The following is a 51,382-nucleotide window of genomic DNA, read 5'->3' on the forward strand; positions in this document are numbered from 1 at the left end:
GGTGCAAAGTATGGAAGCAATTCGAATTTTGAAAAGTTTTAATTATAAGCCTAAAAATACGATTCGTGTTGTCTTGTTTATGAATGAAGAAAACGGTACCAGAGGTGGAAAAAAATACGAAGAGGTTGCTAAACAGAATAAAGAAAACCACATTTTTGCATTAGAAAGTGATTCTGGCGGATTTACTCCTAGAGGATTTTCTATTGATGCAGATGATGCGAATTTGAAAAAAATTCAAGGCTACAAAGACTTTTTTGAACCGTATATGGTGCATAGTTTTACAATTGGCCACGGTGGTTCTGATATTGATCCTTTAACTTCTAAAACATTAGTAAAAGTAGGTCTTAAACCCGATTCACAACGTTATTTTGATTACCATCACGCAGCAAATGATAAATTTGATGCTATCAACAAAAGAGAATTAGAACTTGGTGCTGCCACTATGGCTTCGTTACTCTATTTAGTAGATCAAAACGGAATCGTGTTGCCAGCTTCTAACTAAGAGTTTAGAAATAATAGTCATAAGAAAGCCACTTTAAGAGTGGCTTTTTTTGCTATAAATTGGAGCTTAAAGTTTCATTATAATGAGATAATATAGAAAAGCAATCGGAATATTGGATAACAGAATTAAAATTTTTACCGCAATATCTTTGCGCTGCTGGCTTTTACGAACAAATAGATCTGTTAAATGAGACAGCATGATAAGATTAAGCAGAATGGCAGAAGCGATAAAAGGGGCAGCAATAATTAAAATGTCAGCGCTCTGCTTTGCTGTGATATAAAGTATAAATAGCAACGTACTAATAACAAAGCTTCCTATGGCTAATTCTGTAGATTGCTGTTCTTGAAAAGATGCTGAGGTATAAATTTTCATAAAATTTTAAATTTTAAAAGTAGTTTGGATGGACTCAATAGGAGTAAGGAGCATTTTAGAAAAATCCAGATAATAAAAAGGAAGTGCCTTTTGTCCTTTTTTATATTTTTTTAAAAAATACCCAATTTCAGTAGGATAAAATAACGTTCCCGAAAGAATAACCAAGAATAAATACAGGCTCTTTTTTCTATTTCCTAAAAGGTAATACTGCATGGCGATTTCGTCTTGAACCGAAATTCCAGTATTGGTTAGGACGTGAATAACATCATGATCTTCTAGTTTTTCCTGAATATCAAAATTATTTTGCATAAGAAAATCGCCAATTCCGCGACCTAAACTTCCCGTTGGAAAGTCTAATAATTCTTCTTTGGTAATATCCCAAGGCGCATTTCTTTTGATGTATTTTTGATATGGTTTTCTCGACCATTCATACATTTTTTCAATAAATAGATCTTTCATATAAATTTTTTAAAAGTACTTTGTTTTTCAAAGTATAATGAGAAATAAAAAAGCATTACTATGCTTCTTTATTCTGCTATTTGACTTTTCAGTGTTTCGTTTTTTTGTTTAGTAGTTGTCAATGATTGTTTCTAAGAGTTCCGACTCAAAAAGGTTAGAAGGTGCTACTACTTTTTCCTTGAGGGGAATATGATTTCCGTATCTTTGTTTCAAAATTTCCTGTACACGTTGATCATTTAAATTAAATTCTTTCAAAGCATGCAAAGGGCATAAAGTAATTCCAGCACCATTTTTGTATATTTTCCAAACCAATTCAGAGCAATAAATACGCTGATCTGTCCATTCAAAAAAGGCATCATATTCTTTTCCATCAAGCTGCTGACTGTAATTTTGCATTTTTTGTACGACAACAGGAGTTAAAAGCTGGTCAGCATTTTTTAATCTTTTTATAACATAGTTATTGTCTTTTCCATGCTGAATCCATTCGTTAAACGGAGTCAGTTTTACAGGCTGAACAGCTTCAAAAACAAACCATTTTCCGTCTATTGCGTAAATAATACCACAATGCGAAAATTTTGAATTAGTTGCAATTCGCACTGCTTCACATTGAGGAGATTGCGAGGTTTGAAAAATAATATCGCCATCTTTAAGTTTACTTTCTATGGTGTTTTCTGTCTTTGTTTTTAAAAACGGATTGTTAGGGAAGACAGACATTGCTACAAACAGTACAAGGCCAAAACTTAGCAGAAACGTAATTCCAAGAAACACATATTTTTGTTTTTTCATCTTTTTATTTTAAATGCTAAAAGTACATTATTACACTTTAGGAGGATTATCTTTTTTTTAATACTTTAACAATGATTAAAAGAACTTTGAATTACAAAGTAAATCATAAAAAAAATAGTTGCCAAATTAATTGACAACTATTTTTTAAAATATATTTTTAAGAAATTTTAGATTCTAAAAATTCCTCCAACAGCAATAATTCTCTGAAAGAAGAAAAATTCCTGCGAAGCAGTATCTTCATTCCTTTGCGTGGTTCTAATGTCCTGCATATTGATGTAGCCACCTTTTAACTCACCCTGAAGGTAGAAATGCTTAAAAAACGTAAAGTTGATACCCGCCTTTGCAGACATCCCATAACCTGATATATGAAAATCGTCATGGCGTTCTTTACCTAAAAGCATGGTATTGGTTTTTGGGTACAAAATTCCTCCCCCTAAACCTTCTGTTAAGTTAATCTGCACTTTATCTGTATTGGGCAAACCAAACCATTTCGAAATATCGTCATGTCTTGAAACCTCAGTATTAACATAGTTCAAACCATCTGTATGTTCGTACATTAAAAAAGCAGTATTAGTGTCAGGATTACCACCTTCAGCAGCAGCACCTTGAGACATATCTACAGGTGTGTTATTGTAAACTCCGTTGTGAATAGATCCTGCCTGATCAGCAGGTAAATCAATATACCCCGTAACATTGGCCGTTTGATTTTGAGTCATCACATATTTCATGTGATCCCAACCGATAGCAACACTATAATGATCGTTAATGAAATACCCCAATCTAAAATTAGTTTGAGGAATGGTCATGTTTGCCGGATTTATATAATCAAGATGATATCCTTTTGGCTTATCATGTGCTTTCATGTCTGCTACTGTAAAGTTATAATCTTTTCCTCTAAATGTTACATCAGATTTAGAGTAACTTTCTCTGTTACCTCCCCAGGAAACAAAGAATTTCCCTTTATTATGAGCTGTGTATTTTTGTACTGCGATTTCTTCCTGAGCAAATGTGTTTATTGAAAAACACAACATAAAAAAAAATATAATTTTTGCTTTCAATTGAAAATAATATTAAAAATTAAAATGTATTGATTGTTTTTCTAATCGCTACCAATTTGGTCATCAAACCTTCAAAATAGTCCAAATGAAGCATGTTAGCACCATCACTTTTTGCATTAGCAGGATCAAAATGGGTTTCTATAAAAATACCATCAACACCAACAGCAATTCCCGCTTTGGCAACAGTTTCAATCATGTCAGGTCTTCCGCCCGTAACACCCGCAGTTTGGTTAGGCTGTTGCAAAGAATGCGTTACATCCAAAACCGTCGTAGCATATTGCTGCATCGTCGGGATACCTCTGTAATCTACAATCATATCCTGATAACCAAACATAGTACCACGATCTGTAACCATCACATTTTCGTTGTGGCAGTCCAGTACTTTTTGTACCGCATGTTTCATGCTTTCCGGACTCATAAATTGCCCTTTTTTCAGGTTGACCACTTTTCCTGTGTTGGCAGCTGCCACAACAAGATCGGTTTGACGCACCAGAAAAGCAGGAATTTGCAAAACATCTACGTATTGTGCTGCCATATCCGCATCTTCATTGGTATGAATATCGGTCACGGTTGGAACGTGAAATGTTTCCGAAACTTTTCTTAAAATTTTCAACGCTTTTTCATCACCAATTCCGGAAAAACTATCAATTCTAGAACGATTGGCTTTTTTAAATGATCCCTTAAAGACATAAGGAATCTGAAGTTTGTCGGTAATACCAACTAATTTTTCGGCAATTCTCAGCGCCATTTCTTCACCTTCTATAGCGCAAGGACCCGCCAATAAAAAGAAATTACCGCTTTCAGTATGCTTAATTTGTGGAATATGTTGTATGTTCATAATATGTTTTTTTGACAGTGCAAAGGTAGTTATGATTTACTATTTACGGTTCTTGATTTAAGTTTTTTTTAAGAAGCTATTCCTGCTATTCGTTCCTATCTTTTTTTCCAAATCCTTTTTTTATTGGTCTTTGCAGGAGCTTCCGTTGGTCGCTCTGCCAAAACCAGAAAAAATAGGCTTTCTCAAAAAAGGATATTCACTGCTATCAGGGCTATTGCTATACGTTTTCAAGAAATTTCAGGAATGCCTTAATCGTAATCAATTTAAAAATTAGCGTAAATTAGTGCAGTTCGCAGCAAGAAGAATTCAACATTATTTGTCGATTGTAATGTTAAATTCGGTTTCCAGAATAGTCGGTAATTGATCCTTTTCAATAGATACAATTTCGCTTGTTCCATTAGTAACCGATTTGATTGCGTTTTTAAAAAGCATTTTTTTGCCCAACGGATTTTGCAAAACAACAATTAAGTTTTGTACAAAAAACGAGTCAGGATGCGAGTAATTATAATGATTGGCAGGTTTAAAGTCAATCCATTTTTGTGGCGTCAAATCAAAGGAATACAAATTAGACCATTCTTTTCCAATTAAAACACGGAGTAAAAAGTCACCCTCTTCGGTTGTAACCAAAGTAAAAGTATCAAAATCATGCTGAATCTCACGATCGGTTTGGCTGAGTTTCAAAGGTTCTCTGATACTGTTACCGCCAAAGCCCAAATCAATCAAATACGCTTCATTTTCGATCGTTGCAATGATCGCCAAATGTGTTTTAGGATTTTGCCCGGGATTCACCAGAGGGCGTGCTGCAACATAGTAATGCGGAACACCAATTTCCTGCAATGCGAGAGAAAACAAACCATTAATCTGATAGCAATATCCACCTCGATTTTTATGAACAATTTGGTCTACAATATCATCACCCGACAGCGAGATAATTTTTCCTGCCTGAACATCAATATTTTCAAAAGGAACACTAAATAGCTGACATTGCATGAGCTTTTTGATGCCTTCAAAATTTAATTCTATTGGTCCAAAAAACTTAATTCTGTCTAAATAATGCTGTAAATTAAAACTTAAAGCTTCAATTTTAGTATGATTTTTTGATTGTTGCATTCTTTCTAAAATTATATTTTTCGGTTATGTTTTAATCAGTTTGCTGGGTTTACAATCAAATGCGATACATTTATTGCTTCAATCTCAATCCCATCGGAACCATCAAAATACCTTTTTCGTAAACATTAAGATAAAGTGTTACCGGTTTTTTTTGTCCTTCCCATTTAAGTTCGTACACATTAAGAAATCCGGCACCCATGTCGCTTCTTTTGCTAGGGAAAGGACAGCAGGTTTCTAATCGTGTATAGGTGATTTTTTCTCCATTAGGGCCCGCCAAAGCATTCAGAAACCGATTTTCGTTAAGGGCTTCGTCTCTGGTATTTTGATAAAAAATATTAACGGGATAGTCAGGGTCATAACCATACTTTTTGTCTTTGCTAAACAAAGTAATGGCAAAAGTATTGTCTTTCTTCAAAATCAGATCGGGTGCGTTGTCATCTACATTTTTCAAAGTCGATCTCGTACTTACACAAGAAGCTGTTAAAATAAGTATGGCGATAAAAAAAGCTGTTTTTTTCATAGTTTGAGATATTGATACAAATGTAAAAAGTTTTTTGCCAAAGACTAAAGGATTAAAAAGTAAAAAAATCACTTCAATTTGCTTCATTCTTATTTTTCCTGTATTTTTTTGAATGTTGAATTCAAATTCAGAATACCCACTACAATCAGATATTGTGCCACAAGATAGGTAAGCATAATAAAAAAAGAACTTCTTTCAATTGGTGCATAAAATTTGTTAATAGCCAAAATACTATCCGACATTACAAACACAATAGCACCAACAAAAATAAATTGGTTTCCGGGCTTTTTCCAAACCAAAAATCCATTAAAAGCAAATAAAAGCATGACAGAAATTACGCTGGCATAGACGGTGACTGGAATTTTTAATGGTCCTAAATGGGGTATTAAAACAGCTAACATTCCAGCCAAATAGAGGATAATAAGCAGTATTCCAGCTCCAAAAGTAATTTTGTTCTTTGTTGCTCTAGTCTTGATTTGCTTGCTAAAAAGCAGACAATAAACCAAATGCGAAATTAAAAAAAAGACCAAACCTACTATAAAATAGATTTCGTCTTTATCAGCAAAAATCAAAACTATATCACCCATCCAGGAGAACAGCAATGCCGTCAAAAGAATTTTTTTGGATGGAAATTTTTCATTCAAATAAACACCAACTCCTAATAATGGAATCAAAAATGGTTTTAAAAACAAATCAAGACTTTCGTTTCCTGAGAGTAAAATAAAAAGGTAAAAAAGCCCAAAAAATATATAAATTTTTAGGAATAGTGTATTTTTCATAAAAATTTTTAAGAATGGATAAAAGATCTGGGCTCAGTTTTAAAATCTATCTGAACAAAATAAAGTGTCGCCAAAAAAGATACTATCAAATAAACCAATATGATATAAGTACTAAACGATAATACATGATTTAGCCCAAACCAATCGCCATAAAAAGATATAATTCCGATGGCAATCGCGAGACGAAAGCCTTCCCAGAAAATCGCATTTTTGTTTTTGTCCATCAATTCAGAGTAGCTGTAAATGGTAATCAGAATAAAAAATCCATAAATAAAAATATTAGGCAGACCAATTTTAGCTACATTATCAAACAGATAAGTAACAAACAAAAGAGTGATTAAAACTTGCGTAACCGACCAAAAAATTAGTTTTTGCGAATTTTGCGTGCCGTATTTTTCAAAATTAAATACATTTTCTATTTTCTTCACAGGATATTTTTCTTCAAAATTATCAGGTCTCCAGCCTGTTGGTTGGAACCAAATAGTCAATTTGTCTTTCCAGTTTTCGGCACGCCATGCATCTGCAATCAATAAACTCAAATGCTGAAAATTAATTCGTATCGGGTTCCAAGTATTAGCGGGTCTTGTAATGCCAAAAACAGGAGGTACATCGTCTAATTCAGCCTGAAAAGTGCCGAAAAGTTTGTCCCAAAAAATAAAAATTTGCGAATGATTTTTGTCTAAATATTCGGGATTAATAGCATGGTGTACACGATGATGCGACGGTGTTACCAAAATATTTTCGATAAAACCCATTTTTTTTATGTGTTTAGTGTGATACCAAAATTGCAGAAATAAATGCAATGGCAAAGTGATAGTAATTACCTTTGCCGGAACACCTAAAAGAGCAGCCGGAATCAATAAAAAAGTAAATAAATTAGCCAGACTGGCAATGGGTTGACGCAAAGCACAAGCTAAATTAAATTCTTCGCTACTGTGATGAATGGCATGTTTGTTCCAGAGAAAATTAATTTGGTGCGCCCAACGATGGCTCCAATAGCCATAAAAATCAATGACAAAAAAGGCGATGAAGTAGGAGAGTGCGTTGGCTTCTAAATGTTGAAAAGCTATTTTCGAAACCAGCCATTCATACGAAATAAACGTCAGGCTCAGCCCCAGAACATCCTTTACAGAGTTGGTCATCCCTGAGCTAACGCTGGATACACTGTCTATCAAAGGTACTGTATCTTCCTTTTTGTAAATGCCGTATATTTTTTCAATAATAATTAAAATTAAAAAAATAGGTGAGGCAATAATTAATATTTTTCCATACTCTTCCATAAAAAAACATTCTATTTTATTCAAATATAGAAAAAAATAGAATGTTTTTATAAATAATTCGCAATCTAAACAATCTCAGCGCTTAGTCCTGCTTCTAAAAGTTGTGTGCATTGTGGTTTTAATTTGTCCATCGGACCCGTTTTTACGGTACATTTTCCGTTATAATGCACGATCAGCGAGCATTGCTCTGCTTGTTCGGGAGTATGTTGGCATACGCGCATTAAAGTCTCAATTACGTGATCAAAAGTATTTACATCATCATTATAAACAATGATTTCGTTATTGAAACCAGTCGCTTCTTTTTCCCGAACTTTTTCTCTTACTTTTTCTTTAGTACTCATGTTTTTTAGGTTTTTGTACTGTTGGAATTATTTGAACTAATTTACGTATTTTAATGAAACCCAGTTGTTCCTTTGGTGCTTTTTAACATAAGTAAGCCCTTTTTCTGTGCAGGAAGCATCGATAAACGGAATGTCTTCTTCGTAAAAACCACTTAAAAGTAAAGTTCCTTTTGGGTTCAGGCAATCTACATAACTTTGCATATCGTTTAGCAAAATATTGCGGTTGATGTTGGCAATAATCAAATCGTATTTTTTACCTGATAATAAAGCTGCGTCTCCTTCGTAAACGGTAATATGTTTGCAGTTATTGCGTTCGGCATTTTCTATAGAATTGAGATAACACCAGTTGTCAATATCGATTGCATCTATTGGCTGAGCGCCTTTCATCTCGGCCAAAATGGCCAAAATGGCTGTTCCGCAACCCATGTCTAAGGTTTTCATGCCTTTTACATCTGTTTCCAGTAAATGCTGAATCATCATGTGAGTAGTCTCGTGATGTCCCGTTCCAAAACTCATTTTTGGTTCGATAACAATATCAAATTCGGCGTCTGTTTTAGGATGAAAAGGAGCGCGAACATGGCAGTTTCCATCTACATCTATAGGTTCAAAATTTTTCTCCCATTCTTCGTTCCAGTTAACCTGGTCAATTTCTTCAAAAGTATATTCAATCTTAAATTCTTCCGATTGTAAAATATAAATGTCGTCCAGAATATTTTCATCCCATAAATCTTTCTTCACAAAAGCCGAAATTCCGTTTTCTGTTTCGGTAAAACTCTCAAAGGCTTTTTCTCCCAATTCGGCTATTAAAATTTCAGACCCTAATTCTTTTGGCTCAATCGTAAAATGATACCCTAAATATATATTCGACATAAATAATTTTTTTGCAAAGGTAAGAATCGAAATCAGAAGTTGTTTAAAAATAGAACAGAACCTTGCTAGTTTTAAGGATAATTTAAAGTTTTTTCATAAAAAAAGCGACACCAAAGTATCGCTTTTTCAAAGTATAATAGAGAGAATCTATTCTTGATTTGTTTTCTTTCTCCACGTAAAAGAATTCAAAATGTGTCTTTTTGCAAATCTTCCCGGAGAGTCAGCATTGACCATTTTTACGTAAGTCGCTTTAGGAACACTGATGTATTCGTAAACACTTCCGTTAGAAAAATCGATAATCAAACGACCGTCAACAAATTTATAATCTGTAATTGAACAAGTCGAAATCGTTTCTGTATATTCAGGTAAATTAGCTTTAATTGTCTCAGGATTAATGCTTACCAAAAAGTGATAAGCCTCAATAATTGCTTTACTTTTTTCTTCTGCAGCTTTCAAACCAGCATCATCACCTTGAAATTTGTCAGGATGTGACTCTTTCATTGCATTGCGATAAATGGTTTTTAAATCTTTTAATTCGGCAGTTTTGTCTACGTTTAGTAACTTGCGGTATTCAACTATTTTTTTCATAAATAAGGTAACTACTTGTCTATTAGTTTGAAATTGATATTAAGGATTCAAAAAGACAAATTTTTTGCAAAGGTACACTTTTTTTTAACTTTTTACTTTTGATCGAAAAAATATTCCAAAAATTGGTAAAATGTATTTTCAAAAATGCTCTTTATGTATTCTGAAATTTTTTTAAGAGTGCTATTTTTTAAGGAGCTGTTTCCCGCTGTTCCTTCCAATCTTTTGTGCCGAACAACGGCACAAAAGGATTTTCCTTCCCATCGGGGCTAGGGATTCAAGGTGATAAGAGAATTTAGTTTCAGGTTGTAAAACTTGAAACCTGAAACTTCAAACAAATAAAACTTTTTAAAACTATTCCTGCTCAGGCTTAAGATTTGCTTTAGCAAAGTTCTTCGATTTTTTCGGGTATTTATCGTAGCTCATGTCGCTTGGATTTTCGATTATAGATTTTATTGTAATCAAATCACCTATGTTATGATTAGAATGCGCCATTTTATAATCTAAAAGATATTCACCACAAAAATAATTGTTGTTTTCATCTTTTTCCATGATGCCGGTATAAATTCCTTTTTGCAACATTTTTTCTTGTGAACTTTTAGTCATGATTCAGTATTTTAAAATTGATGCTGCAAAGTTAATCAATTTATCTTTGTTTTAGGGAGTTCCAGACAATCTGAGTATATTTGCACATGCAAAAAAACTTTAAACCACATCCTAATTCTTTCAAAAATACATTTTGTGTTTTTAAGGAAGTCTTGCCGGAAGCGATAGAAGGATTAAAAATTCAGTTTCAGAGCAAAGCCGGAAGTACCTATTATTACACCGAAGCCGGAATGTATCGTGTATCCAATCACTGGGGAAGACTAGCCAACAGCAAATGGAGATTGGTGGCCCTAGAACCTGAAACCGAATCAAAAACAAAAATAGGTTTTGCCGCTTGGAGCGAGTTTTATCCGGACAATGCCGACGAAAAGTTGTATTACATCCAGGCCGATTACAAAAAAAACACTGTCAATTATCAACATAAAAACAATCCTGAGTACGATAAAAAAGCAATTTTAAGGACAAGTTTTGAAACCACAAAACGAATCAAGCAAATCAGGAATTTACAACAACTGACTTCGTGGGCAAAACATTTTGATTACGAAGATATCGATGAATTGAGAGGAACAATCATCCATAAGTTAATTTACACCGAGAAAACATTAGACGAAATTAAAAGAGAAACACAATGGGACGCAACAACGAAAGAAATATAAAAAAGCACAACGACAAATTGCACAAAGCCCAGAATAAAGTAAAACAGGCTGAGATTGCGCGTAAAGAAAAGCTGAAAGAAATTATTAAGAAGTTTAACGAAGACAAAAAAGAAGAATAAAAAAGTTTCAAGTTTCAAGTTCCTTTGCTAGAACTTGAAACTAAAGAAAACCTGAAACTTTTTAAAAAAAATAACAAAAAAAGACATGAGTAAATTCGAAGATTTAAAAGTAAGCGTGCAAGAAATCATTGATCTAATTGCTGCAAAAAACAATAGAGAAGCAAACAATAAATTGCTTGAAGTAAGCGATACTTTGGATGATTTACTGGATCATGCGGAGGAAGATGATGATTTGAGAGAAATTAGTCGCTATCAAGTATTATTAAATCAGTTGCATGTAAAAATTAACGGTGAAGAACAGGTTGATGGAGAATAAAAAATGTTTTTGTGATACTGGTTTATTGTTTGAAAACTGCTGCGAATTGTATCTTCAAAAGAATCAAAAAGCACCGACAGCATTGACTTTGATGCGTTCGCGATATTCGGCTTATGCCACTCATAATGCCGATTATCTTTTAGCAACAACTTCTATTTCGGAGCGTAAATATTATTCGAAAACAGAAATCCTAAAATGGGCCACCGCTAATACATGGTAAAAATTAGAAATTCTCAATCATACAGAACATACTGTCGAATTTAAGGCTTATTTTCTGAATGAAAAACAGCTGCCTCAAACACATTACGAGTTCTCTACTTTTAAATTTGAAAATGGTGCTTGGTTTTACTTCGACGGAAAGTTTGAATAATTAGTAGTTTTAGGACTAATTTTGACCTGTTTTTGAATGTTTTTTTAACTAAAAATTAATAAACGTTTCTTTTAGCATAGTTTTAAAAAAGTGTAATTTTAGAAGTATGAAAAACGAATTTAAAAAAGGTTTTTATTTTAAAACATACGAAGCTCCTTTTCAATCTCCGTTTGAAAAGCTTTTTGGCATTTTCAAAGAGCTGATCACCCATACTTCGGGTGATTTTGATGAAGCAATAGACTGGCTTCGGGAGTTGGATAAAGAATATAAACTAACAGACGAAAATTACACCATCGATGATTTTATCGAAGATTTAAAAAAGAAAGGGTACATAAAAGACCAGGCCAAGGAAGATGGGACTTCTGGTTTTGGCATAACAGCTAAAACAGAACGCGCCATTCGCCAGCAAGCTTTAGACCAGATTTTTGGTAATTTAAAGCGTGCCGGAAGTGGTAATCACAAAACCAAACATGCTGGAAACGGTGATGAGCACACGGGTGAATTTCGAGAATTCAATTTTGGTGATGGTTTAGAAAGAATTTCACTCACAGAAAGTCTGCGAAATGCCCAAATCAATAATGGAGTAGAAAGTTTTATGCTCACAGAAAATGATTTGGTGGTCGAAGAAACACAATTTAAGGCGCAAATGAGTACTGTTTTGATGATCGACATCAGCCACAGTATGATTTTGTATGGCGAAGACCGAATCACGCCAGCCAAAAAAGTAGCGATGGCTTTGGCAGAATTGATTACCACACGTTACCCAAAAGACACCCTTGATATTTTGGTTTTTGGTAATGATGCCTGGACAATCCCAATTAAAGATTTGCCGTATTTACAAGTTGGGCCTTATCATACCAATACCGTTGCAGGCTTGCAATTGGCAATGGATATTTTGCGTAGAAAAAGAAATACCAACAAGCAAATTTTTATGATTACCGATGGAAAACCGAGTTGCGTGCGAGAACGTGATGGTTCTTATTATATGAACAGCAACGGCCTTGACGAATATATTGTAGATAAATGTTACACACAGGCGCAACAGGCCCGAAAATTACATATCCCGATTACGACTTTCATGATTGCCAATGATCCTTATTTGCAGCGTTTTGTCAATCATTTTACCGAAGCCAATCAGGGAAAAGCGTTTTACACCGGAATTAAAGGTTTGGGCGAAATGATTTTTGAAGATTATGAAACCAATAGGAAGAAAAGGGTGCGCTAATTGAAGGTTCAAAGGTGCATAGTAACAAAGGTTCAAAGATTTCAACTGTCACGTTGAGCGAAGTCGCAATGCTCATATAAAATATAAACAATAGATATTTCAATAAAAATGAAAATAGAAAATATTAACACATTAGGTCAGTTAAAAGCCGCAGGATATAAAAGTCAAAGTATTAAAGACGAATTGCGAAATAATCTTCGTGAAAAAATCAAGACTGGAAAACCTGTTTTTGAGGGCGTTCACGGTTTTGAAAACACTGTAATTCCAGAATTAGAGCGTGCCATTTTATCACGCCATAACATCAATTTATTAGGGCTTCGTGGTCAGGCCAAAACGAGATTGGCTCGAAAAATGATCGAATTGCTCGATGAGTACATTCCATTTGTGGCGGGCTCAGAAATCAACGATGATCCGTTAAACCCAATTTCGCGTTTTGCAAAAGATTTAATTGCTGAAAAAGGAGACGAAACACCAATTTCATGGTTACACAGAAGCGAACGTTTTTTTGAGAAATTAGCAACGCCGGATGTTACCGTAGCCGATTTGATCGGTGATGTCGATCCGATAAAAGCAGCCAATTTAAAATTATCGTACGCAGATGACCGCGTGATCCATTTCGGAATGATTCCGAGAGCCAATCGCTGTATTTTTGTAATCAATGAGTTGCCGGATTTACAGGCCAGAATTCAGGTAGCGCTTTTTAATATTTTGCAGGAAGGCGACATTCAGATTAGAGGATTTAAATTACGAATGCTATTGGATATGCAATTTGTTTTTACAGCCAATCCCGAAGATTACACGAATAGAGGCAGTATTGTAACACCTTTAAAAGATAGAATTGGTTCTCAAATTTTAACACATTATCCAGAAACTGTAGAAATCGCCAGAACTATTACCGAACAAGAAGCAAAGTTAGACGCAACACAAAGCGATATTGTGTATGTACCAAGTTTAGCCAGAGATATTCTAGAACAAATCAGTTTTGAGGCTCGTGACAGCGAATACATCGATAATAAAAGCGGTGTAAGTGCCAGAATGAGTATTACGGCTTTTGAAAACTTAATCAGTACTGCCGAGCGTCGTGCTTTAAAATTAGGAGCTGATAAAACAATTTTACGCTTGTCTGATTTTATCGGAATCATTCCAGCCATTACAGGAAAAGTAGAATTGGTTTATGAAGGAGAGCAGGAGGGAGCAGCTTCTGTGGCGCAACATTTAATTGGTTCTGCCATTCGAACATTATTTCCAACACTTTTGCCAAAAATAGAAAAACTCGAAAAACAAGGAGAAAAAACACCTTATTCTGATGTAATCGAATGGTTTTTTGCAGAAAGTGGTTTCGAACTTTTAGATGATTGTTCAGATGCTGATTATCAAAGCATTCTGAATGAAGTGTCACCTTTGGATGTTTTACTAAAAAAATATCAGCCACAATTAGATAAAAAAGATCACTATTTCTTTAAAGAATTTATTTTATGGGGATTGGTCGAATATAAAAAATTAAGCAAAGACCGTTTTGCAAAAGGTCATGAGTTTAAAGATATGTACGGAAGTTATATTAGTAAATTATAATTAAAATTCTCCTGCATGATACAAGCCTAATAGATTTAAATCTGTTAGGCTTTTTTTATTTAATCAAAAAGAGAACGGTTTCATTTTTAATTAGTCTACCTTGCTCTGTTGGCTGTATTTCCAGTCTTTCCCAAAAGAAAATGAAAGAGAGTTTTGAAGATTTGATTGCGAGTTATATCGAAAATAAAATAGGTATTTCGGAGCATTTTTTGAGTGAAGAATTGTTAAACAACCTAAAGCAAAACTTACTCAATTTAAACAAAAATAGTTTGCTGAAAGAAGCAGGAATAGGCAACTCTGAGAAATTTTCTTATAATGAAAAGGTGAGAAGTGACGCTATTTATTGGTTGGATAAAAAGCACAATAATATTTTTGAAAATGAATTTTTCGAGATAATTGATGCTTTTGTACTATATTTAAATGAAAGCTGTTATGCCGGAATTACAGGTTATGAGTTTCATTATTCCTTGTATCAGACAGGCGATTTTTATCTGAAACATTTAGATCAGTTTAAAAATAATTCCAGTCGAAAATATTCGATGATCAGTTATTTAAATAGTGATTGGCAAGAGGCAGATGGAGGTGAATTATTGATTTATCAAGAGCTTTGTAATCAGAAGATTGCGCCTACTCAGGGAAAAACAATTTTCTTTAAAAGTAACGAATTATTACATGAAGTTTTGGTAACTCAAAATACCCGAATGAGTATTACGGGTTGGTTGAAGAGCGATTAAATTTTTTTTTGAAAAGATTGAAACAGAGAAATGTTATTTTTGTAATTAAAATCAAATCGTATGTTATTTCTTGTTTTAAGCATTCTTTGTAGTGTAATTGTAGGCGTTATTTTTAAAATTAGCCGAAATTTTTCGGTCAATTCTATTCAAATAGTAGTCATCAATTATGTCACGGCATTGTTGCTTTGCTTTTTTACCTTTAGTCCTAATGTGCAGGAATTAACAGTCAATGCGCCTTGGAGTATTTATATTGGGGTCGGCATTTTATTGCCTGTAGTTTTTCTGTTTTTGATCGCCTCTATTGCATATATGGGAATCGTAAAAACTGATGCCGCTCAGCGATTATCACTCTTTATTCCGATACTTGCGGCGTGGTTTATTTTTAAAGAAGACTTTAATAGCTATAAAATTTTAGGGCTTTTAGTAGGTTTTACGGCTCTTTTATTCATTTTAAAAAAGCAATCTGCAAACGACAGTAATAAATGGATATACCCGGCTTTGGTACTATTGGGTTTTGGCGTTATTGATATTCTTTTTAAGCAAATTGCACTTTACACGACTTTGCCATATACGACTTCTTTATTTGTAGTTTTTAGTATCGCTCTAGTAGTTTCGCTCATTGTTGTCGTATATGACGTGATAGCAAAAAAGTCGAAAATAAATTTACAAAACATCCTTTTTGGAGCTTTGGTAGGGATTTTTAATTTTGGAAATATTTTATTTTACCTTAAAGCACACAAATCTTTCTCTGACAATCCCTCTACTGTTTTTGCGGGAATGAACATGGGTGTAATTATTTTAGGAAGTCTTGTTGGCCTGCTTTTTTTCAAAGAAAAAATATCTAAGATTAATTTTATCGGCCTTTTTTTAGCCTTAATTGCGATCGTTTTGATTGTTATTTCACAATTCAAATAATTTTCGAATATTGTAGAATATTTATTTTAAGCTTTAATTGGATATAGTGATTTGTTCAGTTTTTTAAATAGCAATTTAAACCCGTTCGTAATCACCTTTCCAGTTTACGATTGCTTTTTTGATATCATTTCCCGAAAGATGGTTTTGAAGCGCTAAATCGATAAGTGGTAAAAACTCATTGTCTGGTGCAAAACGAAAAGCAAACAATTGTTCGTCTGTAAATTGATATTCAATTTCTTCAAATCTTTTTCCGGATAGTGTAAAATAACGGTATCTGAGCTCTAATTTTACGATTCTGTCCTGTAAAATAAGCCCGTAATGCTGGCGCAACATAAAAGCAAGACAAAATAAAAACACAAAAACGACACTTATAAAAGTCCATATTAAATGATCTTCTGTTTTAAAAGCAAAATAAATGCTACTGACCAAAAAGCCAATCAAAACAGGATAATAGACAAAATGATGGGCTGTATAGAAACGAATATGGTTTTTTAGGTTTTGAGGTTTCATAAGTTGTTATTTTTGCTATGTCACGTAAATATACACTAATTCAGCTTTAATTTTTGAGTGTACCAATAATTTCCCACTCCTGTAATTTGTTTTGAAATGATTTACTGGCATTTGCAGGACTGGTAGAAGGCAAGGTAATAAGCTGATAGTTTTTCTTTAAAACGACATATTTTTTAAAAAATGTGGCTGCTTTTTGACCGTTAAAAACAATGGTTTCTATTGTATGATGATGATGTAAAAATAATTCAAAATCGTTTGCAATTTCATTTTTTATTGCGCTGTCCAAACTTCCAATCCGATCGCAAAATTGTAAAACGTCCCAAAGCGCAATTTTATTCTTTAGCAAAAGTGCTTTTCGGGTCGCATAATCATTCGAAAAATCTTCTTGCAGAATGGCAAACATAAATTTCCAGAAATTATTCTGATTATGACCGTAATACTGATTCATTTCTAATGATTTTGTACCGGGCATTGTTCCTAAAATCAAGACAGTAGCATCATCTGGAGCGATTGGAGGAAAAGAGAAACTTTTCATATTATATTCATTTTTATTGGATGATAGTTGGGTGTAAAATATTCATATATAGGTAATTATAAAACAATTTGTAAAAATTATATAACATATTCAATCCTTTGATATGCGAACTTTGAAATATAGATTTTTAAAGAATTTATTTACGCTTTAGATTGTTCTCATAAAACTATAAAAGTAAATCATAGAATCTTAAATACCTCGAAAAATGAAAATAGTTACCATACAATCGGAGAAAATTGACGATATTTTTGAAGAGCTTAAATTAAATTTTGGAGGAGAATTGCAAATTGATTTAGATGAGTATTGTTTACAAATTGATAATGATTTTGCAAAAGGATCAATTATTGGTGCATCCTTTAATGATACTATTACATATCTGCAATTTGACATGCTTTTCTATGATAAAATCACTGTAAATATTTTGAATAGAGATGCATCATCTGTTTATTTTGCATATTGTTCTAAAGGAAATTTGTTGCATAGTTTTGGGGTCTCTGGAACGGGAAGGAAATTAAAAAACTATCAAACGGCTATTATTTCATCAAAAAAGAATAAAAACAATGTTTTGTATTTTGATGAAAATCGATCAACAAAATTCAACCTAATCACTTTAGGGATTGATGTTTCTAAACAACATCAAAAGAGTTTCCTGCACCAAAAAATCAAAGAAACTTTTTTTGAGGATGCAAATGAAAAGGAATTCTTTTATTTAGGTTCTTATAATTTGCAGATCGCCGAAAAAATAGAACAATTAGAAGCTGTAAATCAAACCGGAGTAGTAGGAAATTTATTGAAAGAAGGTATTTTAAGAATCATCTTGGCAATGGAAATTCAACAGCATTCTGATGATTTGTATCATTTTTCAAAAGACACAAATTGCCTGACTTTAAAAGAGATGGAGGAAATAAAAGAGCTTTCTGATTTTATTAAATCATGTCCCGAAGAGGCTTTTACCATTAAAAATCTGAGTAAAAAATCAGGTTTGTCTCCTAATAAATTGCAGGAAGGTTTTAAACTGATTCACAATAGAACTGTAAATGATTATATCACGCACATGAGGGTTGTGAAGGCAGAAATTCTGATACGAACTTCAGATTTAAACATCTCAGAAATAGTCTATTGTATTGGTTTTACCAGCAGAAGTTACTTTTCTAAAATTTTCAAACAAAAATTCAATTGCAGTCCAAAAGATTATAAAAGTAGTACTAATCCATTGGCAATTACGGCTTAATATTTTGGCACAAAATAAAATTGCTTTCGCTGTAATTTTGTGCCAAAAATAATCTCTTTTGTGTTTAGTTATCTTCCAAATTTATAATATTCTAAATCCTGATGTTTTTCATTTTTGATAGAAGCAGCGATAGAATTCATTCCAAGAACGCTAAAAGTGATGCCATTTCCTCCAAATCCTAAAATATAATGCTCGTTTCGTTTTGGGTCAGGTTTTCCAAAATAGGGAAGACCGTCTTTGGTTTCGCCAAAAGTTCCCGCCCAGGAATAGTCGATTTTGAAATTAATTTCAGGGAACTTTAATTTAAATTGTTTCAAAAGATATTGCTCTTTTTGAGGTAATAATTTGTCACGTTTTACTGGATCTTTAAAATCTTCATCCCCGCCGCCCGCAATGATTCGGTTATCTGCCGTAGCCCGAAAATAGAGATAAGGATCTGCTGTATCCCAAAATATAGAATTCTTAAAAGCGTCTGGCAAATCAATAAGACTCTCCGAAGTTATCACGTAGGTACTTTTTAAATCAACTACTTTTTCTTTAAGGGTTTCAGTACTTTCATAGCCACTGCAATGTATAATATTATTTGCAGTTATATTTTTTTTGTCTTCAGTGGTGGCGATCAATTTTCCTTTATGATCTTCTATAGAAGAAATACGTGTTCGATCATAAATCTGCATGCCGTTTTGCTGACAGTAAACCAGTAAATCCTGTGCCAGTTTGTAAGGATCCATAACGGCCGCAGTTGATGATTCTATAGCAGCAAGAGCGTTTAAACCTAATTCTTTCAAATCGGCTTTTTCGAGCCATTTCACGACAAATCCGTTTTCTTTTCGTGCTTCAAATTCTGCTTTTAGAAAAGGAACATCTTTTTCTGAAGAACAAAAATAGATACTTTTTTTAAACTCAAAATGGCAATCACTTTTTATAGTATCGATTATTTCTCTTAAATCAAAAATAGCTTTTTTACCATTTTTATAACTATCGACTGCGCACTCTAATCCTCTGATCTTTATGAGCTCATGTAAGGCTACATCAATTTCATATTGAAGTAAAGCGGTACTTGCAGCCGTGCTTCCGTTGCAGATATCACGTTTGTCAACAAGTATTATTTTTTTGCCTTCATTAATAAGTTGATAGGCAATTAAAGCTCCAGTTATTCCTCCGCCAATAATTAAAATATCTGCTCTAGCGTCTGATTCTAATGACGGATAACTGTTTTCCAATGCGTTTTTTAGTGGCCAGAAAGTTTCGGTAGATCGTAAATTCATTTTCTTGTAATTTTATAGTGTTAACTATTTTGTATCCTGTGTTTTAGATAAGTATTGTTCATGTGTTTCTTCAATGAAGAGTAAGTCTTTATATTTTTCCTGTTTTTTTTGATAAAAAAGAGTTATTTATTTTAATAAAACTTTATAAACCAGTTGTTTGATTATTGTCAACTAAACCAGAATTATAAATATTGTCTAAAATTGCTATTCATTTTATTTTAATGGAAAAATCCCGAGTTTCCACTTAGGATTTTTCTGAATTAAGCATGTTTGATCATATAATGCCTCTTATTTATTATTATCAAGTATTTGGGGTTCGGAATAATTAGAAGCTTTCTACAACAATTACCGTTATAAAAATGCTCCAAAATTGATGATTTTGAAGTCGCTCGTGAAATAATTAGTTAGACTACTTCATAACCAATAGGATTATTTTTGGTTTTTTGTTTTCAATAAAATTTTAGGCGCCACTTACTTTTTCTCTTTTTATGACCTTGTTGTTTTTTTCATCATAAATAGCGTCATCAATTTTTTTACCTGTTTTGCTCAATACTTTGATTTTTGGGTTCTGATGTGTTCCAGTAATCACAATCGGAATTCCAATTATTCCGAAAGGAGGCAATCCTAGTCGCATTCGTAAATCCAACAAACCATCAAAACTGGTTGTTCCTTTGATAGTAGGTCTGAAAGTCGCAACTCTAAAAGTAAAGGGCTGAATATGAATCAGATTATTATCAATGGATGATTTTATTTCGATGCCTTTTAGATCAGGATTATCCAAGCCTTTTTGTCCCGTGGCTGTACTTATTTTGTCAAATAATTTGAGTCCTTTTATTTGCACATCTTCTAGGTTTATGACACCATCACCTTTTAGAGAGCCGTAAATTGGACTCATATTTCCGTTTAAATCGCCCTTTATTTTATAGTCTATCGTAATAATTCCTTTTGCTTTGTCGGCAACAGACACCATTTTTTTAAACATCGGAATCTCTTTATACGCCTTTTCTACACTAAAATCGTTGGCTCTAAAATACAAATCAAAGTTGGCCATCGTGGGAGATTCATCTTTATAAGTCGCATCAATTGCTACTGCACAATCAATGATGTTAAAAGTAGTATTCTGCATAAAAAACTGCCCTTTTGTGATACCTGTTTTTCCAGAAATACTTTTTAAAAGTAAGCCGTTATAAGCTACTTTCTCTACAACTGTGTTTAATGCTACATTTAAGTTTTTTGGAATAAGAACAACGCCGCTCATTTTAGGATTATCTTCTTTTGAATATTCAATCGCTAAATTTTGATCGTTATTTTCACCTTTTTTAAGAGCCATAAATTCATCCACATCAATCAGTTTTGATTTTACGTTAAAATTACCGCTCAGAGTACCTTTTGATTCCAAAAAGTAATTTATGGTATTGAGTAAATACCCATCTATATCAAAATCAGACTTGCCGTAGTAGGCGTAACATTTATCCCACCACATTTTTTCGTTCTGAAACCTAAAATTTCCTTGCTTGATATAAAATGATTTAGGAAAAAGTTCAGAAGTTGCTTTGATATTTTTGAGTTCAAGCGTTCCTCGGTTATCCAGTTGGTCATATTGCCCGTTGGTAGCATAACTCTGTTTTCCACGCAGCGAAAAATCGGCTTTGGCCCAACCCTTCACATCCATTCCTTTTTGAGCAAATACTTTGTATATTTTGCCTACATTGAGTTCTCCTTTTACTTTTGCATTATAAGTCAAATCACTAAAATCTGTAAGTGCTAATCTGGCATAAACTGGATTTCCCTCAAAAATAAAAGATGCAGGCGCAACGGCCAGAATCAAATCTTTGAAGGTGCCTTTTTTATTTAAAATATTTGCGACAAAAGTGATATTAGTAATAGGATTAGGGTACGAATCTGTTTTTAGCCATCCGTTTTGTAAACTAACGCCACCTTTTGTTTTTGGAAATAGTTTTTGTGAAGCACTAAAAAGGCCATTGGCTTCCAAATCGGTTTTAAGGATTCCTTTCAGCTCCATCGTGTTTAAACCTAAACTTTTATCAATGGTAGCAAGGTCCAGCATGCCTTTTATGCGTGCATTTACATTCATTTCTGAAAAACCTTTGCTCTGTAAAAAAGCCGAAAAATGATCTTTGTTTCCTACCTTAAAACGTAAGGTTCTAAGATTCACCATCAATTTTTCGAGATCAAGCGAAGGCATAATTGCGTTCAGATTCATCTCAAGATGTGTCAGCGGAACCACTGCATTTTTATAATTTATTGAACCATCTTTAATCTTCATATTAAAGGCGAGATCTGGTTTTTGCTTTTTAGAAACATTGTAATCGCCCTTAAAAGTAAAAAGCAAATCACTACGACCGGACATTTGGGTGTCTTCCAGCCAGCCCGAATATTCGGGAGGCAGTACCGAAAATAAATCTTTTAAAGTCGTATTATCTGATGCTGCTTTGATATTGATTTTATAACCTTCTTTTAAAATGGTAAATAAACCTGTGAAACGTAATGGCAATTTATTGATATGCAATTCATTTTTTCTAAGAATAAAAGAAAGGGCGTGGGTGTTAATTCTGGTAATAAGATCGGCATGTACTTCTTTTTTTCTAAGATATGCAGTTCGTCCGTAATAAAAATCTACAGTATCTATTTTTGCGGCCGTACTCAGGTCAAAAATATCTTCACTAAGATTTCCTCTTCCAACATAATTAAAGCCTTTTGCATCTACCAAAACCTTAGCTGAACGGTCGTTATATTTGATATGACAATCTTCAAAATCAATACGTTCTAATCGAATGGCTGTTCCTTCTTCTGTGGTATCTTTATTTTTTTTATCTTTTGGTGCCACGTAAATATTGTAGTTGGCTTCTCCTTTTTGGTTGACCATTATATTGATGTAGGCCTTTGAAACGTATAATTTATAGATTTTGACTTCATCATCAAAAAGCAATTTTTTTAAATTGATACCAAATGCAACTTGCTCTGCTTTTAATAAAGTATCGTTGCTAAAAGGAGCAGAACCTGTCATGGATAAATTATCCAGCGAAACTGTTAAAGACGGAAAATGTGTAAAAAAAGACAATCTCGATTTAGAGAAATCTAATTTTGTATCCAATCGCTCATTGGCAATTTTTTTTACTTCTGCGGCAATTGTTCCGGGAAAAAGCATCGGAATCAAAAATAGCAGGAGCAAAGTACTGGCCACAATAATTCCAGTAATTTTAAGTGTTTTCAGCGTTATATGTTGAAGAGAAGAACTCATGAAATGATGATTATTTTTTATTTTTATCAGCTTCTGCTTTCTTTGCGGCTTCTTCTTTCTCTTTTTCTGCTTTTTCTTTAGCCGCTTCTTCCTGTTCTTCTTTTTTATCTTTTACGGCTTCCTTTTTTTCTTCTGCTTTTTTCTGTTTTTTCTTGTAATAGCCTTTCAATAAAAAATTACTTTTTGCAGCTTCCATATTTTCGCTAAAACCTTTTGTTCCGGATTCCAGATTATTTAATGTTTTAGAAACGCTGTTGGCCATACCTTCGTCACGAACCAAACGTGCCAGAGCACCATTTCCGTTGTTCATGCTATGACTAAAAATCGCCAACTCTTCGGTGATGATACCTGCGTTATCAACACTCTTTTTGACGCTTTTCATAATGTCATTCATTTCTATTCCGTCAATAGAAGCTATTTTTTCGTTGTTTTTTATCATCACTTTCGATTTTACACCGGGAATGATCGTCAAAACTTTATCTCCCATCAGTCCATCAGAACCAATAGTAGCACGGGCATCAGTTTTTATAAATTTACGAACTTCGTCTTTTAGCACCATTCCTACCACTACAGAAGAATCATTTATTAACGTGATTTCTTCGATAGTTCCGACATTTATTCCAGAAAATCGAACATTATTGCCGATCTCTAATCCGCTCACCGTCTTAAAGTTAGATGTGATCCGAAAGGTCGAACCAAAGAGGTTTCGTTGTTTTCCAATAAAATAAATAGCTGTAATAAATAGCAGTAAACCTATTGTTACAAACATTCCTAATTTCCAAGTATATCCAGATTGCTTATCCATATTTTTTAATTTTTGTTATAATTTTATTCAAAAAAAGAACGTACCCATTCGTCTTCGCTTTTCTCTAGTTCTTCGTAGGTTCCTTCTGCGTGTATTACTCCTTCTTTCAACACCATAATCCGGTCGGCAGTTAGTTTTGCGCAAGCCATGTCGTGCGTAATAATGATCGAAGTGGTTTTGCGTTTGTGCTTGATATCCAGTATCAATTCGCTAATTTCCCGAGATGTTATGGTGTCCAGACCTGTTGTAGGCTCATCATACAAAATGATTTCGGGTTTTAAAATTAACGTGCGTGCCAAACCAATTCGTTTCTTCATCCCACCGGATAATTCAGAGGGCATTTTGTCTATCGCATCCCCAAGTCCTACACTTTCCAGAGCTTCCATCACCTGATTCTCTATTTCACTTTCGTGAAGGTCACGCTGGTGTTTTTTTAAGGTAAATGAAAGATTTTCGCGAACAGACATCGAATCGTAAAGTGCGCCACTTTGAAACAAAAATCCAATACGGACTCTGATTTCGTTTAGTTTTTCTTTGGATAAATGAAGTACATTTTCGTCAAAAACTTTTATTTCGCCATGATCGGGTTCAATCAAACCAACGATACATTTTATTGTAACGGATTTTCCAGATCCGGATCGTCCTAAAATGACCAAATCTTCTCCTTTATTTACCGTTAGATTTACACCTTTTAAAACTTCATTGTTAGCGCCAAATGTTTTGCGCAAATCCTTGATTTCTATCATAGGAGACGCCTTTTTGGCTTTTGTTTTTGGGGCTGTTATTTCGTGTTCTTGGGTCATATTACATAAATAAATCGGTTATCTGAACTGCTACCATATCAATAATAAAAATGCTCAGGGATGCTGTAACAACGGCAGAATTGGCGGCTTTACCAACACTTTCGGTTCCGTTGGCCGCATTAAAACCTTTATAGCATCCGATCATTCCGATAAAAAAGCCAAAGAAAAAAGTCTTGATCGTAGCCGGAATGACATCTAAAAATTGTAACGACTGAAAAATTTGTGCGAGAAAATGATAAAAAGTAACATCTCCATGAATGTTAATCCCAACATAACCACCCAAAATTCCAACAGCATCTGCAAAGAAAACTAAAAGTGGCACCATCAAAGTTGTCGCTAAAATGCGTGTTACCACCAGATAATTATAAGGATTGATGGCCGATACTTCCATAGCATCAATTTGTTCAGTAACTTTCATCGAACCTAATTCTGCACCAATTCCTGAGGATATTTTTCCTGCGCAAATAAGTGCGGTAATCACGGGCGCAATTTCTCGTATAAGTGATAAGGCGACCATTCCGGGCAACCATGATTCTGCACCAAATTTTACCAAAGTAGGACGGGATTGCAGCGTAAGTACCAGACCCATAATAAAACCTGTTATGGCAACCAACGGCAAAGATTTATATCCGATGACGTAACATTGCTTTACAAATTCTTTTGTTTCGTAAGGCGGTATAAAAACCTCCTTAAAAAACTTAGTAGCAAAAATGGTCACGCTACCAATATTATCGAATGTATTTTTTAAATTAAGAATCAAAGTAGATCGTTTTAATGGTTTGAAATAGAATAGTTTACCCTATAAATTATCTTTGTTTTATTGGAAAAGAAAATTACTTCCATTTTAAAGAAAATATCTTACACAACTTATTTGGAAGTTTATATAATTTTCATTGTATAGCAAAACACCTCATTCCGCATGTAACAGTGCTTAATGAGTGTTATGTTTTTTTTGGAAAAGTGTTAAAAATTACAAATCCCTTATTTAGAAGGGATTTGTAACTATTGAAAGGGAAGTATTTAAGAATTAATTGCGAGGTTTGTTTTAGTTTTTAAAGGAATTACTTTAACATCCGCAGCTTTTAAATTCTCCATTACCAGACGTGCTGTTAAATAACATACAGTCGATTCTGCACCTTGATTGAGATTGATGTTTTCTTTCTCAAGACCGTCATATCCACCGCCGGTAACAGGATGGTACATAATTTGGTTCAGATGATTTTTGCCTAAAAACCAGTTAAAAGCGATTTTCATCTGTTGTTTATGTTCTGTGTTCTTAAAAGCTGTATAAAACGAGTTTAAAGTCTGAATGGTATACGAGACATCGATCGGTTGTTCGCCATATTCGTGGGGCTCGCTGTCTTTATGATACCAGCCGTTGTTCGAAATTACTTTGAAACCCTTTTCCGTATACATTTTTGAGGATAAAAATTCAAGCGATTCCAGCGCCACTTTTTTATAAATGGGTTTGTTGGTCACTAAATAGGCATATAACATCGATTCTGGTAAGATTCCGTTGCCGTAAGTTAGATAATTTTCAAACCATTTCCAGTCTTTTGTAGCGTGTATCTCGTAATTGGATAACAATTTAGCGTTAAGCTTATTGATAATCGCCGCTACATACAAATTCGGATTTGTGTTGTGATACAAATACAATCCTTTTGTAGCAAAACCAATTGAACGCGGAGACTGAATATTTTCAGCCCATTTTAAAGAATTCAACAAACATTTTGACGCTTTATTGACCAATGCATCTGGCAAAACAGAGGTTAGAGACACTACTTTTCCCAACGCCCAAATGGCTCTCGCATTAGAATCTTCAAGATTTACTTCTGCATTTTGTTCTACATGTTCACGATTATTTTCATCCACATAATTGATAAAATCTCCTTTTGGTTTCTGACAGCGTTCGATAAAATCGATGTATATAAGGATATATGGCAAGTCTGATTTGTCTGCTGTGAGTTTGTAATGAAGGCAAAAAGCAACCAGCGCTCTTGCGTTGTCATCGAGTGTGTAACCTGTTGAAAGATCAGGAATAGAAATTTTGCTAAACTGAATGATACCCAGATCTGTAGTCATTTTTTTGACATGATCCAGCTGAATTGAAGGATAGTTATATTTAATTTCTGATGGGTTTTCAATCAATTCTTTATACGTATTGATATGTGCAATAGCGGTATTTTCCCATGAAGAAGTACAGGTTTTTCTAAACGAATTAAGTCCCATTTCGATGCGCAGGTTTTCATCAGACAATAATTTGATGGTTGCATCTGCAAATTGATCTTCCTGTCCAATATCAACCAAAATTCCTGAATCGGATGTTAAAACTTCCAAGGTATGCGGTATTTTTGAAGCCACAATAGGGCAGGCACAACTCATGGCGTATGAAAATGTACCGCTCACCGCCTGATTTGGGTCTTTGGAAGTAAATAAATAGATATCAGTCGCTTTTAAGTAATCCAGCAGTTCGTCTGTATGCAAATAGCGGTTGATAAAACGAACATTATTTTCGAGTTGCAAGTCTTTTACGATTCCTTCCAATTTAGTGCGATACGAATCGACACCATCGATAATGAGATTGGGATGCGTTTTGCCCATAATCAAATAAAGCACATTGGGCGTGTTCTTGATAATTTTAGGCAAGGCTCTCAAACCCGTTTCGATGTTTTTTCCTTCTCCCAAAAGTCCAAAAGTCGCCAAAACGGTTCTGTCCTGTATGTCAAATTTTGCTTTGGCATTTTGTGGCGTTTCATAATTTACAATATGGGTTCCGTGTGGTACATACGTGATACAATCGGCGCTGATCTTATAATCGTTCATCAAAATGTCTTTGGACTGATTGGTCATTACAAAAACAGAATTGCTGTACGAAAGCAACAATTTTACAAACGTTTTCAATTCGTTATTTGGATTAGGAATAACGCTGTGAAACGTAAAAGTCACGGGTTTTTTTAATTCATTCAAAAACAATAATAAAAAGTCGCCGTAATTACCGCTAAACAAGCCAAACTCATGCTGAATATGCACCAGCTTAACTGCTTTGTCCTGATTGATTTCTTTGGCAACACGGGTGTAGCTTTCTTTAATTCGTGTATTCAAAACATACGCCTGATCGCTCTGCGCATTGGGTTTGTCTACCAATTCGCAAATTTCACACGCTATAGATTTACCAAAAACATCGGTTATGCCTTTGATCGTGTCCTGAGTATACGTAGCGATGCCGCATTGTGTGGGAGGAAATGTAGAAAGAAAAACTATTTTTGATTTATTTGGCAATTTCTTCATGTGGATTGTTTTTTAGTTCGATTAATAATGCGTTGAGGTTTACAGAAGCTACCGAAATTTTGTCATCGGCTGCACCGTAATAAATGTAAAGTTGATCATCAAAAATGGATGTTCCTGTCGGGAAAACAACATAGTTTACATAACCGTGTCTCTCAGAATATTCAGACGGACTTATGAGGGGTTTTGCCAGTCTTGCAATTACTTTTAAGGGGTTATGAAGGTCTAATAACACAGCACAGGCATGATAAACCAAGCCTTTTTCTCTTCTCTCGGCAGCATGATAAATAAGTAACCAGCCGTCTGGAGTCTCGATAGGTGGCGCACCAGGCCCAATATGGCTTGTCTCGTGCTCGTATTTGGGTTCCATAACAATATATTCGGGCAAATTACTCATGTAATCTTTCCAGAAATTCTCTGTTAAATCAGTGATTTTTTCGAAAGTAAATAATTGTATGGAAGGAAATAATCGGTGTAAAGCGACAAATTTTCCATTGATTTTTTTTGGAAACAAGACTACATTCTTATCCCAGATAAACAAATTGTCTTTGATGGTCTCTGTCAACGGATAATTCCTCTCCATATTAAAAGCAAATATTTTGGCAACACTTGGGTTTTGCAAATGCTTTCTAATAAGGTTGGTAAATTCATTCATGATGAATTTGGGTGTTATGATCCCTCTTTTTCTAAAAGTTTTTAAATCTTTAGAAGTTGCCAGTGCCCCCGAAGCATTAATACCATCATACGCAACATAGGTCAGATAATAAGTATCATCGATTTTGGTAATTCGAGGATCTTCGACACCATGAATTTCATAAATAAATTCGGGAGAAAATACAGGTGCTGAGTTTCGTTCGATTACAGTCAACGGACCTTGCAGCTGACAGTAACCAATAGTAGAAAAATTACCTTTTTTTGCCGCTCGGTAAAACAGGTGCACTATGTTTCCCTCTTGATAAATTCCTGGATTCAACACTCCTAATTCTTCATAAGTTCTTTCGGTTTTTTCTAAAATGACGCCATGTTTTAGTACTGATTCCATATCGTTTTTTTATTTTTAATTAAAATTAGAACAAGCACTAGCCCATGTTTGATGCAATCGGCTAAAAAATTAACTCTAAAGCATTTAGGTGGGAATCTTGTAAGTCAAAACACAAAATTGTAAGAACTTTTTAACGCGCTGTAAAAAAATAGCAGATTATCGTTTTGAGTAGTCAGATTTGAAGAAATGATTCTTTTTTTAACTAAAAAAGGTGTAGGATATTTTTTTGAGCTAAAAAAATAGTGGATTGAGTTAACACAGTTCGATTTAATAATTGAATTTTGATAAACAAAACAGACCTAATCAAGTCATATTACTAATCTAAAACTAATTATTATGTTACGTTGGACAGTCATTTTTATAGTTCTTGCTATTATTGCCGGAATTTTTGGTTTTGGCGGTATTGCCGCTGGAGCTGCAAGTATTGCAAAAGTTTTATTCTTTATATTCCTGGTATTATTTGTGATTTCGCTCATTAGCGGGAGAACAAAAGTGTAGGAATAAAGTAATAATCGTGTCTAGTCCTGAAACAGAGATACAGGATTAATAAAAATATAATCTTAGACAGTAGTAAACATTAGTTTACTACTGTTTTTTGTTTGTAGGTTCTCATTTTAAGTAAAATAATCTTGCATTTGTATCAAATTCAGAAATACAAATATCCAGATTGTACTATTTTTCCACAACAATGTGTTGATCTGGTTCTAATTAAATTGATTTTATTCCATTTAAAGATATGCATCATAAAAAAAACAACCCTAAGGTTGTTTAGTTTTTAATTGCGATAATATATAAATAATTGTTTTTTGCTATTATTTGATGAAATAATTAACTATCAACATCTTATAAATTACCGAAAAATAGATTAACTAGTTCATTATTAGTAAAACGAATTAATCTTTCTGAGCACTAATAGCTAAACTGTAAATGACTAAGCCAAATCCAATTTTATTAATGGCATCTGCAATGTTGTATACTACATCAATATTACCGGTAGGAATAAATCCATTATACCATCCATTTGTACCCATCATGTATCCTAAAGGATAAATTGCCCATCCGACAAGAACAAACCAGCATAAAATTTTGTGGGCTTTATATATTTCCCCACCAGCAGCAGTTGCTAATTTTGATGCTTGTCCTAACCAAATTTCATAAACAATAGCAAAATAAGCAACACCAGAGATGAATCCCCAAAGAGCAGCACTATCTTTAAATATAACTTCTCCAAAGTAGCCTGTAATTAACATGACTAGAGAATAAATAATCATTTTCCATAACAATGATTTTTTGGCACCAGCTACTTTAAGTATCAGGTAAAATTCTAAACACATTAGCGGTACGGTTAAAACCCAATCAACATAGCGGAAAAATGTAGGTGATTCACCAAATGAAGTCCAATAATCTCTCATGTAGAAGTAATGCACTGCTGCAATAAAAGTAATTAAACCCGAAACCAGTACCGAAGTACGCCATTTTTTATCAAATTGACTTAGTGATAAAAAGAAGAATGCTGATGCGGCCATCATAGCCATGCAACCAACAAAAAAAGTAAAACCTACATAATCGGTAGGAGATAATTTTGAAATAGAACCTGCAATAAACATAAAATTTCTCATAAATTTAAAATTAATGGTTAAAAGTTAAAGGTTATTTGTTTAAGTAAATATACAAATAATTAAACAAAATAAAAAATGTTTTGTTTGATTATTTTTACGTAACTTTAAACAAAACTAAAATGAATTATGTTAAAATATACGCATTTTGCAATTGTAGCAAGTTTTTTTTGTTTATGGCTAGATTCTTTTTTCGCAGAAAAAGCGCAAATAATTATTGCTTTTTCACTCATTTTTACTTTAGGTATTCTACATGGAGCTAATGATTTAATTTTAATTAAGAGAACAAACGATTCCAAAAGCAATATTTCTTTCCAAAAAAATCTTCTCTATTATATTTTTGTAGTATTATTGGGTTTGCTGTTTTTTGTCATACTCCCGACAATAGCCTTACTTCTCTTTATTCTAGTTAGTGCTTTTCATTTTGGTGATCAGCAAGGGTTGTATTTAGATTTTGGAGTATCAAAATATATCCTGATTATTTATCCTTTTATCTATGGTATCTTTATATTATTTTTATTATTTTTCTTTCATTCTAATGAAGTAGAAAATATTGTAAAAGATATTATACGTCTTAAAGTTTCATCGCTGTATATCAAAGAAATTCTCCTAATTAGTGGTTTTATTTTGATGAGTTTAAGTGCTTATTTTTATTGGAGAATTACAACTATTCGTAGAAAATTAGAAAGTGAATTGTTTTTTCTTATAGTCTTTGCCATTCTTTTTAAGACGTCTAGCTTAATCTGGGGTTTCGCTATTTACTTTGTTATTTGGCATAGTATTCCTTCCATTTTAGATCAAATAAAATTTATTTACGGTGCTATTACATTTAAAAATTTTAAGACCTATTGTAAGAAGGGTTTTTTGTATTGGCTGGCCTCAATTTTAGGAATCGGGCTCCTCTATTTTCTTTTTAGGGATAAGGAAATATTTAATGCTTTATTTTTTTCTTTTTTAGCATCAATTACTTTTCCACACGTGTTCGTTATTCTAAAAATGATGCAAAAAAACGAGAGTATCCAAAAATCGGTCTAAGAGTGATCAAAAATTTTTTCTAATTCAAAAAAATAACGTTTATTTTACCCGAGTGCCCTAGCCCTGATGGGAGGGAAAATCCTTTTGTGGCGTTGTTCGGCACAAAAGATTTGGAAGGACAGCAGGAAATAGCTCCTAAAAAAAGCGCTGTAAAACCGAGGTCTTACAGCGCTTTGGCAATAAATAGTAATCAAATGGGTATTATCTCCAGCCGCCACCCAGAGCGCGATAAAGCTCTATGTTGGCAGCCAATTGTTCTCTTTTTATATTGGCCAGTTCCAGTTCGCTTTGCAGTAAATTGGTTTGGGCAACCAAAACTTCTAAGTAGTCTGCCATTCCGTTTTTAAACAAGAGATTGGCATTTTTGATGGCTTGCTGCAAAGTTGTTACACGCTCTTTTAAGAAAGATTCCTGCTTCTCTAATTTTTCAACTTTAACCAACGCATCCGAAACTTCGCTGACTGCTACTAAAACAGCTTGTCTGAAAGTAAAAACAGCTTTTTCTCTTTCGGCTTTGGCGATGTTGTATTCGGTTCTTATTTTTTTACTGTTTAATAAAGGTTGGGTTAAACCTCCTGCAACCGTACCAAATAAGGAAGCCGGAATGTTGAACCAAGTGCTGGTTTCGAACGAATTGACGCCACCTTGCGCTGTAATTTTTAGTGTTGGATATAAGTTGGCTTTGGTAATGCCTACTCTCGAATTGGCTACTTTTAGACCCAATTCAGCACTTTTTACATCGGGCCTTCTGCTCACTAAAGAAGAGGGAATTCCGATTGCAGCATTGTTTTTTACTTCGATCACACTCAAACGAGTGGTTCTTTCTTTTGAATTTGGAAAAGAACCCGTAAGTACGCTCAATGCATTTTCCTGAATTGCAATGTTTTGTTCTAATAACGGTATCAATTGTGCGGAACTCAGTTTTTGTGCTTGCGATTGCTGAATCGCTAATGAAGTAACCTGTCCGGCATCGTATTTTAGTTGTATGATAGTGGTGGTGCTATCATTTAACTGCACATTTTTCTTAGCAATATCCAGTTGTGCATCGAGCATCAAGAGATTATAATATCCTTTTGAAACGTTGGCCACAATATTGGTCTGCAATGCTTTTTTAACTTCTTCGGATTGTAAATAGGTAGCAAAAGCACCTTGTTTCTGACTGCGGATTTTACCCCAAATATCGGCTTCCCAAGATAGTGAAGCGCCAGCCGAGTAATCGTCAATATGTTTTTGACCCAGCGCCTGATTTAGATTCAGTCCTGTAAAACTATTGTCAGACGGATTGCTGGTAGTGGCATTTACAAACAAATTGACTTCAGGAACATTGTTCCATTTCGACTGTGTAAATCGGTATTGTGCAATTTCGATGTTTTTTGTGGCAATTTGCAAATCATTGTTTCGTGCTACAGCGCTGTCAATCAGTTGGATGATGTCTTTCTCTGTAAAGAAATTTTTCCACTCCAAATCCGCGATACTTGTGGTATCACTTGAAGTTGATGCATTCCTGAAGTTTTCAGGAAATGCATCTTTTGGTGTTTCGATATCCTTAGAAACTTTACAGGATATGAAGGTGATCATCAAAATGAGGACCATCACAATTTTGGTTATGTACTTTTTCATTTTTATATTTTATTTTTCTGAACAAATATCTTTTCGGGTTTCAAGATCTCTTGAAACTTTGTAGGATATGTAAGCGATGCCAATTATGATGGTCATCAAAATGGTCGTTATATAATTTTCCATGTTTATTTTTCTTCGTTATGAATTACGGCTACTGGTTTTCCAGAAAGCTTTTCTTGTAAATGTTGGAATACGATAAATAAAACTGGGATGATCAACAGTCCCAGAATTACCCCCGAAATCATTCCGCCAGCCGCCCCAATACTAATCGAATGATTACCTTGGGCTGATGGTCCTTTGGCACTCATCATCGGAATCAATCCTACAATAAAAGCCAATGATGTCATGATAATTGGTCGTAAACGCAGTTTTGCAGCCTCGATAGAAGCGCGTACCAATGCCTGTCCTGATTTTCTTCGCTGTGACGCAAATTCGACAATCAAAATAGCGTTTTTGGCTAATAATCCAATCAGCATCACCAGTGCTACTTGTACGTAAATATTGTTTTCAATTCCTGTTAAACCAATGGCTACAAATACACCAAAGATTCCCGCAGGTATTGATAATATTACGGCTAATGGCAAAATATAACTTTCGTATTGTGCAGCCAATAAGAAGTAAATGAATATCAGACACAATAAGAAAATGGTTGTAGATTGACCTCCAGAAGCAATCTCTTCCCGTGTTTGTCCTGAAAACTCATAACTGTAACCCGCAGGCAATTGTTGTGCAGCGACTTCTTCAATCGCTTTGATGGCATCTCCTGAACTAAAACCTGGTTTCGGAATTGCATTTATCGAAATTGAGTTGAAAAGGTTGTATCTCGAAGCCGTTTCAGATCCATAAATACGTGTGAGTTTAACCAATGTATTTATGGGTACCATTTCTCCTGTTTTGTTTTTGACAAAAACACGGTCGATAGAAGATGGATCAGCTCTGTCGGCAATATCTGCTTGAACAATTACTCTGTAATATTTCCCAAATCGATTAAAATCGGAAGCCTGAGCACTACCAAAATAGGTTTGCATCGTCTGTAGAATATCTTTGACATTTACACCCAATTGATTGGCTTTTTCATCATTAATATCCAGTTGCAATTGCGGGTAATCTGCTTTAAAAGAAGTAAAAGCAACCGCAATTTCTGGGCGTTTCATCAATTCTCCGATGAAGTTCTGAGAAATCCCGCTAAACTTGTCCAATTTGCCGCCTGTTTTGTCCTGCAACACCATGTCTAAAGCTTCTACGTTACTAAAACCGGGAACAGTAGGGAAACTAAATACGAAGAAACTTCCGCCCGAAATGGCGCCTAATTTTCCTCGAACCTGATTCATTATTTCTTCAATATTTTTTACTTCTCCACGGTCTTCATTCGGTTTAAGCAAAACAAAAACGACTGCCGATGAAGGGCTGGTTGAGTTTGTCAGCAAATTAAAACCTGAAATTGCTGTTACAAATCGGGAAGCATCCAAACCTCTTAAAGTATTTTCTGCCTCGGTCATCACTTTTTGAGTTCCATCCAATGAAGTCCCTGATGGCGTATTTACTGCTATTGCAATAAATCCTTGATCTTCTGTTGGGATAAATCCTGCTGGAGTTGTTTTTACCATTACAATAGTAGCTACTGTAATTAAGGCTAATCCGCCTAAGCTATTCCATTTTCTACGGATTAAAAATTGCAAACCACCCACATAACGCTTGGTTAAAGACTCGAAACTATTGTTGAATCCGTCAAAGAATTTTTCTTTAAATCCTCTTTTTACATACGGTTTATTTTCATCCAAAGAATGATTGTCTTTTAAGAATAAAGCGGCTAGGGCAGGACTTAAAGTCAAAGCATTAACGGCAGAAATCACAATTGCAATTGCCATTGTAAAAGCAAATTGACGGTAGAAAACGCCTGTAGAACCTTCCATAAAACCAACAGGTAGGAATACAGCGGCCATCACCAGCGTAATCGAAATAATGGCTCCTGTAATTTCGTGCATCGCCTCGTGTGTAGCTACTTTTGGTGACAGGTGTTTGTGTTCCATTTTGGCATGTACGGCTTCTACTACAACTATCGCATCATCGACGACAATACCAATGGCTAAAATTAAAGCGAACAATGTCAGTAGGTTAATCGAGAACCCAAATAACTGCATGAAGAAAAAAGTTCCTAAAATAGCAACTGGAACCGCAATGGCCGGAATCAAGGTCGATCTAAAATCCTGCAAGAATATAAACACCACGATAAATACCAGTATGAAGGCTTCTATCAAAGTATGCTCTACCTGCTCTATAGATTGGTCTAAAGATACTTTTGTGCTGTAAAAAATATTGTGCTTGATGCCAGCGGGAAAACTTTTGGCTTGTTTTTCCATCAGTTTATTGATCGCCACCTGAATATCATTCGAATTAGAACCCGCCAACTGAATGATCCCGATTACAACACCTTTTTTACCATTTAATCGGGTTAAACTGTTGTACGAATAAGCTCCGAGTTCTATTCTGGCAACATCTTTTAAGCGAAGTACCGAGCCGTCCGGATTAGATCGGATGGCAATATTTTCGTATTCTTCAGGTTTGGTTAATTTACCTTTGTATTTGATTACATATTCAAAAACTTCCTTGCTTCTTTCTCCAAATTTACCCGGAGCAGCCTCCAAACTTTTGTCTTGAATGGCAGCCATCACTTCGTTTGGCGTCACCTGATAAGTTGACATTTGTGTTGGATTGAGCCAAACACGCATCGAATAATCTTTTACACCACCAAAAATACTGGCCGATCCCACACCGGGAATACGTTTGATTTCCGGAATGATATTGATCTGGGCATAATTGGCCACAAAAGTCTGATCGTATTTTGCTTCATCATCGGTATACATCCCAATAGCCATGATAAAGCTATTTTGTTGTTTTGCCGTAATAACACCTTGTTGTACCACTTCTGCAGGCAACTGACTTGTTGCTTGTGCTACTCTGTTTTGTACATTTACCGCAGCTTGGTCGGCATCGGTTCCTAATTTGAAGAAGACGGTAATGGCCAAACTACCATCGTTACTAGCCGTAGAGCTCATGTAGGTCATGTTTTCGACACCGTTTATAGATTCTTCAAGAGAAGGAGCAACCGAACGTAAAACCGTTTCGGCATTGGCTCCCGGATAAACCGCCGTTACCAATACAGAAGGTGGCGCAATATCTGGAAACTGTTGTAAGGGCAATTTGGTGAGTCCTAGGATACCTAAAATCACCAATAAAATGGAGATAACGGTAGCCAGTACGGGTCTTTGTATAAATATTTTGAACATTTTTGTAAAAATTATTTTTTGTTAATTATTTGGGCAACTTTTGCAGTTGATTTTTCAGGTTGAATTTCCTGCCCTTCCTGAAGTTTGTCTATACCGCTCAATACAATTTGATCACCTGCTTTTACACCATCTTTGATGAGGTAGTTGTTTCCGCTTTTTCCACTTATTGTGATAGGCGTTTTGGTAACCTTATTTTCTTTATTTACAGTAAAAACAAATATTTTATCTTGCATTTCGATGGTAGCCGATTGCGGCACCAGAATAGCATCATCATGCTGAATACCTAAACGGATTCTTCCTGTATTTCCAGAACGTAGTAATCCTTTTGCATTCGGAAAAGTAGCTCTCAAAGTAATTGCACCAGTTGTTTTATCAAATTGACCATCAACCATATCAATTTTCCCTGTTTGTGCGTAGGCATTATTATCTGCCAAGATTAAGGATACTGGAGGTAATTTTTTAATTTTTTCGCCAATCGTATTTCCTGCATATTGTTCTTTAAATTTGATAAAGTCAGTTTCGCCCAATGAGAAGTAAACAAACACTTCGTGCACGTCTGAAAGGTTGGTCAAAGGTTGTGGATCTGTTGCAGCAACTAGACTTCCTTGTTTTTTTGGTAATCTTCCGATATAACCGCTCACCGGAGCCGTAACATTGGTATATCCTAAATTGATTTTTGCTGAACCAACCATCGCTTTGGCTTGCTCGATGTTGGCAGCCGCAATTTTTTGCGAAGCTTTTGCGGTTTTCAATTGATAGTCTGAAACAACTTTGTTCTGAACCAAAGGTGTCAGTTTATCTACTTCTAATTGTGCGTTGATATATGACGCTTCGGCAGCATGAAGACTGGCCAATGCATTATTCAATTGCTCACGATAAGGACGTTCGTTTATTTTGAATAACGTTTGACCTTTTGCTACATAAGCACCTTCGTCAACATATACTCTTTCGAGGTTTCCGCTTACTTGCGGACGAATTTCGACATCTACAGCTCCTTGTATCGCAGCCGGATATTCTGCATCTGTGTTAGCGTTTGAACTGGTGATCGCTAAAACAGGAAGAATAGGGGCAGCTGATGCTGGTGCTTGCGCCTTATCCGCACAACTACTTAATACGAGCGCAAGGATAAAACTGGTTATAATTACATTTTTCATTTTTCTATTGGTTTTAATTTGTTGGACATTCTCGCTATTTAAAATTCTATTCATCGGACTTTTTCTATTTGTATTTATGAGTATTAAATTTTCTAACGTCGTTAAGTATATTGGCGCAAATAATCATAATACAACGCCTTTCCGATTCTATCTCATAATCGGTATTAAATTATTTATCACTGTTAAGTATAATAGCAAAACAAACTTGTTATTTACTCTATTAAATCATTTATCACTGTTAAGTAAAATTGAAATTTTTTTTATTGTATTGATTTGATGATACCACCAATGGCATCCTTCAATATTTGATTGTTAATCGTTTCCATTATATCACTTTGATTGATAATGTTTATCGCAATCAAACCATGAATAACAGAAAAGAAAGTAAAGTACTTTTGTTTGATGACTTCTTGCGTTGGGTTGCTGTTTTTCATTATTTCGGCAATCACCGAAGTAAATAATTCATAAGGCTTTTTAGCAGCATCACACTGTTGCGAACAACAATTCATTTGTACACCAAACATTACCTGATACATTTCGGTATCTGTAAAAGCAAAATCCCAGTAGGCCATCCACATCGCTTCCAATTGTTTTTCTGGATTATCAAATTTGGCTTTGGCATTCTCCAGCTCTTTAGACAATTTTACAAACCCTTTACCTGTTAATTCCTGAAGAATAGCTTCTTTGTTAGAAAAATATTCATAGATAATAGGAGCAGTATACTCAATTTTATCGGCAATCTTTCGCATACTCAGACCTTGCCAACCGTCTTCTTTTACGATAGCATAAGCAGCTTCAAGAATATTAGTTCTTGTCTCTTCTTTTTGTCTTAATATACGATCTTTACTTGCCATTTTTTTGAGTATTAAATTGTTTAACACCGTTAGGCAAATGTACAGATGTTTTTCTTATTATAATATAAATTAGTTATAATTTTTTCTTATCATGCAATAGAGCAACTATAAAACCTTCAAAAGTCTTTATTGACAAGGCTTTGTTGAATAATAGATTTCTTTAGAAGCAGACGATTTTCGTATTTTAAGACGATCTGTCCCGCTGTACGTTGTATCTTTTATGGCTCCTATAGTTGTCGTGACTGCCATAAAAGGATGCCACTTCCATCGGGGCTAAGTGAGAAATTTAATTTTTATAAGACGTTTTTAGTAGAATCTGTTAAAAACCTTTCTGTTCTGAAGGCTTTTTAGTTAACTAAAACTTTGAGCATTAAAAAAACTTCCGTTTACTTTGAAAACAACATAGCAAATCTCTAATTCCCGTAAAATTGATTTTGAATATAAAAGATTTTATACTTAAAAGTGAATAAAGCACATTAAAAACTACTCAAAAAAAAGAGGACTATAAATCCTCTTAAATTTTTTTTTCAAAATTTTTCGTAAATCCGATAGTTGCATATTTTCAGTGTTTCTGTTCAACATTAGTTGCATTTTTTGGGCGTCGCATCCAACGAAAACTTTAGCTGTTTTGAGTAGCTTTTATTTCCAGATATATTTTTTCAGAAAAAGGGGTACTTACATTTATTTCTTTTCCGTAATTAATGATCGCACCAGCGAAAAGTTCCAGTTCATTATTTTCTTTTCCTGAATTTACATCAAGTTGTAAAGAAGTCGGTGTTTTCGGAGGAAACGTTGATGCTTTTTCAAATGTTTTTTGAATAATATCATCGTGCAGACGAATACCTTTTTTATCAGCAATTGATTTTATTTCAATCATAATTTTCGTTGCTTCCTCTTTTTGCGATTCAATAGTACAAACGTCACCAATAGATGAATTATGTTTAGCCGTTACTAAACCAAAACTTGCAATAAAAATAAATTTAGTCCAAATATCAACTTGAGAATTCTCTTTAAAGTCAAAATTTATGTTACTTATCTCTAGCAAATTTAGAATCCAATCAATATTTTCAGAAGTATGTTCCGGATCTTTACCAAAAATTAATTGTCCTGCTTTCCCTTTATGTTCAACGATCCCTTTTTCTTTTATATGAGAAGCAACATAGACACAAGAAGGTAAAATAATAGTGTTAGGTATTATTTTTCGAATTCGATCATAAATATCAGCTCCGTTCATCATTGGTAGTAAAACTGTATTTTTTGTAATTACTTTGGATAGTTGGATGCAAATATTCTCTAAATCATATTCTTTAACGCAGATAAAGACCAAATCTGGATTTTTAATTTCCGAAATATTTTGATAAATAGCATCAGGATTTGTGATGCTATTTTTGTGTTCAGAAGAGAGCAATGTAAGACCTCTTTCTTTTACTATTTCAAATGTTTTAACTCTAGCAATAAATGAAATTTCATTTTGTTTATTTGTTTCGTTACTCTGTGATATCTTAAACCCAAAATAACCACCAACGCCTCCAAGACCTATAATAACAATGTGTTTTTTTTGCATTTTTTATTTTTTCACAAATATTAAAACTCTTGACTATATAAGCACTTGATAAATGACAAGAAATTATATTTTGCTAATTTCTTTTCTAATTCTACTTAACGAACTGTCGGTAATACCTAGATAGGAAGCTATAATTTTTAGTGGTACGTTTTGAAAAATATGAGGTTGCTGTTTTAAAAGGTTTATATATCTTGTTTCTGCTTTTTTACTTGCCATTTCGATTACTCTATCATTTAGTTTAGAATAATTTATAACAAATAAAAGTCTACTGAACTCCCTGAATTCAGGAATACTATGAAAATTTTTCTGGACGTTTTCTAAGTTTGTTTGCCAAAATGAGCATTCAGTTATCGTTTGATAGGTTTCTTTTGTAGGTTGTTTTTTGAAAAAAGATAAAAAGTCATTTACAAAGCAAGGAGCGTAATAAATATTGGTTGTAATTTCTTCATTATCTTCATTAAGAATATAGGAACGCATATATCCTTTCTCTAAAAAATATGTTTTTGTACTAATAGTATCTTTATCTAGTAATATTGTATTCTTATCTAGTGTAAAATCGCAAAATGTTTCCGTAATTTTTTCAACAATTTCTTTTTGTATAGGAAATAAAGAATGAAAAAAGTTATTGAGCTTTGATTTGTCCATCAGTTTTTTTCGGTTGCCCACAACGTTTGGCCGCTTGGAGGTAGTTTATATTAATTAAATTCTTTTATTTTCTTTCTGAACTTTAAAAATTCTTTTGTTCTAAGGAATAGATCCATTATTGTCAAGATCAATACCCAACGGGTTCATTTATGTATATAGTTGATCATAAGTGATCAAACTTCACAAAGGAAAAGACATTCAAAAAAAAGTATCTTACATCGCTAAAAATAATATAATTGCTTATACTTATCTCTGTTATAGTGATTGTAATGATAAACTATGTGCTATCAATTTATTTTTAAATTATTTTTGAGATAGCGTTTCTAATAACTTTTCTAAGTTATCAATACTCATTTTAAATCCTTCTGTAAAGCCCATTTCAATCATTTTTTCCAAACGTTCGAGAGATTCATTTACAATGGTGATTTTTACTTTTGTTATTCCGTTTTGTTCGCTAAAATTATAATCCCATTCAGAACCAGGTAATTGGCGGTTTTCATTTTCGTCTGAAAAAGTATTGTACATTTTAAAATTGGTTTTTGGCGAGATAGAAGTAAATTCCTGAACCGACCACCGTTCTTGTCCTTCCGGGCTCACCATGGCATAAAATCTTCTTCCGCCAACTTCAAAATTCATGTGTTTTGTTCTGGCAGACCATGGTTTTGGTGCAACCCATTGGTCCAAAAGTTCTGCTTTGGTAAAAGCATCCCAAACTAGCGGCAATTCTGCAGCAAATTCTCGTGTTATCAATACCGTTTTAGATGGTTTGTCTAAGGTAAAATCGAATAGCAAATCGTTTTTCATTTTTTCTGGTTTTTCATAGTTAATAATACGTCATCAAGCTGGTTAAAAGCAGTTTCCCAGATTTCTCTAAAGGGGTTCAGCCATTGATCAATTTCTTTCATTTTATTAATTTGAAGCGAATAATAAATTTCTCTTCCTTGTTGTTCTTGTTTTATAATTTCGCATTCTGTGAGTATGCGAAGATGTTTCGAAATCGACTGTCGGGTTGTATTAAAGTTCTCTGCAATGGCATTTGGTGTCATTGACTGCAGGGCAATTAGGGTAATAATCGACCGCCTTGTAGGGTCGGCAATGGCTTGAAAAATGTCTCGTCTCATATGTTTCTAGGATCAAAATCTACCATCCATTGAACGCCAAATTTATCAGCAAACATACCAAAGTAATTTCCAGACGGACCGTAATTTATTGGCATTTCAATTGTACCGCCATTAGAAAGTCCTACAAATAATTTAACAGCTTCTTCCTGGCTTTCTACGCTAATAGAAACCGTATATCTGTTATCGGTTTCCATTACTTGTCCCATACTTGTCAGTGTATCACTTGCCATTAACGCATTACCATTATTAATAGGCAGGGCAATGTGCATGATTCTCTCGGCATCATTTTCCGAAATTGGATACTCATCGCTTGCTATGTCTTTGTAATGGGAAATCTTTGAAAACTCACCACCAAAAACCGATTTATAAAATGTAAATGCTGCTTCGGCATTTCCATTAAAGTGGATGTAAGGATTAATACGTGCCATAAATTCTATTTTAAATTAGTATTTGCGAAACCATTTGGTTGCAAATATATACGCAACTATTCGGTTTCGCAAATTTTTCAACTATTATTTTTAGAAAATAGTAAAAAATATTTTAGTAAATATATTGATAAGCAGTGTTTTAATGTTGGTATTTGTGTTTTGTACTGACTTTGTAATTGTTTTATAATTGAATTTAGTAAGCATTAAAATTAATTATTCTTAGCCCTATTTAAGAAAAAGTGAGGAAACTTTTATAGTGTTTATAATTTACAAGTACATTTTATAAGAAACGCACAGTCAGGGGAGACTACGAGTAGGAGGGTAGAATGCTAGTTAAAAATGATCAAATTATCTTTGCATACAGCCGAATGCTACTTTACAGTGGTCAAATCTAACTTTCATACGGTCGAATGCTAATTTACAATGATCAAATCGTCCTTGCATACAGTCGAATTCTACTTTACAGTGGTCAAATTATACTTGCATACGGTCGAATTCTACTTTACAGTGGTCAAATCATACTTTCACACGGTCGAATGCTACTTTACAGTGGTCAAATCATACTTGCATACGGTAGAATTCTACTTTACAATGGTCAAATCATACTTGCATACGGTCGAATGCTACTTTACGATGGTCAAATCCTCCTTGCATACGGTAGAATTCTACTTTACAGTGGTCAAATCATACTTGCATACGGTCGAATTCTACTTTACACTGGTCAAATCATACTTGCATAGGGTCAAATCAAGTTTTCAGTCGCTTCAATCAAGTTTTCAGTCGGTCGAATCAGGTTTTCAGTCGGTTGAATCAAGTTTTCAGTCGGTCGAATCGAGTTTTCAGTCGGTCGAATCAAGTTTTCAGTCGGTTGAATCGAGTTTTCAGTCGGTCGAATCAGGTTTTCAGTCGGTCGAATCAAGTTTTCAGTCGGTTGAATCAGGTTTTCAGTCGGTAGAATTCTACTTTACAGTGGTCAAATCGTTCTTGCATACGGTCGAATTCTACTTGACGGCGGTCAAATCGTTCTTGCATACGGTCGAATTCTACTTTACAGTGGTCAAATCAAGTTTTCAGTCGGTAGAATTCTACTTGATGGAGGATAATAAATTTTCTAATTAGAACACAATTGCTTAAATAAATGCAGAGTAGCTGTTATAATCAGGCTTTATTAAGTTGATTAATAAAATCTTCTTTTACAATTTTTATTTCAATATAATTTACGTTGCAGAATTGAATTCCTCGATCATAGTTTCTCAGTTCATCAAAAATCATTTCAACTTCTCGGAGTTTCCAAATCAAAAATATTTTTTCATTGCTTTTGTAGCAATAAGCTTCAAAATTATCTGTAAATGTTGATCCTAAGATTAAATAATTTCTTCCAAAATATTTTAGAAAATTGAATAATTCTATTGGATCTTTGTCTTCAATATTCGATGTAATAATTTTGGCATTTAATATTTCATCCAGTAATGACAATAAATAACCGTTCAAATAAATTAAGTCTTCTTTTGTGCCAAAAAATTTATTTTGCAACCATAATTTACCATAACCCATTTCTGGGTTCGAATTCAATTTTTCAAATTCAATGGCGAAATTTTCTTTATTTCCGATTATCATTTTGCATAATATTGATGGCTTGTGTATAAATTTCCACTGCCAAATTGTGGTTTGATACTAAATTAAGCTCATTCTTCGGATTTACAAAAAAATCCAAATACAAAACAAACTTTTTACTTAGCTTATTGTTCCAATCGTTTGTAATGGCTCTGTTGGCTACAGTAATTATTCAATTTTTATTTTTTCAATTGTGTCCATTTCTCTCTTATTGTCTTTATAATCAATAATTACATGTTTGTATTCAATTGAATCATTAACAATTTTCAAACTTGTACCCTTAGCGTTTATATCTCCAACATCAAGTTTGATATCTCCGCAATACTTTTCAAATACAAATAGCTTACTCTCGGCTATTTCATACGAGCAACACGAACCTAAAAAACCTTTAAATTTTGAATAAACTTTTAAGTTGTCTTTTTCATATTTAATTTCTTTTGGATAAACAGGAAATAGTATTATCGAAGACAAAATAGCTAAAAATATTCCTCCAAAAAGCCAAAACATAATTATAATTAAACCCGATAATAAATAATAGAAAAAATAAATGGAAATCTTCCTAAATGGCTTTCTATATTTGAAAAATAATGCAAAACCAGAAAAATAGATTAAAATTTTCAATATGAATATTACATTACTATTCAAACTAAAACCAATAATTAACTGAATTGTAAAATTCAAAAGAATGAATCCTAAAACGTAGAAATGTATTTTGTAAATTTTCTCAAATATATTTGTCATTTTTATTCCTTTTTTTCTCTTACAGTAGCAGTATTACCTCTAAATTTCTTTTACTACATAGGGTTTGATACTATATTAAGTCCTATTTTTCGGATTTGCAAAAACTTTCAAATACAAAAAACAAGCTTTCTATTTAGCTTATTGCCCAAATCCGTTTTAATAGCTGTTAGTGGCACTATTTTTCATTACTAATTCTACTTTTCTATTGATTCTGGTTCGGTCATTTCAGGGGTCATTTTTAAAGGATAATTTTTGTGTGATTCAGAGAAGGGTACATCCTCTTGCATTTCTTCCAAAGTCTCCTTTCTACCTTCCTCACATTGGTATTTCATGATCTCTTTCAAAACTCTATTTCTTATCCTTTTTTGTTCATCATTTCCCAGAAGTGGGTCTAATCCTGTTAAGGTTTGATCAGCAATTTTTTCATTATAAACCACCCTAATGAAATACCAATCGCACCCTATTATTTCTTCTGGTCCATCTTTAAAATAAAGTATGTAATCAGGTTTAATAAAATGATTTTTTACATCTTTTAATTTAGAAAGTAATTTTGGATCTTTTATACTATCAATCGAATATTCTTGACAAATTTTCTTCCAAGCCAAACTATCTAAACAGGTTGGACTCATACGACCAATCTCCGAAGTTTCTGAATTAGCAAATTGACAACTATTAAGAACTAACATTGTAAATATTATTGCGACTGGCGTGATTTTAAATATCTTTTTATTCATAAAAATCAATTTGAAATTTATAAAGTTAGTTTTCTGTCTTTAGTTGATGTTGTCAATAATGCCTGTTTTGCGATGTTTTTTATTTATCAATTGTTTCTATTATCCAATTAAGGCAAACTTCGGAATTCATAATCGACCAAGAATGTGGATTTTTCGTTCCGTCTAATCGAACTCCTTTTCCTTGACTAACAATTACTTTTGCATTTTCATTACCCATTATTTTTAATTGGTTTATCATTGAGATTATGTCAATTCCATTCCAGTCGTTTAAATCACGATGTCTTTGATTAATTAACCAATCTGTGTCCAAATCTGTAAACATTAAAAGTGGTATTTTTTTTAAATACTTTGCATTTCCGCCATCTTTTGCTCCATAAGAATAAATAGAATTCTCTACATACTTTTCAGGAAATTTTTCTGGTGATCCTCCATAAATACTGTCGCAATTATTCTTCATCCATTTTGCTTCATCTACTGCAGGCTTATAAATATTTCTTTCGATTTCTCTTTCGCAATATTTATAAAATCTTGCTTGGTCTAAAGGTGCGTCTAATGCAAAAACACCTTTTGGAATTAAAAAAAACTTTTCAGGATTTTTAGTTGCTTTTTCAGCGTATGTTAAAGAAATCATTGCACCATTTGAAAGTCCACCGATTATAAATTTATCTTTTGAAACTTTATGCTTTATTACAATTTCACTGAAAATTTTATCTAGTAATTTGAATTCTGCTTCTCGATTATTCGTTCCCCAATTTATTGATGGTACAATTACCATAATACCCTTTTTAACTGCTATTTTTTGAAGAGTTATTTGTTTTAATGTATTTTCAACAAGTTCTCCACCAGAAGGAATAATTACTAAAACTCCTTTAATACTATTTTTCGGAAGATATTTATAATAAAATAGTTCTGTAGAATTTTCATCATTTACGTACAATTCGGAAACATCAGTTCTTGAAATAGATATTTTCTCAAAATCTTGTGCTTTACAAGATAAAAAAATTAAAATAAAGGTAAAAATTATTATATTTTTCATTTTTCGGTTTTTTTGGTCAAAATATCGTACAACGTCCCTCGGTGCCAGCTCCGCAAAGTCTCCTGACTTTGTGCTCCTTAAATGCTCTTCAAAGCTGTAAATCTAATAAAAGTCTCCCGACTTTTTCCTCCGTAATTATCTTTCAAATTTAGCACCTTTGTTATCATGATTACTTATAAATCGAAATGTTTTTTATTTATTGAAAAGAAAAACTTCAAAATAACAGCTTTGCTACTTTGTAGTTTTTTATAATTTTTAAAACCTATATAATTTTAAAAATATTCACGGAAAAAGTCTGGAGACTTTTATCATGTTTATGATCTTTCAAGGACTTTTTAAGAAACGCAAAGTCAGATACATTTGTACAGCTTTTCATGAGAACACTTCTAGAGCAGGGAATTTAGGAAAAAGAAACGAATAATTTACCGAAAATCTAGCCATGAAGTTTTAGCATTTGTTACCGGCTGGCTTTTATTTCTTCAATTACCAATTTCTCAATTGAATATATTCTGTCTTTAGAATAATAATCATAAGCCGGATGATTTTTCATGTTTTCAATTTGCGCCTTTATTTTTTGTAGTAAAATTTTCTCTTTTGGTTCTCCTTTAAATATAAATTCAAAATCATCAAGTAGATCAAAAGCTATATTGGTTTCAATTGTAGCGAATATATTGGCAAACAAATGACTTCTTTGTGACAAATTTATTTCAATACTTTTTTCATAATACCAACTTTCGTCGTCACATAAAGCTTGGGCTAATATTTCTATTTCGTCTGATTTCCAATTTTCTATTTCGTTTTTTAATGCACTCCAAGAATTATCTGTAAATTCTAAAAGCATTGTAAGAATTTCTAGATTTCCATGTCCAGATGACCAAAAGTCAGAATCGTAATTCTTATACTTTTTTATGTAATTATAAATTTCAGATTTTCTGGTAAACATTCTCTTTATTTTCGGTTTCTCTAAGTTTGCCTGTAACGTTCCCGCGTTACCAGCAGTTTGGACTAAATTAAGCCTTGTATTCGGATTTGCCAAATCTTTAAAATACAAAACCAATTTCAAATTAAGCCTAATACCCAAATTGCTTGTAGTGTGTTTTATGCCTCGTTATTTTTATTTATTCCGAATTTTCTCTCTAAATATAATTCTTTTTCATACTATATTTGTTTATATGAAATTTACAGAACCGATTATTGATAAATTCAGAGTACTTATTGTGGTTACGAATCCTGAAGATATTTTACAAGAGCAATTTGATTTTATTTATAATTACGCTTCAATAAATTGTATGAGTATTGAGCACATTATTATGAATTGTTTGACAGATTTATCTGAAAAATTCAATACATGTATAACAACATACAATTTCATTTATTTTATTGGGCATGGAGACGATAAAGGAACGGTTATAGGTAATGATACTAATTACTATTTATGGTCAGATATAGTTGATATATTAAATAATACATCTTGTTTAGACAGACAATCTTTATTATTCCTGCACAGTTGTTATAGTTATAATGCATCTGAATATATTTTAAACATCTGTAAAAAAGTAAAGTATATTATATGTTTTAAAGAGCCTTCGCACAATGTCCAAGGTTATACGTCATTTTTTATGTTTGTTTATTATATTGTTTATAAAGGTAAAACATTTAAGCAAGCAGTTAAGATAATAAATAAAACAGCCTATGAAGACTTACATTTTTTAGGAAAATAAGGAATTGTAATTTCTTTATTTTAATGCCTAAATAATGCGCTCGGGCGGGCAATCGAAGCGTATTATAATAGCAATTAAAAAAATTGCGTAAAGTCAAAGACATTTGCGCAGCTTTTCAATAGAACACTTCGCAGAGCGGGAGTAGTGACTTTTATTTAAAAATTTAGCCATATTCTGATTTCATTAACCACAATATGTATCAGTATTGGAATAAATAATATGACACCCAAAACAAATGACCAATATCTAAAATTTTCATCGAAGAAAAAAAAGCTTATAAAAGTCAAAATAGAAATTACAATCAATTGTGTAATAACACTGTTTTTATAAATTTTTTTATAGATGATTGTACTTAAAATGTCTCCTAAAAATAACATGATTACAGATGCATTTATCAACAAGAAAAGTACTCTAAGCATATTTTCAAATCCGCTATCATACCAGTAAAGAGCAATTAAAAAAAATGTCAATCCACCATAAATGAGACTGGTACGTTGTGTAAAAATGTTTTTTAATACCTTTTTAAGGTATTCAGAATAGCTTTCTTCCGGAATGATTTTCTTGGGTTTTTTCATATTATTCTTTGGCAAATACAGCTGGCTCTTTCATCGCACCGCTCCGCAAAGTTAGAGACATTTGCGCTGCTTTTCATGAGAACACTTCGTAGAGCCAGATTCGTTGTTTTTTATCTTCTATCAAGTATACTTCAACCACCAATTTTTATGAGACGCTTTGTATTGCCCAAACCAGATGCAGGGTTTGTAAAGAGCGGCTACAACAGCTATCCAAATTACATAAATTGTCCAAAGTTGTAGTCCACTTTCGATGCCTTTTGGTCTGCCAAAAGTACCTGTTGCAAATTCTAATTGAGAGAAATGAAAACCTTGTATAAATAGAACAATAATTGTAATTATATGAATCAAATAAAAATGAACTACGAAAAAAAACAAGGGCACTTTCCCATAAACTATAGCAATTTTTTTAATATGCTCACTACAATTTTCAGCATATGCAAGTAGCAAAAACATTATGCCTAATGTAACTAAACAAAATACAAGTGATGGTGGATATTTAGTAACATTTAGAAACGACAAAATAGTAAATATTTTACTTTTTTGAGACGTCCATTGCAGCGAGTCGCCATAGATATTTAAAAAACGAATCGCTATAAATAATACCAATGCTATTAATCCAATGTTTATGAACATTTTCTTTCTTTTACCTTCTTCCATCAGGAAATATTGTCCTGTTGCAAAGCCAACTAACATAATACCCAACCATGGAATCGGGGGATAGCCCATCACAAATACTTTTCCTGCAAAAAGCGGAATTGCAGTTGGGCTAAAAAAGGGCATTAAAATAAATTTAAAAATTGAGGTTTCGGCAAACGGAATAAGCGGTGCAAGGTTATGGCAAAATAGTATTAGTAACCCAATAAAGCCTAATTGCTTAGGGGGTAATTTTAATAATAAACTCAAAATAATAAATCCAAAACCTGTACTGGCTATTACTTGAAATAATATAGTATGAAAACCAACATCAAAAAATATAGCAAAATTGACAAGAGTAAATTCAAGTAGTAGTAACGATAAACCTCTTTTTAGTAAATGGCTCTTCGTTACTGAAATGTTGTTTTTGCTTTTTAATGAAATGTAAGCCGATGTTCCTGCCAAAAAAACAAAGATGGGTGCACATAAATGAGTTATCCACCTTGTAAAGAACAATATGGGTGTGGTGGTTTCTAAATTGGTTGGGCTTTGCGTTATTGAACTGAGATGCATTAAATCTCTTACGTGGTCTAATGCCATTATTATCATTACCAAGCCTCGTATTATATCTATGGATTGAATTCTTTTCATTCACTATCTTAGTTTAGTTTTGAAACTTTTATGGCCATATTTATCATTTTAAATACTGGTTATGATGTCGTACAATGAATGCTAACGTTTTGGTAATAAGGCGGTTTTAGGACTAAATTAAGCCTTATTTTCGGATTTGCCAAATCATCCCAAATACAAGACCATTTTTAAATTAAGCCAAATGCCCAAATCTCTTGTAGCAAGTGTTAGCGATAGTTACTTTTTATTAAATTCAAAAATTTTATTTCCAACTTCTATAAATGTTGGTATTCCAGCATTTAATAATGACATAGAAAGGTCAAAAGGTTCTTTAGAGTTTATTGGTTGGAAAGCAACAAAAACTTCTGTTCCTTCGTAAAAAGTCATAACCAATCCAATTAACCCGAATTGATCAGGTTCAAAAAACTGATATTTGAAGACAGTTGGATTTTTACCTTTTAACTCTTTTGCAATTTCATTTATAATAAACTTTTCTTTGACCATTTCAGTCATCGTTTGTGTGTTATTATCATCGTAATTTATAAAACCCAATAACATTTTTACTACTCCTTCAAATCGTTCTCCAAATTCATGAAAATAAACTCCATAAGAAATGTGTTCAAAACAATTTAGTAATCTGTTATAATTTGGATTTCCATAGAGAACAGGATACTTTTTGCCATTTTTAGACTTTAAGGTTTGATGTTTATAATTTTTTATGATTTCTTTGTTTAAAAAATCTTTGCTTTTTCTTCTAATAGCTCTATCAACTTTTGTTTGGGTTTGTAAATAGCCAACAAGATTATTACCAACAATTCCTGCAATTGAAACCATTAAAAATTCGTCATCATGTGATTTATTTGAGTTATGTTCATCACAAGAAGGTACGGTTATTAAATCTTTCCTAAAATTTAATCCAAGTACATCTTTTGCTTCAGGAAATAAGCAAATTGGAGGAACATGTTCCCTAGTAGTTGCAATGTTTCCACATTTATAGCAAAATTTGTTTTCCATAAGTAAAATTCTCCGGTTTAGTGAGTAATTATCGCTAACGTCAGTCTGTGAAAAAACTTCCGTTTGATTATAAACAAATATAGCAAAAACCTATTGTTAAAACAGGATTTTTCGTATTTTTAAGAATGCAACATATCACATGAATTTCCCGTCATCAGATGCGTATTTCTAGTCTTAAAGACGCTATAGCTACAGACAATCAAGTACGTTTTATAGATACATTTGTGAGCTTAGTAAACCTTACCAAACTTGGTTTTCCCACTCCGCAAAGTCGCAGACATTTGCCAGCTTTTCAAGAGAATACTTCGTAGAGCAGAGGAAAATAGTAGCCAAATAGCAATTTGCTTATTGTAACGGGTACGAAGTCGGGAGACTTCGCACAGCCAACTCGATATTTAAGAAGAACACTTTGTAGAGCGAGTTTGCCAAATCTTCCAAATACAAAATCATTTTTCCATTAAGCCCAATGCCCAAATCCGTTGTAGCGTGTGTTGAACTAAACCTTCGGTAGCACATTAGTTGATTTTGTACCTTACGAATATAATTAAATTCTGTAAGTTATGACTACAAAAAAAAGAATGTTGAAGAATTAAGAGAAAACAAAAT

General features: G+C 33.4%; 53 protein-coding genes and 1 pseudogene (1 of these 54 running past the window's edge). 14 read left to right on the forward strand and 40 right to left on the reverse strand.

Annotated elements, in window-relative coordinates; all coding sequences use genetic code 11:
- Positions 1-502, forward strand: partial view of a M20/M25/M40 family metallo-hydrolase gene (locus tag J3495_RS11145; RefSeq protein ID WP_210666634.1) — the final stretch only. The gene continues 887 nt to the left of window position 1, outside the view; 502 of the gene's 1,389 nt are visible here — the last part of the coding sequence; its start codon lies off the left edge, out of view; its stop codon occupies positions 500-502.
- A gap of 66 nt (positions 503-568) precedes the next feature.
- On the opposite strand, the gene J3495_RS11150 is transcribed toward J3495_RS11145, so the two are convergent.
- The 13 genes from J3495_RS11150 to J3495_RS11210 form a co-directional block, all read right to left on the reverse strand.
- Entirely contained in the window at positions 569-874 is a 306-nt protein-coding gene (locus J3495_RS11150; protein WP_210666635.1) for a hypothetical protein, read from the reverse strand.
- Between the two features lie 6 nt (positions 875-880).
- Positions 881-1,333, reverse strand: coding sequence for a hypothetical protein (locus tag J3495_RS11155; RefSeq protein WP_210666636.1), 453 nt, complete (start codon positions 1,331-1,333; stop codon positions 881-883).
- A gap of 108 nt (positions 1,334-1,441) precedes the next feature.
- Complete coding sequence (locus J3495_RS11160; protein ID WP_210666637.1) at positions 1,442-2,119, reverse strand: YiiX family permuted papain-like enzyme; 678 nt, start codon at positions 2,117-2,119, stop codon at positions 1,442-1,444.
- Between the two features lie 167 nt (positions 2,120-2,286).
- Positions 2,287-3,150, reverse strand: coding sequence for a hypothetical protein (locus tag J3495_RS11165; RefSeq protein ID WP_236025449.1), 864 nt, complete (start codon positions 3,148-3,150; stop codon positions 2,287-2,289).
- A gap of 46 nt (positions 3,151-3,196) precedes the next feature.
- On the reverse strand, positions 3,197-4,015 hold the full coding sequence (kdsA, locus tag J3495_RS11170) for a 3-deoxy-8-phosphooctulonate synthase (protein WP_210666639.1): 819 nt from the start codon (positions 4,013-4,015) through the stop codon (positions 3,197-3,199).
- A 312-nt stretch (positions 4,016-4,327) separates the two neighbouring features.
- On the reverse strand, positions 4,328-5,125 hold the full coding sequence (locus J3495_RS11175; protein WP_210666640.1) for an arylamine N-acetyltransferase family protein: 798 nt from the start codon (positions 5,123-5,125) through the stop codon (positions 4,328-4,330).
- A 70-nt stretch (positions 5,126-5,195) separates the two neighbouring features.
- The gene (locus tag J3495_RS11180) at positions 5,196-5,645 is read right to left on the reverse strand and encodes a 2-dehydro-3-deoxyphosphooctonate aldolase (RefSeq protein WP_210666641.1); all 450 of its coding nucleotides are present in this window, start codon (positions 5,643-5,645) and stop codon (positions 5,196-5,198) included.
- A gap of 89 nt (positions 5,646-5,734) precedes the next feature.
- The gene (locus J3495_RS11185; protein ID WP_210666642.1) at positions 5,735-6,424 is read right to left on the reverse strand and encodes a lysoplasmalogenase; all 690 of its coding nucleotides are present in this window, start codon (positions 6,422-6,424) and stop codon (positions 5,735-5,737) included.
- Between the two features lie 8 nt (positions 6,425-6,432).
- Positions 6,433-7,704: a sterol desaturase family protein gene (locus tag J3495_RS11190; RefSeq protein ID WP_210666643.1), complete on the reverse strand. Its 1,272-nt coding sequence runs from the start codon at positions 7,702-7,704 to the stop codon at positions 6,433-6,435.
- A 65-nt stretch (positions 7,705-7,769) separates the two neighbouring features.
- Complete coding sequence (locus tag J3495_RS11195) at positions 7,770-8,045, reverse strand: ATP-dependent Clp protease adaptor ClpS (RefSeq protein ID WP_210666644.1); 276 nt, start codon at positions 8,043-8,045, stop codon at positions 7,770-7,772.
- 36 nt (positions 8,046-8,081) lie between these two features.
- On the reverse strand, positions 8,082-8,915 hold the full coding sequence (prmA, locus tag J3495_RS11200; RefSeq protein WP_210666645.1) for a 50S ribosomal protein L11 methyltransferase: 834 nt from the start codon (positions 8,913-8,915) through the stop codon (positions 8,082-8,084).
- Positions 8,916-9,062: 147 nt separating this feature from the next.
- Positions 9,063-9,503 carry a KTSC domain-containing protein gene (locus J3495_RS11205; protein ID WP_115845979.1) on the reverse strand — a complete coding sequence of 147 codons (441 nt, stop codon included), beginning with the start codon at positions 9,501-9,503 and terminating at the stop codon, positions 9,063-9,065.
- Between the two features lie 351 nt (positions 9,504-9,854).
- Positions 9,855-10,106 (reverse strand): hypothetical protein, encoded by a 252-nt coding sequence (locus J3495_RS11210; RefSeq protein WP_210666646.1) that lies wholly within the window; start codon positions 10,104-10,106, stop codon positions 9,855-9,857.
- An 86-nt stretch (positions 10,107-10,192) separates the two neighbouring features.
- On the opposite strand from J3495_RS11210, the gene J3495_RS11215 reads away from it, so the two are divergent.
- The 8 genes and pseudogenes from J3495_RS11215 to J3495_RS11250 all read left to right on the forward strand — a co-directional run bounded on the left by J3495_RS11215 (position 10,193) and on the right by J3495_RS11250 (position 16,013).
- The gene (locus J3495_RS11215) at positions 10,193-10,762 is read left to right on the forward strand and encodes a hypothetical protein (RefSeq protein WP_210666647.1); all 570 of its coding nucleotides are present in this window, start codon (positions 10,193-10,195) and stop codon (positions 10,760-10,762) included.
- Positions 10,735-10,881 (forward strand): hypothetical protein, encoded by a 147-nt coding sequence (locus tag J3495_RS11220; protein ID WP_089075917.1) that lies wholly within the window; start codon positions 10,735-10,737, stop codon positions 10,879-10,881. Before J3495_RS11215 ends, J3495_RS11220 begins: the two co-directional genes overlap by 28 nt.
- An 85-nt stretch (positions 10,882-10,966) precedes the next feature.
- Positions 10,967-11,197, forward strand: coding sequence for a hypothetical protein (locus tag J3495_RS11225; protein ID WP_210666648.1), 231 nt, complete (start codon positions 10,967-10,969; stop codon positions 11,195-11,197).
- Positions 11,187-11,567, forward strand: a pseudogene (locus J3495_RS11230) (YchJ family protein). Before J3495_RS11225 ends, J3495_RS11230 begins: the two are co-directional and overlap by 11 nt.
- Positions 11,568-11,673: 106 nt before the next feature.
- Positions 11,674-12,792, forward strand: a complete 1,119-nt coding sequence (locus J3495_RS11235; protein WP_210666649.1) for a vWA domain-containing protein — start codon at positions 11,674-11,676, stop codon at positions 12,790-12,792.
- A gap of 108 nt (positions 12,793-12,900) precedes the next feature.
- Positions 12,901-14,364 carry a magnesium chelatase gene (locus J3495_RS11240; RefSeq protein WP_210666650.1) on the forward strand — a complete coding sequence of 488 codons (1,464 nt, stop codon included), beginning with the start codon at positions 12,901-12,903 and terminating at the stop codon, positions 14,362-14,364.
- Between the two features lie 140 nt (positions 14,365-14,504).
- Positions 14,505-15,098: a 2OG-Fe(II) oxygenase gene (locus tag J3495_RS11245; protein ID WP_210666651.1), complete on the forward strand. Its 594-nt coding sequence runs from the start codon at positions 14,505-14,507 to the stop codon at positions 15,096-15,098.
- Between the two features lie 60 nt (positions 15,099-15,158).
- Positions 15,159-16,013 (forward strand): DMT family transporter, encoded by an 855-nt coding sequence (locus J3495_RS11250; RefSeq protein ID WP_210666652.1) that lies wholly within the window; start codon positions 15,159-15,161, stop codon positions 16,011-16,013.
- 75 nt (positions 16,014-16,088) lie between these two features.
- Here J3495_RS11250 and J3495_RS11255 read toward each other — a convergent pair whose 3' ends face one another.
- Both J3495_RS11255 and J3495_RS11260 read right to left on the reverse strand, forming a co-directional pair.
- Positions 16,089-16,523, reverse strand: coding sequence for a DUF6526 family protein (locus tag J3495_RS11255; protein WP_210666653.1), 435 nt, complete (start codon positions 16,521-16,523; stop codon positions 16,089-16,091).
- A gap of 46 nt (positions 16,524-16,569) precedes the next feature.
- The gene (locus J3495_RS11260) at positions 16,570-17,058 is read right to left on the reverse strand and encodes a DNA-deoxyinosine glycosylase (protein WP_210666654.1); all 489 of its coding nucleotides are present in this window, start codon (positions 17,056-17,058) and stop codon (positions 16,570-16,572) included.
- Between the two features lie 205 nt (positions 17,059-17,263).
- Here J3495_RS11260 and J3495_RS11265 point away from each other — a divergent pair, with 205 nt between their 5' ends.
- Entirely contained in the window at positions 17,264-18,289 is a 1,026-nt protein-coding gene (locus tag J3495_RS11265; RefSeq protein ID WP_210666655.1) for a helix-turn-helix domain-containing protein, read from the forward strand.
- 68 nt (positions 18,290-18,357) lie between these two features.
- Here the strand turns inward: J3495_RS11265 and J3495_RS11270 are convergent, their stop codons facing one another.
- The 7 genes from J3495_RS11270 to J3495_RS11300 form a co-directional block, all read right to left on the reverse strand.
- A complete protein-coding gene (locus J3495_RS11270; RefSeq protein WP_210666656.1) occupies positions 18,358-19,557 on the reverse strand; it encodes an NAD(P)/FAD-dependent oxidoreductase in 1,200 nt (399 codons plus the stop codon).
- 460 nt (positions 19,558-20,017) lie between these two features.
- Complete coding sequence (locus tag J3495_RS11275) at positions 20,018-22,819, reverse strand: AsmA family protein (RefSeq protein WP_210666657.1); 2,802 nt, start codon at positions 22,817-22,819, stop codon at positions 20,018-20,020.
- 10 nt (positions 22,820-22,829) lie between these two features.
- Complete coding sequence (locus J3495_RS11280) at positions 22,830-23,624, reverse strand: MlaD family protein (protein WP_210666658.1); 795 nt, start codon at positions 23,622-23,624, stop codon at positions 22,830-22,832.
- A gap of 23 nt (positions 23,625-23,647) precedes the next feature.
- The gene (locus J3495_RS11285; RefSeq protein WP_210666659.1) at positions 23,648-24,427 is read right to left on the reverse strand and encodes an ABC transporter ATP-binding protein; all 780 of its coding nucleotides are present in this window, start codon (positions 24,425-24,427) and stop codon (positions 23,648-23,650) included.
- A gap of 1 nt (position 24,428) precedes the next feature.
- Positions 24,429-25,187, reverse strand: coding sequence for an MlaE family ABC transporter permease (locus tag J3495_RS11290; RefSeq protein WP_210666660.1), 759 nt, complete (start codon positions 25,185-25,187; stop codon positions 24,429-24,431).
- Between the two features lie 260 nt (positions 25,188-25,447).
- The gene (locus tag J3495_RS11295; protein WP_210666661.1) at positions 25,448-27,715 is read right to left on the reverse strand and encodes a glycosyltransferase; all 2,268 of its coding nucleotides are present in this window, start codon (positions 27,713-27,715) and stop codon (positions 25,448-25,450) included.
- Complete coding sequence (locus J3495_RS11300; protein ID WP_210666662.1) at positions 27,696-28,754, reverse strand: glycoside hydrolase family 130 protein; 1,059 nt, start codon at positions 28,752-28,754, stop codon at positions 27,696-27,698. The genes J3495_RS11295 and J3495_RS11300 overlap by 20 nt, the downstream gene beginning before the upstream one ends.
- 336 nt (positions 28,755-29,090) lie before the next feature.
- On the opposite strand from J3495_RS11300, the gene J3495_RS11305 reads away from it, so the two are divergent.
- Positions 29,091-29,252 carry a DUF1328 family protein gene (locus J3495_RS11305; protein ID WP_210666663.1) on the forward strand — a complete coding sequence of 54 codons (162 nt, stop codon included), beginning with the start codon at positions 29,091-29,093 and terminating at the stop codon, positions 29,250-29,252.
- 395 nt (positions 29,253-29,647) lie between these two features.
- Here the strand turns inward: J3495_RS11305 and J3495_RS11310 are convergent, their stop codons facing one another.
- A complete protein-coding gene (locus J3495_RS11310) occupies positions 29,648-30,373 on the reverse strand; it encodes a bacteriorhodopsin-like (protein ID WP_210666664.1) in 726 nt (241 codons plus the stop codon).
- 126 nt (positions 30,374-30,499) lie between these two features.
- On the opposite strand from J3495_RS11310, the gene J3495_RS11315 reads away from it, so the two are divergent.
- A complete protein-coding gene (locus J3495_RS11315) occupies positions 30,500-31,405 on the forward strand; it encodes a Brp/Blh family beta-carotene 15,15'-dioxygenase (protein WP_210666665.1) in 906 nt (301 codons plus the stop codon).
- A gap of 201 nt (positions 31,406-31,606) precedes the next feature.
- On the opposite strand, the gene J3495_RS11320 is transcribed toward J3495_RS11315, so the two are convergent.
- From J3495_RS11320 to J3495_RS11360, 9 genes are all read right to left on the reverse strand, one after another.
- Entirely contained in the window at positions 31,607-33,025 is a 1,419-nt protein-coding gene (locus tag J3495_RS11320; RefSeq protein ID WP_210666666.1) for a TolC family protein, read from the reverse strand.
- Positions 33,026-33,150: 125 nt separating this feature from the next.
- Entirely contained in the window at positions 33,151-36,312 is a 3,162-nt protein-coding gene (locus J3495_RS11325; protein WP_210666667.1) for an efflux RND transporter permease subunit, read from the reverse strand.
- Between the two features lie 11 nt (positions 36,313-36,323).
- A complete protein-coding gene (locus J3495_RS11330; RefSeq protein ID WP_210666668.1) occupies positions 36,324-37,466 on the reverse strand; it encodes an efflux RND transporter periplasmic adaptor subunit in 1,143 nt (380 codons plus the stop codon).
- Between the two features lie 260 nt (positions 37,467-37,726).
- The gene (locus J3495_RS11335; RefSeq protein ID WP_210666669.1) at positions 37,727-38,320 is read right to left on the reverse strand and encodes a TetR/AcrR family transcriptional regulator; all 594 of its coding nucleotides are present in this window, start codon (positions 38,318-38,320) and stop codon (positions 37,727-37,729) included.
- Between the two features lie 619 nt (positions 38,321-38,939).
- Entirely contained in the window at positions 38,940-39,884 is a 945-nt protein-coding gene (locus tag J3495_RS11340; protein WP_210666670.1) for a ketopantoate reductase family protein, read from the reverse strand.
- Positions 39,885-39,947: 63 nt separating this feature from the next.
- On the reverse strand, positions 39,948-40,529 hold the full coding sequence (locus J3495_RS11345; RefSeq protein WP_210666671.1) for a Crp/Fnr family transcriptional regulator: 582 nt from the start codon (positions 40,527-40,529) through the stop codon (positions 39,948-39,950).
- Between the two features lie 303 nt (positions 40,530-40,832).
- Positions 40,833-41,333 carry an SRPBCC family protein gene (locus J3495_RS11350; protein WP_210666672.1) on the reverse strand — a complete coding sequence of 167 codons (501 nt, stop codon included), beginning with the start codon at positions 41,331-41,333 and terminating at the stop codon, positions 40,833-40,835.
- A complete protein-coding gene (locus J3495_RS11355; protein WP_210666673.1) occupies positions 41,330-41,650 on the reverse strand; it encodes an ArsR/SmtB family transcription factor in 321 nt (106 codons plus the stop codon). Before J3495_RS11355 ends, J3495_RS11350 begins: the two co-directional genes overlap by 4 nt.
- On the reverse strand, positions 41,647-42,078 hold the full coding sequence (locus tag J3495_RS11360) for a VOC family protein (RefSeq protein WP_210666674.1): 432 nt from the start codon (positions 42,076-42,078) through the stop codon (positions 41,647-41,649). Before J3495_RS11360 ends, J3495_RS11355 begins: the two co-directional genes overlap by 4 nt.
- Before the next feature lie 423 nt (positions 42,079-42,501).
- Between J3495_RS11360 and J3495_RS11365 the strand changes: the two genes are divergently transcribed.
- The gene (locus J3495_RS11365; protein ID WP_210666675.1) at positions 42,502-43,197 is read left to right on the forward strand and encodes a hypothetical protein; all 696 of its coding nucleotides are present in this window, start codon (positions 42,502-42,504) and stop codon (positions 43,195-43,197) included.
- A 39-nt stretch (positions 43,198-43,236) separates the two neighbouring features.
- Here the strand turns inward: J3495_RS11365 and J3495_RS11370 are convergent, their stop codons facing one another.
- The 5 genes from J3495_RS11370 to J3495_RS11390 form a co-directional block, all read right to left on the reverse strand.
- Complete coding sequence (locus J3495_RS11370; RefSeq protein ID WP_210666676.1) at positions 43,237-43,695, reverse strand: hypothetical protein; 459 nt, start codon at positions 43,693-43,695, stop codon at positions 43,237-43,239.
- A 165-nt stretch (positions 43,696-43,860) separates the two neighbouring features.
- Positions 43,861-44,433: a hypothetical protein gene (locus J3495_RS11375; protein WP_210666677.1), complete on the reverse strand. Its 573-nt coding sequence runs from the start codon at positions 44,431-44,433 to the stop codon at positions 43,861-43,863.
- Between the two features lie 194 nt (positions 44,434-44,627).
- The gene (locus J3495_RS11380) at positions 44,628-45,167 is read right to left on the reverse strand and encodes a hypothetical protein (protein ID WP_210666678.1); all 540 of its coding nucleotides are present in this window, start codon (positions 45,165-45,167) and stop codon (positions 44,628-44,630) included.
- Positions 45,168-45,246: 79 nt separating this feature from the next.
- Positions 45,247-46,203: a hypothetical protein gene (locus J3495_RS11385; protein WP_210666679.1), complete on the reverse strand. Its 957-nt coding sequence runs from the start codon at positions 46,201-46,203 to the stop codon at positions 45,247-45,249.
- A gap of 457 nt (positions 46,204-46,660) precedes the next feature.
- Positions 46,661-47,239, reverse strand: coding sequence for a hypothetical protein (locus tag J3495_RS11390; protein ID WP_210666680.1), 579 nt, complete (start codon positions 47,237-47,239; stop codon positions 46,661-46,663).
- A gap of 136 nt (positions 47,240-47,375) precedes the next feature.
- On the opposite strand from J3495_RS11390, the gene J3495_RS11395 reads away from it, so the two are divergent.
- A complete protein-coding gene (locus J3495_RS11395; protein ID WP_210666681.1) occupies positions 47,376-47,924 on the forward strand; it encodes a hypothetical protein in 549 nt (182 codons plus the stop codon).
- Positions 47,925-48,079: 155 nt separating this feature from the next.
- Here the strand turns inward: J3495_RS11395 and J3495_RS11400 are convergent, their stop codons facing one another.
- From J3495_RS11400 to J3495_RS11410, 3 genes are all read right to left on the reverse strand, one after another.
- Complete coding sequence (locus tag J3495_RS11400) at positions 48,080-48,499, reverse strand: hypothetical protein (RefSeq protein ID WP_210666682.1); 420 nt, start codon at positions 48,497-48,499, stop codon at positions 48,080-48,082.
- 120 nt (positions 48,500-48,619) lie between these two features.
- Positions 48,620-49,783 (reverse strand): DUF1624 domain-containing protein, encoded by a 1,164-nt coding sequence (locus J3495_RS11405; RefSeq protein ID WP_210666683.1) that lies wholly within the window; start codon positions 49,781-49,783, stop codon positions 48,620-48,622.
- A 216-nt stretch (positions 49,784-49,999) separates the two neighbouring features.
- Positions 50,000-50,776 (reverse strand): hypothetical protein, encoded by a 777-nt coding sequence (locus J3495_RS11410; RefSeq protein ID WP_210666684.1) that lies wholly within the window; start codon positions 50,774-50,776, stop codon positions 50,000-50,002.
- Positions 50,777-51,382: the final 606 nt, after the last annotated feature.

This window comes from Flavobacterium geliluteum, from assembly GCF_017948595.1.
Taxonomy (GTDB): Bacteria; Bacteroidota; Bacteroidia; order Flavobacteriales; family Flavobacteriaceae; genus Flavobacterium; species Flavobacterium flavipigmentatum.

Excerpts from the sequence above, each read along its gene's own strand:
- J3495_RS11280 (WP_210666658.1), bottom strand. The coding sequence starts at position 23,624 with ATGGATAAGCAATCTGGATATACTTGGAAATTAGGAATGTTTGTAACA.
- J3495_RS11370 (WP_210666676.1), bottom strand. The coding sequence starts at position 43,695 with ATGATAATCGGAAATAAAGAAAATTTCGCCATTGAATTTGAAAAATTG.
- kdsA (WP_210666639.1), bottom strand. The coding sequence starts at position 4,015 with ATGAACATACAACATATTCCACAAATTAAGCATACTGAAAGCGGTAAT.
- J3495_RS11305 (WP_210666663.1), top strand. The coding sequence starts at position 29,091 with ATGTTACGTTGGACAGTCATTTTTATAGTTCTTGCTATTATTGCCGGA.
- J3495_RS11310 (WP_210666664.1), bottom strand. The coding sequence starts at position 30,373 with ATGAGAAATTTTATGTTTATTGCAGGTTCTATTTCAAAATTATCTCCT.
- J3495_RS11190 (WP_210666643.1), bottom strand. The coding sequence starts at position 7,704 with ATGGAAGAGTATGGAAAAATATTAATTATTGCCTCACCTATTTTTTTA.
- J3495_RS11235 (WP_210666649.1), top strand. The coding sequence starts at position 11,674 with ATGAAAAACGAATTTAAAAAAGGTTTTTATTTTAAAACATACGAAGCT.
- J3495_RS11165 (WP_236025449.1), bottom strand. The coding sequence starts at position 3,150 with ATGTTGTGTTTTTCAATAAACACATTTGCTCAGGAAGAAATCGCAGTA.
- J3495_RS11160 (WP_210666637.1), bottom strand. The coding sequence starts at position 2,119 with ATGAAAAAACAAAAATATGTGTTTCTTGGAATTACGTTTCTGCTAAGT.
- J3495_RS11340 (WP_210666670.1), bottom strand. The coding sequence starts at position 39,884 with ATGCAAAAAAAACACATTGTTATTATAGGTCTTGGAGGCGTTGGTGGT.
- J3495_RS11205 (WP_115845979.1), bottom strand. The coding sequence starts at position 9,503 with ATGAAAAAAATAGTTGAATACCGCAAGTTACTAAACGTAGACAAAACT.
- J3495_RS11260 (WP_210666654.1), bottom strand. The coding sequence starts at position 17,058 with ATGAAAAGTTTCTCTTTTCCTCCAATCGCTCCAGATGATGCTACTGTC.
- J3495_RS11375 (WP_210666677.1), bottom strand. The coding sequence starts at position 44,433 with ATGACAAATATATTTGAGAAAATTTACAAAATACATTTCTACGTTTTA.
- J3495_RS11185 (WP_210666642.1), bottom strand. The coding sequence starts at position 6,424 with ATGAAAAATACACTATTCCTAAAAATTTATATATTTTTTGGGCTTTTT.
- J3495_RS11155 (WP_210666636.1), bottom strand. The coding sequence starts at position 1,333 with ATGAAAGATCTATTTATTGAAAAAATGTATGAATGGTCGAGAAAACCA.
- J3495_RS11295 (WP_210666661.1), bottom strand. The coding sequence starts at position 27,715 with ATGAAGAAATTGCCAAATAAATCAAAAATAGTTTTTCTTTCTACATTT.
- J3495_RS11355 (WP_210666673.1), bottom strand. The coding sequence starts at position 41,650 with ATGAGACGAGACATTTTTCAAGCCATTGCCGACCCTACAAGGCGGTCG.
- J3495_RS11335 (WP_210666669.1), bottom strand. The coding sequence starts at position 38,320 with ATGGCAAGTAAAGATCGTATATTAAGACAAAAAGAAGAGACAAGAACT.
- J3495_RS11400 (WP_210666682.1), bottom strand. The coding sequence starts at position 48,499 with ATGAAAAAACCCAAGAAAATCATTCCGGAAGAAAGCTATTCTGAATAC.
- J3495_RS11315 (WP_210666665.1), top strand. The coding sequence starts at position 30,500 with ATGTTAAAATATACGCATTTTGCAATTGTAGCAAGTTTTTTTTGTTTA.
- J3495_RS11255 (WP_210666653.1), bottom strand. The coding sequence starts at position 16,523 with ATGAAACCTCAAAACCTAAAAAACCATATTCGTTTCTATACAGCCCAT.
- J3495_RS11240 (WP_210666650.1), top strand. The coding sequence starts at position 12,901 with ATGAAAATAGAAAATATTAACACATTAGGTCAGTTAAAAGCCGCAGGA.
- J3495_RS11210 (WP_210666646.1), bottom strand. The coding sequence starts at position 10,106 with ATGACTAAAAGTTCACAAGAAAAAATGTTGCAAAAAGGAATTTATACC.
- prmA (WP_210666645.1), bottom strand. The coding sequence starts at position 8,915 with ATGTCGAATATATATTTAGGGTATCATTTTACGATTGAGCCAAAAGAA.
- J3495_RS11325 (WP_210666667.1), bottom strand. The coding sequence starts at position 36,312 with ATGTTCAAAATATTTATACAAAGACCCGTACTGGCTACCGTTATCTCC.
- J3495_RS11180 (WP_210666641.1), bottom strand. The coding sequence starts at position 5,645 with ATGAAAAAAACAGCTTTTTTTATCGCCATACTTATTTTAACAGCTTCT.
- J3495_RS11350 (WP_210666672.1), bottom strand. The coding sequence starts at position 41,333 with ATGAAAAACGATTTGCTATTCGATTTTACCTTAGACAAACCATCTAAA.
- J3495_RS11220 (WP_089075917.1), top strand. The coding sequence starts at position 10,735 with ATGGGACGCAACAACGAAAGAAATATAAAAAAGCACAACGACAAATTG.
- J3495_RS11215 (WP_210666647.1), top strand. The coding sequence starts at position 10,193 with ATGCAAAAAAACTTTAAACCACATCCTAATTCTTTCAAAAATACATTT.
- J3495_RS11345 (WP_210666671.1), bottom strand. The coding sequence starts at position 40,529 with ATGGACAAATCAAAGCTCAATAACTTTTTTCATTCTTTATTTCCTATA.
- J3495_RS11285 (WP_210666659.1), bottom strand. The coding sequence starts at position 24,427 with ATGACCCAAGAACACGAAATAACAGCCCCAAAAACAAAAGCCAAAAAG.
- J3495_RS11365 (WP_210666675.1), top strand. The coding sequence starts at position 42,502 with ATGATCAAATCGTCCTTGCATACAGTCGAATTCTACTTTACAGTGGTC.
- J3495_RS11265 (WP_210666655.1), top strand. The coding sequence starts at position 17,264 with ATGAAAATAGTTACCATACAATCGGAGAAAATTGACGATATTTTTGAA.
- J3495_RS11330 (WP_210666668.1), bottom strand. The coding sequence starts at position 37,466 with ATGAAAAATGTAATTATAACCAGTTTTATCCTTGCGCTCGTATTAAGT.
- J3495_RS11195 (WP_210666644.1), bottom strand. The coding sequence starts at position 8,045 with ATGAGTACTAAAGAAAAAGTAAGAGAAAAAGTTCGGGAAAAAGAAGCG.
- J3495_RS11395 (WP_210666681.1), top strand. The coding sequence starts at position 47,376 with ATGAAATTTACAGAACCGATTATTGATAAATTCAGAGTACTTATTGTG.
- J3495_RS11275 (WP_210666657.1), bottom strand. The coding sequence starts at position 22,819 with ATGAGTTCTTCTCTTCAACATATAACGCTGAAAACACTTAAAATTACT.
- J3495_RS11245 (WP_210666651.1), top strand. The coding sequence starts at position 14,505 with ATGAAAGAGAGTTTTGAAGATTTGATTGCGAGTTATATCGAAAATAAA.
- J3495_RS11405 (WP_210666683.1), bottom strand. The coding sequence starts at position 49,783 with ATGAAAAGAATTCAATCCATAGATATAATACGAGGCTTGGTAATGATA.
- J3495_RS11270 (WP_210666656.1), bottom strand. The coding sequence starts at position 19,557 with ATGAATTTACGATCTACCGAAACTTTCTGGCCACTAAAAAACGCATTG.
- J3495_RS11150 (WP_210666635.1), bottom strand. The coding sequence starts at position 874 with ATGAAAATTTATACCTCAGCATCTTTTCAAGAACAGCAATCTACAGAA.
- J3495_RS11380 (WP_210666678.1), bottom strand. The coding sequence starts at position 45,167 with ATGAATAAAAAGATATTTAAAATCACGCCAGTCGCAATAATATTTACA.
- J3495_RS11225 (WP_210666648.1), top strand. The coding sequence starts at position 10,967 with ATGAGTAAATTCGAAGATTTAAAAGTAAGCGTGCAAGAAATCATTGAT.
- J3495_RS11410 (WP_210666684.1), bottom strand. The coding sequence starts at position 50,776 with ATGGAAAACAAATTTTGCTATAAATGTGGAAACATTGCAACTACTAGG.
- J3495_RS11300 (WP_210666662.1), bottom strand. The coding sequence starts at position 28,754 with ATGGAATCAGTACTAAAACATGGCGTCATTTTAGAAAAAACCGAAAGA.
- J3495_RS11385 (WP_210666679.1), bottom strand. The coding sequence starts at position 46,203 with ATGAAAAATATAATAATTTTTACCTTTATTTTAATTTTTTTATCTTGT.
- J3495_RS11360 (WP_210666674.1), bottom strand. The coding sequence starts at position 42,078 with ATGGCACGTATTAATCCTTACATCCACTTTAATGGAAATGCCGAAGCA.
- J3495_RS11250 (WP_210666652.1), top strand. The coding sequence starts at position 15,159 with ATGTTATTTCTTGTTTTAAGCATTCTTTGTAGTGTAATTGTAGGCGTT.
- J3495_RS11175 (WP_210666640.1), bottom strand. The coding sequence starts at position 5,125 with ATGCAACAATCAAAAAATCATACTAAAATTGAAGCTTTAAGTTTTAAT.
- J3495_RS11320 (WP_210666666.1), bottom strand. The coding sequence starts at position 33,025 with ATGAAAAAGTACATAACCAAAATTGTGATGGTCCTCATTTTGATGATC.